Origin of the sequence: Pedobacter frigiditerrae (assembly GCF_004331645.1) — a bacterium.
In the GTDB taxonomy this organism is placed as follows: domain Bacteria; phylum Bacteroidota; class Bacteroidia; order Sphingobacteriales; family Sphingobacteriaceae; genus Pedobacter; species Pedobacter frigiditerrae.
On the sequence record NZ_SJSK01000005.1, the window covers coordinates 230,686 to 288,356 of the forward strand.

At 38.8% G+C, this 57,671-nt stretch carries 36 protein-coding genes (2 of these 36 only partly in view); 15 read left to right on the forward strand and 21 right to left on the reverse strand.

Annotation, left to right across the window (positions count from 1 at the left end; translation table 11 throughout):
* The 4 genes from EZ428_RS18620 to EZ428_RS18635 form a co-directional block, all read left to right on the forward strand.
* Window positions 1-2,316, forward strand: the 3' portion of a protein-coding gene (locus EZ428_RS18620; RefSeq protein ID WP_131554712.1) for a tetratricopeptide repeat protein. It extends 918 nt beyond the left edge of the window; the window shows 2,316 of its 3,234 coding nt (coding positions 919-3,234); its start codon lies beyond the left edge, outside the window; it ends in the stop codon at window positions 2,314-2,316.
* Window positions 2,313-2,720 carry a hypothetical protein gene (locus tag EZ428_RS18625; RefSeq protein WP_131554713.1) on the forward strand — a complete coding sequence of 136 codons (408 nt, stop codon included), beginning with the start codon at window positions 2,313-2,315 and terminating at the stop codon, window positions 2,718-2,720. Before EZ428_RS18620 ends, EZ428_RS18625 begins: the two co-directional genes overlap by 4 nt.
* A 325-nt stretch (window positions 2,721-3,045) precedes the next feature.
* Complete coding sequence (locus EZ428_RS18630; RefSeq protein ID WP_131554714.1) at window positions 3,046-4,821, forward strand: hypothetical protein; 1,776 nt, start codon at window positions 3,046-3,048, stop codon at window positions 4,819-4,821.
* Between the two features lie 102 nt (window positions 4,822-4,923).
* Window positions 4,924-5,565, forward strand: a complete 642-nt coding sequence (locus EZ428_RS18635) for a hypothetical protein (protein WP_131554715.1) — start codon at window positions 4,924-4,926, stop codon at window positions 5,563-5,565.
* Between the two features lie 244 nt (window positions 5,566-5,809).
* On the opposite strand, the gene EZ428_RS18640 is transcribed toward EZ428_RS18635, so the two are convergent.
* Window positions 5,810-7,294: a caspase family protein gene (locus EZ428_RS18640; RefSeq protein ID WP_131554716.1), complete on the reverse strand. Its 1,485-nt coding sequence runs from the start codon at window positions 7,292-7,294 to the stop codon at window positions 5,810-5,812.
* Window positions 7,295-7,651: 357 nt separating this feature from the next.
* Between EZ428_RS18640 and EZ428_RS18645 the strand changes: the two genes are divergently transcribed.
* Complete coding sequence (locus EZ428_RS18645) at window positions 7,652-8,371, forward strand: hypothetical protein (protein WP_131554717.1); 720 nt, start codon at window positions 7,652-7,654, stop codon at window positions 8,369-8,371.
* 208 nt (window positions 8,372-8,579) lie between these two features.
* Here EZ428_RS18645 and EZ428_RS18650 read toward each other — a convergent pair whose 3' ends face one another.
* The 7 genes from EZ428_RS18650 to EZ428_RS18680 form a co-directional block, all read right to left on the reverse strand.
* Window positions 8,580-10,463 (reverse strand): AAA family ATPase, encoded by a 1,884-nt coding sequence (locus EZ428_RS18650; RefSeq protein WP_131554718.1) that lies wholly within the window; start codon window positions 10,461-10,463, stop codon window positions 8,580-8,582.
* Window positions 10,464-10,672: 209 nt separating this feature from the next.
* Window positions 10,673-11,353 carry a hypothetical protein gene (locus EZ428_RS18655; RefSeq protein ID WP_131554719.1) on the reverse strand — a complete coding sequence of 227 codons (681 nt, stop codon included), beginning with the start codon at window positions 11,351-11,353 and terminating at the stop codon, window positions 10,673-10,675.
* Between the two features lie 2 nt (window positions 11,354-11,355).
* Window positions 11,356-11,901, reverse strand: a complete 546-nt coding sequence (locus tag EZ428_RS18660; protein ID WP_131554720.1) for a hypothetical protein — start codon at window positions 11,899-11,901, stop codon at window positions 11,356-11,358.
* 642 nt (window positions 11,902-12,543) lie between these two features.
* Complete coding sequence (locus EZ428_RS18665) at window positions 12,544-12,885, reverse strand: hypothetical protein (RefSeq protein ID WP_131554721.1); 342 nt, start codon at window positions 12,883-12,885, stop codon at window positions 12,544-12,546.
* 174 nt (window positions 12,886-13,059) lie between these two features.
* Window positions 13,060-13,368 (reverse strand): hypothetical protein, encoded by a 309-nt coding sequence (locus EZ428_RS18670; protein ID WP_131554722.1) that lies wholly within the window; start codon window positions 13,366-13,368, stop codon window positions 13,060-13,062.
* 436 nt (window positions 13,369-13,804) lie between these two features.
* Window positions 13,805-14,014 (reverse strand): DUF6965 family protein, encoded by a 210-nt coding sequence (locus EZ428_RS24380; protein WP_131554723.1) that lies wholly within the window; start codon window positions 14,012-14,014, stop codon window positions 13,805-13,807.
* A gap of 197 nt (window positions 14,015-14,211) precedes the next feature.
* Window positions 14,212-14,670 (reverse strand): PA2169 family four-helix-bundle protein, encoded by a 459-nt coding sequence (locus EZ428_RS18680; protein WP_131554724.1) that lies wholly within the window; start codon window positions 14,668-14,670, stop codon window positions 14,212-14,214.
* A gap of 328 nt (window positions 14,671-14,998) precedes the next feature.
* On the opposite strand from EZ428_RS18680, the gene EZ428_RS18685 reads away from it, so the two are divergent.
* From EZ428_RS18685 to EZ428_RS18710, 6 genes are all read left to right on the forward strand, one after another.
* On the forward strand, window positions 14,999-15,400 hold the full coding sequence (locus tag EZ428_RS18685; protein WP_131554725.1) for a hypothetical protein: 402 nt from the start codon (window positions 14,999-15,001) through the stop codon (window positions 15,398-15,400).
* Window positions 15,401-15,508: 108 nt separating this feature from the next.
* A complete protein-coding gene (locus tag EZ428_RS18690; protein ID WP_131554726.1) occupies window positions 15,509-17,791 on the forward strand; it encodes a tetratricopeptide repeat-containing sensor histidine kinase in 2,283 nt (760 codons plus the stop codon).
* Between the two features lie 241 nt (window positions 17,792-18,032).
* Window positions 18,033-19,703: a hypothetical protein gene (locus tag EZ428_RS18695; protein WP_131554727.1), complete on the forward strand. Its 1,671-nt coding sequence runs from the start codon at window positions 18,033-18,035 to the stop codon at window positions 19,701-19,703.
* Between the two features lie 4 nt (window positions 19,704-19,707).
* The gene (locus tag EZ428_RS18700) at window positions 19,708-26,949 is read left to right on the forward strand and encodes a carboxypeptidase-like regulatory domain-containing protein (protein WP_131554728.1); all 7,242 of its coding nucleotides are present in this window, start codon (window positions 19,708-19,710) and stop codon (window positions 26,947-26,949) included.
* An 18-nt stretch (window positions 26,950-26,967) separates the two neighbouring features.
* Window positions 26,968-28,950: a fibronectin type III domain-containing protein gene (locus EZ428_RS18705; RefSeq protein ID WP_131554729.1), complete on the forward strand. Its 1,983-nt coding sequence runs from the start codon at window positions 26,968-26,970 to the stop codon at window positions 28,948-28,950.
* Window positions 28,951-29,019: 69 nt separating this feature from the next.
* Window positions 29,020-29,742, forward strand: a complete 723-nt coding sequence (locus EZ428_RS18710; protein WP_131554730.1) for a LytR/AlgR family response regulator transcription factor — start codon at window positions 29,020-29,022, stop codon at window positions 29,740-29,742.
* Between the two features lie 226 nt (window positions 29,743-29,968).
* Here EZ428_RS18710 and EZ428_RS18715 read toward each other — a convergent pair whose 3' ends face one another.
* Entirely contained in the window at window positions 29,969-30,340 is a 372-nt protein-coding gene (locus EZ428_RS18715) for a VOC family protein (protein ID WP_131554731.1), read from the reverse strand.
* A 145-nt stretch (window positions 30,341-30,485) separates the two neighbouring features.
* Window positions 30,486-30,836, reverse strand: a complete 351-nt coding sequence (locus EZ428_RS18720) for a YciI family protein (protein ID WP_131554732.1) — start codon at window positions 30,834-30,836, stop codon at window positions 30,486-30,488.
* A 92-nt stretch (window positions 30,837-30,928) separates the two neighbouring features.
* On the opposite strand from EZ428_RS18720, the gene EZ428_RS18725 reads away from it, so the two are divergent.
* Window positions 30,929-31,309, forward strand: coding sequence for a winged helix-turn-helix transcriptional regulator (locus tag EZ428_RS18725; protein WP_131554733.1), 381 nt, complete (start codon window positions 30,929-30,931; stop codon window positions 31,307-31,309).
* Window positions 31,310-31,537: 228 nt separating this feature from the next.
* Here the strand turns inward: EZ428_RS18725 and EZ428_RS18730 are convergent, their stop codons facing one another.
* The 8 genes from EZ428_RS18730 to EZ428_RS18765 all read right to left on the reverse strand — a co-directional run bounded on the left by EZ428_RS18730 (window position 31,538) and on the right by EZ428_RS18765 (window position 48,456).
* Entirely contained in the window at window positions 31,538-32,881 is a 1,344-nt protein-coding gene (locus EZ428_RS18730) for a DUF1593 domain-containing protein (protein WP_131554734.1), read from the reverse strand.
* 1,070 nt (window positions 32,882-33,951) lie between these two features.
* Window positions 33,952-35,283, reverse strand: a complete 1,332-nt coding sequence (locus EZ428_RS18735) for an alpha/beta hydrolase family protein (RefSeq protein ID WP_165501820.1) — start codon at window positions 35,281-35,283, stop codon at window positions 33,952-33,954.
* A gap of 595 nt (window positions 35,284-35,878) precedes the next feature.
* Window positions 35,879-36,808 carry a PKD domain-containing protein gene (locus tag EZ428_RS24315; protein ID WP_165501821.1) on the reverse strand — a complete coding sequence of 310 codons (930 nt, stop codon included), beginning with the start codon at window positions 36,806-36,808 and terminating at the stop codon, window positions 35,879-35,881.
* 169 nt (window positions 36,809-36,977) lie between these two features.
* Window positions 36,978-38,822 (reverse strand): RagB/SusD family nutrient uptake outer membrane protein, encoded by a 1,845-nt coding sequence (locus EZ428_RS18745; RefSeq protein WP_131554737.1) that lies wholly within the window; start codon window positions 38,820-38,822, stop codon window positions 36,978-36,980.
* A 107-nt stretch (window positions 38,823-38,929) separates the two neighbouring features.
* Complete coding sequence (locus EZ428_RS18750; protein WP_131554738.1) at window positions 38,930-41,779, reverse strand: SusC/RagA family TonB-linked outer membrane protein; 2,850 nt, start codon at window positions 41,777-41,779, stop codon at window positions 38,930-38,932.
* 53 nt (window positions 41,780-41,832) lie between these two features.
* The gene (locus tag EZ428_RS18755) at window positions 41,833-43,719 is read right to left on the reverse strand and encodes a RagB/SusD family nutrient uptake outer membrane protein (RefSeq protein WP_131554739.1); all 1,887 of its coding nucleotides are present in this window, start codon (window positions 43,717-43,719) and stop codon (window positions 41,833-41,835) included.
* A 12-nt stretch (window positions 43,720-43,731) separates the two neighbouring features.
* A complete protein-coding gene (locus EZ428_RS18760) occupies window positions 43,732-47,220 on the reverse strand; it encodes a SusC/RagA family TonB-linked outer membrane protein (RefSeq protein WP_131554740.1) in 3,489 nt (1,162 codons plus the stop codon).
* Window positions 47,221-47,364: 144 nt separating this feature from the next.
* Window positions 47,365-48,456, reverse strand: coding sequence for a FecR family protein (locus tag EZ428_RS18765; RefSeq protein WP_131554741.1), 1,092 nt, complete (start codon window positions 48,454-48,456; stop codon window positions 47,365-47,367).
* A gap of 556 nt (window positions 48,457-49,012) precedes the next feature.
* Here EZ428_RS18765 and EZ428_RS18770 point away from each other — a divergent pair.
* From EZ428_RS18770 to EZ428_RS18780, 3 genes are read left to right on the forward strand one after another with little or no spacing between them, the layout of a single operon-like run.
* A complete protein-coding gene (locus tag EZ428_RS18770) occupies window positions 49,013-49,552 on the forward strand; it encodes a gluconate 2-dehydrogenase subunit 3 family protein (RefSeq protein WP_131554742.1) in 540 nt (179 codons plus the stop codon).
* Entirely contained in the window at window positions 49,545-51,221 is a 1,677-nt protein-coding gene (locus tag EZ428_RS18775) for a GMC oxidoreductase (RefSeq protein WP_131554743.1), read from the forward strand. Before EZ428_RS18770 ends, EZ428_RS18775 begins: the two co-directional genes overlap by 8 nt.
* A gap of 12 nt (window positions 51,222-51,233) precedes the next feature.
* A complete protein-coding gene (locus tag EZ428_RS18780) occupies window positions 51,234-52,145 on the forward strand; it encodes a sugar phosphate isomerase/epimerase family protein (RefSeq protein WP_131554744.1) in 912 nt (303 codons plus the stop codon).
* A gap of 264 nt (window positions 52,146-52,409) precedes the next feature.
* Here the strand turns inward: EZ428_RS18780 and EZ428_RS18785 are convergent, their stop codons facing one another.
* The 3 genes from EZ428_RS18785 to EZ428_RS18795 all read right to left on the reverse strand — a co-directional run.
* Window positions 52,410-55,064 (reverse strand): glycoside hydrolase family 3 C-terminal domain-containing protein, encoded by a 2,655-nt coding sequence (locus EZ428_RS18785; RefSeq protein WP_165501822.1) that lies wholly within the window; start codon window positions 55,062-55,064, stop codon window positions 52,410-52,412.
* A 302-nt stretch (window positions 55,065-55,366) separates the two neighbouring features.
* Window positions 55,367-56,845: a glycoside hydrolase family protein gene (locus EZ428_RS18790; RefSeq protein ID WP_131554746.1), complete on the reverse strand. Its 1,479-nt coding sequence runs from the start codon at window positions 56,843-56,845 to the stop codon at window positions 55,367-55,369.
* A 365-nt stretch (window positions 56,846-57,210) separates the two neighbouring features.
* On the reverse strand, window positions 57,211-57,671 hold the end of the coding sequence (locus EZ428_RS18795) for a GH92 family glycosyl hydrolase (protein ID WP_165501823.1). It continues 1,705 nt past the right edge of the window; the window shows 461 of its 2,166 coding nt (coding positions 1,706-2,166); its start codon lies beyond the right edge, outside the window; it ends in the stop codon at window positions 57,211-57,213.

Sequence of the window (57,671 nt, forward strand, 5' to 3'; positions counted from 1 at the left end):
CTTCAGAAAACCATAGAGCTTATTGACACACTTAGATTGGTAAATAGATTAACCGAGGGCAAAATCGAAGTTTTTCATCCAGCATTCAGAAAATTTGTAGTTGAGCAAACCAAAACTGATGGACTATTAGATGTTTACAAATCTAGGCTTGGTAATTACTTTAAGGATGCGAGAAATTTCAGACAGGCTATTTATCTTTTGATAGATTTAGAACCCGAGACTCTTGAGGATTTCGGATTTGAAATACTACCGGAAATATATAATAGTGGTGAGTTTGAGTTTTCCAACAAGATTGCCTACGCACTTTTGAAAAAGCCTCGAGACCCGGCTACCGAAGGCTACTTGAAATTTTGTATCTATCAGAATCAAAGATTTTTACAGCTGGATAAGGATGCAGCATTGATGATAGAGGATGCCATCCAACTTTTTGCAAGGGCGGGTAATCGTAGGTTACATTTGGTTGCTCAAATGAATAAGGCAATGGATCTGGTAGAATCCGGTGGAATTGCCCACGGCCGGGAACTTGTTGATTCTATTCTGGAGCAGGATGATGAAGCAGATCCAGAACAAACTGGGCCATTGCTAGTTTCACTATCTAAAATCTATATTGATCTTCATCAGTACAAACAGGCGGCTGATGTCTGTAAAAAAGCCTACGACCTTTTTGCCAAGCAGAAAAACCTCTACGGCATGGTGTCAAGTATGGCCAATCTAGCCTCCAGTTTAAATCATTTTGATGGATATAGAGATCTGTCAAGAAAATATGCCCATAAGCTACTTGATTTGGGACTTACTGACTATTATTTTGGTTTGGAATTGATTGCATTGAATGCACTCACATCTATTTACCGGCAGATGAATAAATACGAAGAGGCCAAAAAATATGGTGCCCTTGCAGTGCGACAGTGCCAGAAATATAAGCTGTTCAAAAAGGCGATATTAAACTTGATTAATTACGGAAACATATTCAGGGACACAGGTGAGACTGATGAAGCATTAAAAATCTACCAGGAGGCACTTTTTCACGCCGTTGAGATGAATATCCACAAGGAACAATGCAGAATCCATTGGATAATGAGTGAGATTTTCGTTGAAAAGAATGATTTGGAAGAAGGCCTGCGCCTTATTGATCTCTCGATTGGATCTGCGAAATTGGTAAATTATAGCTATGGGATCGCCCATGGACTGAAAGAACGAGGCTCGATACTTGAGGCAAGAGGAGAGTTTAAAACTGCTGCCATTAATTATGAGGAGGCTTTTAATATCTTCGTTCAAATTGGCGGAATGATCAAGGAATCAAACAGATGCCTAACATTGGCAATTCTGTTATATATGAAAACAGGCGAAAAAAATCGGCTTGAACGTCTTGTAAAAATATCTGTTGCGTCCTTTGGAGGAGAAAATTTTATTGATTTAATGGGCATCGCGGACTATGAAGAGAATATAGTCGATATTCACGACTATTTTAGCCAGCTCAACGTAAAATATATTGAAAACCCAGCGCCAAATAATCAAGTCCCTGAATATCTCGATTACCTTAGGTATTGTAAGGATAATTTGGAAAGTTCTAAATTACCATTTAAAAAAATTGTCTTGGCACTGTGTGCAAATCATTGTAATAACCCCAATAGGCTTTCGCTTCTCTCGATCCTCATCGAACAGTCGGGAAAGTTGCTCGAAGCAGGTGAACTTCAAGATTTAATTTCAGAAATCCAGAACAGTATAAAAAGCTTAAAGATTCGAAAAACAGTTGGTGAGATTGTATTTCTTTCGATAGACCCCAAAGGTTTTAACCTGGAAATCAATGTCCACCAAGAAGATCCAATGGGAATTAAACTCTGTCTTGCCTTTTTAATCTTCAGAACAGCCATACCAGAAATATTCTCAATCGAAGGGTTGGATATTAAACAGAAATATTTTAAAATCTACTTCCATGAATATGACCTTCTAAACGAGGTAATGTCAGCTAAGGGAGGACTTAGCCTAGATTTTAATGATGATTTGCAATCTCACGTTATCAAATGGCAACAAGCAGAATTTCCGACTGCCGTAGTCATAAATAATGATTATGAGGCAAAAGCTGATCTGCTCAGGTTTCCCGGCAATAAGTGCTTTATATACTTGCTAAGAACGCTTGGATGCGAGGTAAGCGGTTATTTTTATAACAAAGATATTGGTGAAATTTACGAAATTACCCGTAGTATTACTGCCCGAATCGCATTAATTTTTGGATATACAAACGTGGACGACGATGCTGAGAGAAAATTTGATTATAACCTTGATCTTTCAAAGATTGAAGAACTCATAGCTGAATGATAGAAGACCTGCAAAAAATTTTTGATTTGGCAATCCGTGCCTATTTACCGCCTTTGGATGAAACGAACTCGGTACCAGTTCTCGGCATTGCTTTCGCAAATGCAAATTATCCCAAGCAAATTGAAAAAATATTGGCCTCAATTTCCGAAAAATTCAACCTCAGTATCTCCCCAGCTGGTAAACTACTAAATTTAAAGGTGAGTAAAGCTTCAAACGGCGAGAACCTTTTTGATGCCTTGCTGAACTATGAAGAACGCGAATATGAATGGCTTAAAAATCATATTAAAAAAAGTATTTCAGGGGCATTTGTTGTCGGCGCAATACATAATGGAAAATTTATGATTGTGTCGGATAATCCATTGTCATTTAATCCCTACCAGGTAGAATCGTTTAATGTTGGATGAATCGCAGGCGGTTGACCCCATCTGGCCGGAAATTAAATTTGAATTAAATCATTAATTATCTTGCTGTTATGAATTTGATGATACGGGGTCAAATAAATTGGTTTTCCCAGGCAGAGCTCGCAAGCAGGAAAAAACTTTATGAAACGTATAAGATAATGGCTAACCAGTATTATAGTGATCTGGCTGAGCAGGATAAAAAAGCTTATGATTATAACAGAAAAAAAGTCAATTGAATTGAAATACTGGTATGCAAATGGCCACGATCCAAAGAAAAAAAATCATTTAGGCATTAACGATTAAACACCAAACCTGGCTATTTTATTCTATGGCAAATTTCCACAGACAATTACTCGCTAAATATTCTATAGTATATGGTGAAAAGCTAGAGGACAATATTCCACTATTAACATCGATTGCTAAACCCATGTGGGCAAAGATAATTGCCCGACTAAATCATCTTGCCAGAACCAGACATTATTATCCACCAAGAGAGCTCTTCGCAGAATGGTTTAACCGGGATAATGTTGAGTTGGCGAACGAAATATGGGATCGATTCGTATTCGGCTACAAGGAATTGGGAGCCAGCATTCCTCATATCAAGATTATAAATATCTGGAGCAACCTGACCTTGTTAGACCTTGTACTATCCAGTAATTACGAGCAACCCGAAGATTCAAATAAACCAGAATTAGAGGGGAATATTTTAAAGTTATACCTCGCAATTAATGAGGAGGCGGCAGATCGAACAGACAAGATCTTCGCTCAAATACCAGCTAAAGATTTCCCTAACATCATTGACCGGTTTGCAAGGATCGGCGTTACCTTGGTTTATCCATATCATGACCTGAATCATTTCGAGCCTATTGAAATGTTTTTTGTCAATTTTATAAAGTCGATATATTGCTTAAAGTGGCTTGAAGCTACTAACCCTGAACTTTTAAAAAAATTTCTTGCACCTTATGGAGTAGATGATTGGAAAGATTATTTGAAAGCAGTATTGCCTGTTGCTCACCTTGCAGCTGTCCCCAACAATGACACGGGTTTAAATTATCTGGAAATAACCAACAGCGAGAATAAGGAGAAAGCAAAAGTAATTTTAGATCATTTATCCCTGAAGCAGGAGGCTGAATACATCCAAAAAAATGACTTTCTCTTATCAAGAGCTAACCCATTGTATCGGGTCGGAGAAGAAAGTTACCTCATACTTGATTCGCTTCTGACGGTCAATCGAATTTATAATTCTATGTTTTTCGAACTTCTTCGTATAACTGAAAAAGAAAAGGAATTAAAATTAGCTAAAGGTAAATTCTTCTCAATATATACTTTCGAATTCATAGAGCAATATCTATCATATGCAATACTTGATGAGATATATTCAAAAACACGCTATTTAAAGTTCTCAGGACAGAAAATTGCCATAGAATTCGGGATTGATACTGAGCCTGATTATTATGCTCGTAATGGGAACAAGGTTTTTCTTTATGAAATTAAGGGCAGTTTTGTAACAGGCCCAACAAAACAGTCTCTCAATTTTCAGGAGATTGAACATGAGTTAAGAGAAAAATTTCTCTTTGACACATCGGACAATGGAAATAAAGCTGTCAAGCAACTGGCAGAGCGAATGAAAATTTTGTTCGAAAAATCTGCCAAATCTGCTTACGATCCGAATTACAAGCCAAAAAATATCAGGATTTTCCCAATATTAATCGTTTCTGAGCTAATGATGACAACGCCGGGAATGAACCATATTTTAAATGAATGGTTACTGGTGGAGATAGAATGTGATGATACTTTGAAATCATCGAAAAATAGAATCCATCAATTGACAATTATTGATATAGACACCTTAATCAGATTTTCCAAAGAATTTAGGGATGATCCATCACTTTTCGAAGGCATGCTCCTGGAGTATGAAAGGGTATCAAATCCAGCGAGAGTTGATTCTATAAAGAAAAAAACAGGGGTGACCGAGCAAGAGCTTGAGGCCAGGATTTGGTCAACACTAAACTCATTCGGGTCTTATCTTCGAGGGATATTGAAACCTAGAATTCCTGAGATTTTTTATGAGTTTGCAGGCGATCTCTTTAAAAAACCCGAATAGGAAAAAACAAACTTTTAAATCTAAATAGTTACCTCTTTGTATTAAAGCCATTTCTGAAATGGAATTTTCGCTTCCAAAGTCGGTTAGAAATTTATTTACGCTATGATACCATTAGATAATATGACATTAACATCCACCTTTAATAAGTGCTTTGAAGAATGTCTGGATAATGACAGGCAGCAGAAAAGAGCTGACATGGAAAAAAAATTTACTGATAAAATACCAAACGACCATAATTTGAGCGATCTCGAGAAGATTATAAAAATGGCGTATGTCTTTAAAAAAGATAAAGGTTATGCAAGAGAAATGTTTTTTAATATATGTATGAATGAGGATTATCTCTCTAGGGAGCTTCTGACTAAACTATACGTCTCGGTCCATACGATGGCAAATCCTTTTCGATTCTTTACCAGCGATGGAATGGCAGAGGTTTTCTCAAAAATAAACATGCCATTTACTTGTTTTGAAAGTTTGGATAAATTAGACAAGTTACCGGATCGCCTGGAGATATTTCGTGGTTTACGTGAAGACACGATAGATTTAGACAACTGTGGTTTTTGTTGGAGCTTGAATGAGGCTACCGCAACTAGGTTTGCGACTGCTGAACATACCATTGCAGGATACGTGGTTTCTGGGTGGGTAACAAAATCAGACATCTATGGGTATGTAACCTCTAGAGATGAGGATGAAATTATTATCACAGCAAAATTGGTTAAGGACAAAATTGTAAAACCCGTTTTATAAATCATTTAAATAAAGAAACAATAGCATTACTCTGTAATTTACTTAATAATTTTTAAGACAAACACTAATTATAATTTGCATGGTGGGACTATTCCTACCTTTTAACTGCTGGTTCCCTACTTTTAGTTATAAGAATGGATAAACCGCAGGCAGTTGACCCATCTCGTCCTAACTAAAATTTGTACTAAATCATTAACTATCTTGCTACTATGAAGCATAAAATCTTTTGAAATCTACAATAATATTATTTTAATATGCGAATGATATCAGGAACAGTAATGCGGTCGTTGTCCAGTATGTTTACATTAACACTTAGCCTTAATTTTTTCAATGGTATCATCAGCAACTTACTAATAAGCCTTTTTAAATCTGTGAAATAAATTGCTCTTATATTCCATTCAGACTCTTCATCCTCATTTCCATTTTCCATAAGTTCCTTTCCCTTGTATTTTATGGAGACAAGTTTGGGACGCACTATCAGTTTTCTGTGGATGCTCATAAATTCAAAATCCTCAATTCGTACCTCAATCGGAACGGACTTATCTCCGGCCTTATAAAAAACATAGTTTTTAAAGGGCATAACATGTTCAGCGATCATATTAAATGATAAAGGGTATAGCCCATCTTCTTCCAAAGAATAGATTTCGTCAAGGAAATCATTTTTAAATTTTTCCTGCCTAAATCTTCCCTGTTTGTTAAAATACATTTCAAACAAAATGCCATTTAGCACATGGTTTTCTTCGTTAGTCGCCATACCGGGAAGCGAAAAAGACAAACTGTTCATAAATTTCTTTGCATCTCCCTCTCCTCCATGAGCTGATTGCAGAATATTTCTTCCTATTAAAAACAGATCGCTGATATTGTCGTTACCCACTGCATTCATAGATTTAAATGATTTCAAGGCTGGGCGTTGTGAGTAGTAATCATGCGTTCTCATCTGTAAGATTATTTCCTGGAGATTACTTCCGTCAGAAATAAAGTCCTGGTCAGCAATGGCATAATCTTCATATGGCAGATTAACGCTATGGTTTAATGCTCTGCTATTGAAATAGAAGTCGCCAATCAATGAGGTATGCTCCCAACTGGTCTGGCTACCATTCGTGCCAGCATATACTGATGTTCTTACCCTTTTGAAGAAATCTTCTATCGGTATCTCCTCATCATCAATGTGGTTTAGAAATGCCTTGGCATAAATACTATTGCCCCCCTTTTCTCCATCATCTGCTGTCTGACCTGGCGATGTTGAGTAAGCTATTAATGTCCCTTTAGGAGCAAAGACAGGAGCTAAATCGTGATTGTTGACGCTGCGAACGGCAAGATTCCACGGATTATCTCTACACGCATCGAGAATGACGATATTAACTGAATTTTCAGACATTGTTGAAGTATCCATATAGTCTAAAATCATCGATAAATTACAAGAAGAATATTCAGCTGCAGTTTCGTCCTCAAATCGTGTATCGATTGCAGTCAAAAAGTTCTTTCCCTTGATTTGTAGTCCATGACCTGCAAAATAAAAAAGGCCAACTGCAAATTTTTTTCGCTTTGCTGAAAACAACTGTATAGCTCTTTGAAACTCCAGTATATCACAGTCAGTATGTTTATCAACGGTAAAGCCCAAATTAACGAGTTTTTCTGATACATCAATTGCATCCTTCGCCGCATTGGGCAATACATGCTTTTCCAATTTATAATTGGTATTTCCAATTACTAAAGCAATAGCATTCATGAGCGATTTTTTATCATGCCCTAAAAATACTCTATAAATATTTGAAATATTTTGTCTTGGAAGATTTTTATCTTATTTGCTCTGTTTCTTAGAATATTCTGGCATCCTGCCTTTTACCTCATACTATGCAAAAGGCCTACATCCATTCCAAGCATGTGGTTAGCTAAGCAAAGAATCCATAACGGAAAATTATGGTTGTGTCGAAAAATCCATCTTCATTTAGTCCATACCAAGTAGAATCGTTCACTATATTATATCTGTATATATTACCATTTTCAAATTTTGAATGTTTTCGGGAACTTTCATACCTTAAACACAATCATATAAAAGATTAAAAACAAGCAATTAAAAGTCATCATGCCAAATCTTGGAATCGATAAGCGTTCGGAAGTACTCCAGTATGCATTAATAATTGAAAGCTTCACCTCTATATTTCTAGGGGAGCTGCTAGGAATCAAGGATGTAAAAAATAGTCGTGTACTTGGAAATAAGAGCAGCCCTATAAGTTTTAATCAAAAAATAACCCTGTTAATCGAGATAGAGGCCTTGGAATCCGTTGAGAAAACAAAGTTTGTGACATTCATGGAAGTTAGGAACCAGTTTATGCATAACCTGGAAGCAAGTAGCTATGAAACCTGCTTTTCCTATTTGGAGGGCAAAGATAAATATCTTGTAAAGGCTTATCCACAGAAAGAGGGAATATCAAAAGAGGAACAATTGGAATTGGCATTCAAGGCATTATCCGAGGACGTGGTTAAGTCCACTATAGGGCTATTAGATAAGGTGAAAGAGAAAATTGCTGACAATGTAGAGCGCGATGTCCATAAAGAATTCATGGGATATGCCACCGATGCCATCAGAGAAATTGAAAACGCATTTAATTCTATTTATGAGAAAGCGGCAAAAAATCAAAAACAAACAATAAAAATAGCTGAGCTCAAAGAAATTGGAACCACGATCCGCAAAATATTCTATAAGATAGTTACCAGAAAGATGATTAAGATAGATCCCAACGCGGAAGTTGATGTAGCTAGGGGCGAAGCATCAAAAAAACATAGAGATAGTTCTGCTGGATAGTGCAAGCATTACAATCAAAGGCTTTTCCTGTTTAATTTAATTCTTTTTGTCCCTGTAAGTCACCCTCCTCAATCTATCCATTTCGAACTGCAGCAATTCTTTTGTGGGACTAGGTAATTGGCTGTTTAGTGCATCTGGAATTATGGTAATATTGGTTCGGGATCAATATTTCGGTATATCATATTGATATAAAGGTTTTTATAAAAAACTAAACAAACGCGCCTGTGGGGAAATTCTTCATAAGAATGACCTTTGCTCCGTCTTCAAACTGCAACATCCCTATGCTACGGTCAAAAAAGTCTGTGATCCTAAAGTGTTTTTCGACAACTGATTTTAATCCCTTGTTGTTGTATACACTAAGGGCTTTTGCATAATCCCTGTCAGCAACTATTTTTTTCAGTTCAGTTCTTCTTTCTTCCGCCCACTTGTTTATGTCTACCTGTCGGGTAAACTCCTTATAATTAGTATCGACTTCCGAAATGTCATTCCCTTTTGACACATGGGAATTGTTGAAGTAATAATTTATTTTCGCAGAGACGTAATGAGCAACCTGCATTTCCAAATCTTTTTCCAGCTTTTCGATTACCCCGGCCTTTATCCCGGCAATCTCCTCAGCTCCTTTCATTATCCTTGGTGCCATTGATGAAAGAAACGATTCATCCAAAAAAAGGTTTTCTATCTCCGCTACCGGCAGGGGATGAATCTTATATGGGCTAAGTGCGCTGAGCCTTTCAGCACCATAATGGTCAGAATCTATTATCCCAAAGGCTTTTGTAGCAATGTCTGGGATCTTGTTAAAAGCCTTTGTATAATTGATTACATCTCCACAACTATCCACAGGCATTACAGTCATATTTGGAAACAAAAGCTCATAAATCCGGACATCATTACTTCCTTTTTTACCTTCGCAAAAAAGTATGTTCTTTCTGCTTCCAAGTAGTTCCATAAGCAGGGGCTCTGGCATTCCCGTTTCAGGTAGACTCTCGATTTCCCAATGATCGGGATGGGTAAATGAACGGATCCAGACCTTACTGGCCGTCGTGCGGCTTGAGGCGAAATCAAGGTCATGTGTGAGATAAACAAAAATACAGTCCTGTCTGGCTGTTTCCAGAGCATCCCATAATTTGTTGAGAACAGTTTTGTGCAGGAACATTTCGGGCTCATCCACAATGATGAAACCATCCTTCGGTGCCTGGAGTACCTGTGCAATAAGGTAGAGCATGACTTTTTCTCCATCGCTCATCTCAAATACCGGATAAATTCCTTCAGGTGCACGCACTATAAGATTTATGCCATCTTCGCAGTCCATTTGGCGATGTTCAATCAAACTGTTCCATATCTTGAGCGTTTGGTCCAATCTTGTCTGTGGTATCTCACCCACGGTTCCCCCGGCCCGGATTTCATTGAGATACTTATTGCCGATCGCGCTACGTTCTGCGAGGAGATTGTTCAGAAGCCTCATAAATTCAAATCCTACTGCGGGGACAGCATCAGTCGCATTCCCGTCAGCGTTGTAACTGGTCTTAAAATTCTTTGTTACTTTTTGCAGTTGTAGAAGTTTGGCACTGGTTTGCTCGAAATTCGATATGCCCTGAAATACCGGAATAATTAGCAGTTTCTGCGCAGAAATCACAACTCCGCTGGAAGGAAGATATTGTCTTAGTTTTTCAGAAAGGGATGTCTTACCGCTCCCATTGGCCCCTACAGCAACAATATTTCCGTTAAAAAAGCCGAGCATCGAAAACAGGTTCAAATTGAATTCCGACTTCTCAAGGTGGGAAATGATACTATCGCGCTTGGCAATGATTTCCGTTTTAAGCTGCTTGGCAAAGTCTTCCGACATTTCTTGACCTGCCAAGGATAGACTATAGAATGATCCGAAAGCAATTACATTCTTGTGGAACAGATCAAAATGGTTTTGCGACAGTGCATCCGGTAACTGGGCTTCTAACTTGGAAAGATAATGGATTGTTTTTTTATAAAGCTCCAAGTCTTGCTCGCCTAATTTTGCGGTTTCAGCATCTTTAAGGTTTTGTGATACCTGTTTTGAGGTGTGGTTAATCTGATGGAGCAGCTTTTCTTTAAGAGACATAGTCTTGATTTAGATAAAATATTGATGTACGAATTTAAGTAATATATAGAAGATGAATTAGCCTAAGGGAGCTTAACCCTAATGGAACAGCAAAACAACTGGGAAACCTGTATTTCACCACCAACCCATTAAGATAAGCTTGCAAGCTTTACAATAAAATGCCCTGTTGCTGCATCAATCAACAAAGCTCGGCCGAAATTTGATCGAACCTAACCTTTAACCAGGTTAAGCTGCCTTATCGTCTCTAGCCTTAGGTCATCCATCTTGATGAAATTAAATTCCTTCATCCACTTTCGCACCCTATTATCGGGAGCCTGCTCGATCCTGCGCAGGAACCTTGGCACTTCCGCGCGGATCAAGGATACGGTACTCCTCGCAACCTCGACCTCATACGGGTCAATCGCTCCGGGATCGATCAGTCTTTTGTCATGGTCAACATAAAACGCCTTATGCTTTCGCCCTTCCGCATCTTCCCACCATATATGGGCGGTATATCCCAAAAATGCGTTGAGGGCAAACACGCTAAAGCCCGTCCAGAAACCGTCGATCTTCTTTTCTGGGTCCATCAGCCTTATCAGCACAAGGAACAAGGGAAACATATCCTTCAAAATCTCGTGCCGAGCGGTATGGCTGTAAAAAAGCCTCGCAAACCAGGGACGTGCTTTCAGGCTGGCATCCCTTGCCACCAGCAGGCAAAAGAAAGATTTCACCATCTCCTCCGAACCAAGGATATAGTGTGCCGTGGCATTCTGGTGCTCGCCGGCTGTATAAAGAATATCTGCGCACCTGAAATGGCGCAGTCCGTTCAGCTCCATAGCAGGGTACATTTCCAAAAACTGCCCCGAGCTCAACTGGTAATAATAATCCTTTGGCCTTGTATTAACTGCCATAGTTATTTAAGGGATTTAATGATCAATGTCCTTAGCCTGTCAAAAGCAGCTGTATCGCGATCATCTACCTGACAGCTTGCCGAAATAAAAACACCACCTTTTAAGATTGTTCTACGGAAATAGAGCTGAGCGCCCTTCTCGCCAGTTACCTCGCAAAAATTTTCCTTTTGCAGGCTAGTGGTGATTGCCAGCCTTGGCGAATCAAGTGAGTCAAGTTTCAGGGCCTCCCTATAATAGCCTTTGATCCCTTCACCATTTATGTCAGTTATCCCGGAAGCCCGCATCACCTCATTACCCCTGGCATCGGTAAATATCCTGCCATCCCCGTTGTCGCTCTCTGGCTGGGCAACCAGGTTTTTAGGATAATCTATGCAGAAACCAAACCTGGCATTGCAATCGGTATTATTTTGCGTAGAAACAGCCGCAGGGCTGATCAGTGAGTTGGCCACAGGTTTTACTGAACCAGTAGCCATTTTATTATTTCCGGTACAGGCGCCCAACATCAGAAGCCAGGCCCCAGGTAAACCGATCGATAAGATCCTCTTCATGAGCGTTAATTTGGCACAATATACAAAAAACCTATTAAGCATAAATGTTCCAAATACCACAAGATGCGGATAGCCATTCCTACTAGGTAGTTAACTAAGCCTAGTATTTCACCAAGACATACAACCTAAAAAATAATCAACTGACAGACCTTTCATAATGAGTAGCTTTAACAAACTTATACCCCTTTTCATGATGTTGAGTGTTGCATAGATGAACCTTTGAATCCCTTACATGCTAACCTAAAACGTGTATCCTCTACTGACGGGTTGTACCATCTTCTACCCAACCTAGTGGGTTATTGCAAGAATTGGATTTTTATGATTGCCGTCATCTTTGTTTGTACAAAAAATTCTAATTCGATGATATTTTTACACATTCAACAATTTCCTGGGACTTAACGATGGAATCTTACTTTAGCTTCTTCACGTATTAATTCTTTTGATCTAAAATAACCGAAAGAACTAAGCATAAAGCAAATTACTATTGCAATTACGCAAAAAATCTTATTGAATGAGTTAGCCTCATCCCAGTTCTTATAAATAAAGAAGACATAGGCTCCTAGCAATACGACTATACCAAGTGGAATTGACATCGTATAAATAAATTAGAAATAAAGTCTGAAGTTTAGGAGGATTTTAAATCTACTTGATCTGCTTAACCTCATTCACAACAATCTGCGGCCTATCATTATACAAAACCAATTTACCAGTAACACACACCCTTTTGTACAAATAAGTCTTTTCAGGCTCAGTAAACTTTCCAAGGTCCGCCTTATAAATGACCACAGTCAACAATTGCTTTGGAAAAGCAGCACCCAGATTAATTAAGGTTAAACCATTCAATGCCCTAGTCGTATACACAGAATCACAAATGGTTACCGAATCACCAATGTGTTTAGCCACATCCTTGATATCAATTTTAGTTTGGCTTTTTGCAGCCAGGCAAATAAATAACAATAAAGCTAGAGATGATAATTTTTTCATGATTGAAGGTAATGAAATTAATTAAGCTAGAGATTAGATTCAACTAGCAGTTTAAAAGCTAACAATCGATCTAGCAAAGGCTTGTTAATGTTTTTAATTTGGTTCTTTCTAAATTGAAAATGGCTTTCGAGAAAAAGGATAAATCATTAATCTTAGGCCCTTTCCTTTATATAGCTAATAACCAAAGTGAATGATCTCACCACCTTTCTTCTTTAACTCGATCCATTTCCTGCCTTTTAATTTAAATATACTATCCCCCACTTCTATCTGATGTTTAAAATTCTCAGTGACACCTAAGTAAAACTCTTTACCATTGACTTTAATTGTTGGTGCATCTTTAAAATCATAGCCCACTTGTTGGACCTTACCATCAAATGCCATAGACATAAAATCACTCCGATCCGATACCGAACGATAAATTGAAACTGTTAAAACTATTCCAATAGCAATGGCAATAAATACCATTTTTCTTTTATCAATCATTTTTAATCATAAATTTAACACACTCCGGGCGAGCATCCTGAATAAACTTAAACCAAAATACAATAAATTAATCTAATTAGGATATGACTTAAATTCACTATATGTGTGATATAAAAATAAAAGAATTTACTGAATCAGTAACACAAACCTTTTTATTTAAGTAAGTTCTTTCTACTCGGCAAATTTAGCTAGGTCTGTTTCGTAAATTACCACAGTTAACAATTGCTTTGGAAAAGCAGCGCCAAATTAATCAAGGTTAAACCATTCAATGCCCTAGTGGTATACACAGAATCGCAAATGGTTACCGTATCGCCAATGTGTTTAGCCACATCCTTGATATCAATTTTAGTTTAGCTTTTGGCAGCCAGGCAAATCAATAACAATAAAGCCAGAGATGATAATTTTTTCATGATTGAAGGTAATCAAATTACGCTTATTAAAGATTAGATTCTATTAACAGCTTAAAGGCTAACAAGCGATCTAATAATGGCTCATTAATATTTGTAATGGGATTATTTCTTAATGGAGAAAAATGGCTTTCGAGAAATTGGCTTACGTCATTAATCTTAGTGGCTGGGTTTAAGTAGAGCGGTGCCGCCGGGAGCTCCACGCTCTTAAACCATTGTTCTAGTTCGGGGATTGTCATGTTACAAAATTAAATGATTTTCTTAACTGCTTTTGTAAAATCTATCAACAACGATTGAAAATATACCCATAATATTCGATAAATTCACTTACCTAAATTAGCACCAAAACAAAAAAAGAGCGAGCACCAAATTGGTTAACTCGCTCTTAAAGAATTCAGCACCCAATCGTCGTGCCTGTAATAATGTAAATAGAGGCCTATCTATCCTTATATTTCTGTTCCAGCACTTCTATTTCCTTCAATGCCTCTGCAATACCGTTACGTTGCGTGGTTAGCAAATCCAAATGGTCGCTATGCAATTCATTATCCTTAATCGCCATGTCGTATTTTTCTAGCGCAGCCTTTTCTCCCGTTACCACCGCACCTAAAACAGCCGTTTCGCTTTGATCGGTCAAGGCTTCCTTGATATCGATCCAGGTACGGTGTATGGCACCCAGGATACCACCCTCTTCATTTTCAGAGTGCCCGCCATGCTTGGCAAGGTGAGATTTCAATTCATTTTCATATAAGGCCCTTTCGGCAACATACTTTAAAAAAACTGCTTTCAATTCTACATTATCGGTAGATTCTGCTGCTGATTGGTAACCTTCCTTACCATCGTTGATGATGGATACTAAACCTTTTAGGTCTGATATAATTTCTTGATTGTTTTCCATGATAAATTGTTTTTTTTATACAAACCCACAAACAGCGCTAATGTTTCAACAATCGCACAACCATCAAAGACATACCATAAGCAATGCCAGCAACAGCCAAACCATCCTATCTAGATTTTGAAATTGACAGTTATCCTTGGAAAAAGGTCATTGATTAAGCTTTTAAAGGGCTCAACGGATAAGGGAGGTGACCACCCCCCCTACTTACCCTTTCCCGGTCAGGTGAGAAATCTGCACCACCTACCGGTGAGAACAAGCGTTCCCCGGGTTAGAGACCACGCAACAAAGGAGATATTTTCAGGTGGCTGGAATTTTAAAATAAAATCAGATGAGGCAATTGAGTTTTTTTACGGAAGCTGGGCAAAGTGCCAGATTACCCATTGAGGTCTTAGCATACCATCCAACTATTATTGAAGATAGCTTGGGCCATGAATTAATTGATGCCGTACCTGCCGCGGTAAGGTTGCCAGCCTGGAAAACATCACTTCTTGCTGCTGCTGCCATAATAGGCAATCATTTGATCACGAAAATTTATCTCGTAAAAATCCTGAGGCTGGGCAAAAACTCTGATTACAGGGCAATTGCCAGACTGTTTCTCCCCTTAGTTCAATGGCAACCGAGTTTTCCATTAAAAACCCCAAGCAATCCCCTTCCCTGCCATAACAGATCTCAACGGCACCGACCTTCGGGTAGAGGCTGGAAGGTAATTTATAGGTTGAGATCTATTTAAAAGTGCTGGGTCTAAAGTTGTATTGCTCTTGCATTTTTATATATTTGACAGATATCTCTCTCAATTACAATACACTCCGAATATTTAATCTTTATATAGAGCGTAAATATGTTACCAAAAGAAACTAAATTTCCGAATGTTTTTTCAAGCCCATCAAGGTTACGCTTTACCTTCTTTATAGTTCTCTTTTTACTAAGTCCAGATTTTGTTAAAGCACAAAACAAACAAATTGACTCCATTGCCAAGCTCATTAAATTGCATCCAAACGAAGATGATGAAAGAGCTACACTTCTTTTTGCCCAATCTGTTAACTTCATTAGTCTAGACCCTAAAAAAAGTTTAGATTATGCCAATCAGATTTTAGCATTTCAACAAAAAATAAAGAAAAAAATGATAATTTCTGGCGTATATAGGCTAAAGGGAATTTGTCAGTATTATCTATCTTCCTATCCAGATGCTTTGTCTTCAATAAATACCGCACTTCGCATAGATAAAGAGATAAACCATGCCTTTGGAATTGCAAGTAATTTCTCATTTATTGCAATGATTCACCTTGCCAGGTCTGATTTTTATGAAGCGCTCAATCATTACCAGCAGTCTATCAAAATTTTTGAAACCTTAAAAGGACATGAAATAGATGTAGCCAAGCTATATTCGAACATAGGAATTGTTCACATTGAGATGCGTGACTATCCAAAGGCCTTAAGTATCTTTAATAAGAACCTTGATATTTTAAGAAAACTGAAAAGTAAAAGTGGTGAAGCAGCTGCACTAACTAATATAGGGGTAATCTATAGCAAACAGAATGACCAACAAAGTGCTATAAAATACAGTGAAATGGCACGTAACATCAGCGATTCTATAGCTGACAAAAATGGTTATGCCCGAGAAACTGGAAACTTGGCTGGTTATTACAGTAAAATGGGCAAATATGATTTGGCTTTAGCGTATGGCCTAAAGGCAATTGAATTGAACAAAGCCATTAGCAACACCAAAAGCATTGGTTATAACTTGCAAAACGTGTCAGAGGCCTATCATAAAAAAGGCAACTACCAGCAGGCTAAAACTTATGGGTTAAGCTCATTGAAGATAGGAAAAGAATTAAAAATAATTGAGATACAACGAGATGCGAGCGAAGGTTTAAGTAAAGTTTATGAAAGCCTAAAAATTCCAGATAGCGCCTTATTTTATTTTAAGCAATTCACCGTTTTAGCAGACAGCATAACCAACATCAAAAAAATAGAAGAGATCACCAGACTTGGACTTCAATATGACTTTGATAAAAAAGAAACGGTTTACAAGCAAAACCAACAATTAACAGAAGAACAGTTAAAACAGCAAAAACTACAATTAGCGCTTAATACAGCAGAATTGCAAAGAGGATTACAATTAAGAGACCTCCAACAGGCACAATTGGAAAATGAAAAGTTATTGGTGGCAGAAAATCAGAAACAACTGATCATTTCCAAAAACAATGAGAAGCTACAAGCAAATAAGGTAAAATCTCTATCTCAGGAACAAAAATTGAATAAGTTAGAACTAAGCCAGCTTTGGCTATACGGAATTTTAGCAGTTGTTGTGCTAATCTCTATTTTAGTGTTTTTGATGAGTTGGTATCGCATTAGGCAATTACGATTTAAAAACACGCTGGCTAGTCAACAAGCTAAACAAAACGAACTTAACTTAACCTATCAATATCAATTATCTGAGAGTGAGTTAAAGGCGATACGTTCCCAGATGAATCCTCATTTTATTTTCAATGTGCTTAACTCCATAGAATCCTATATCATGGATAATGATAAAAAGACTGCCTCTCGCCTGATACAAAAATTCGCATCTTTAAGCAGGTTAATATTAGAAAATTCCACAAAAAGCTTAGTTACCGCAGACAAGGAATGGAAAACGCTAATGTTGTACACTGAGCTTGAAGCCATGCGTTATAACAATTCCTTTAGCTATCAGTTTATAGTAGAGGAAAGTGTGCAACTTCAAACGCTTTTGGTACCTCCAATGTTAGTTCAGCCCTTAATAGAAAACGCAATTTTACATGGTCTGATAACCAGCAATAGAACAGATGCAAAGCTAACCGTGGAGTTAAAAAAATCTGCCAAGGGCATTTGCATTACTGTTACTGACAATGGAACCGGATTAAAGCAGCCTTCAAAACCATTGCACCTAAATACTGCCAAAGAGAAATCTATGGGACTAGAATCGATAAGGGAAAGAATAGAAATCATTAATCAACAACATCAAGGCGCCGCATCATTCGATTTTAAGAGCGGTTTAAATAACGAAGGTTCCATAGCTCAACTATGCTTACCATTATTTAAACATAGTGGATACGAAAAATCAGCTAATAAAACTTCTACAAAGCCAGAATTAGTCAATTAAACCGTCTCTATAAACCAGCGGTTAACTAGCTAACCACCAACAACTAAACAGCTAAACCTCATCATCTCCGCAACTCAACGCCTAAACCTACTCACTATGCGGTAGGCTTCACTCACTCAAAAGGTCACTTCACTCATTAGCATAAATCTGCTTTATCATTTTCGCTTATTTAGATTTTAATTGAAAAAACAAAATCATGAATATAGCACAGCGATCGCTCTCAAGGATATGTTGCCTGCTCATGGCATTAATGTTTGTTGGATTTGTAAAGGCACAAGATTTTTCAAATATCAAACAGGCTAAACCTTTTTCTTATTCGGGCACAATCGAAGCCAGGGGGATGTTTTACAATGCCAGTGGAATCCAAAACCGTAGGCAGCCTACTTCATATCTTTTAAGTGGTAGTCCAACGTTTGATATTTATGGTTTTCAAATACCGGTAAGCTTTAATGTGAGCGAAGCTGATAGGTCTTTTAGGCAACCGTTCAATCAATTTGGGATGAGCCCAACCTATAAATGGATAACCTTGCATGCCGGCTATAGAAATCTTTCCTTTTCGCCTTATACCCTTGGTGGGCACACCATGCTCGGCGCAGGTTTCGAGCTAAACCCAGGTAAGTTAAGGCTAGGTTTTATGTATGGCCGATTGAATAAAGCAACAACAATAGACACAACTTCTCAATCTCTTGTTCCTTTTAGTTTTTCCAGAAAAGGTTATGCAGCTAAACTTGGTTATGGAACAGATCGCAACTTTTTCGAATTTAGTTACTTGAGCGCACAGGATGGAGCCAATACGAAACCCGAAAACCTGCCAACTGCCTTAAACATTATTTCGCCAGCAAAAAATGATGTTGGTGGTTATGCATTTAAGTTTACATTTTTCAAAAACATCTTTATTGAAAGTACTGGAGCAATAAGCTTATATACTTCAGACATTAATTCTCCCTTAAAGATAGATTCTGTTTCAAATGATTTCCTCAAAAAGGTTGATGGACTTTTCGGCATTAATGCAACCAGCGAATATTATACGGCATTCTCTGGGTCTGTGGGTTACCGAAACAGAAAATTTGGCTTAAAGGTAAGCTATAAACGTATAGACCCAGAATTTAAAACAATGGGGGCTTATTTTTTTAACTCCGATTTAGAAAATTGGACGGTCAATCCAAATTTCACGATCCTAAAAGGAAAAATAAGATTTAGTGGGAGTTTGGGCATTCAGCATGACAACCTTAAAAAACAGAAAAGAGCAGAGAATAAGCGAATCATCGGTTCTGCAAATGCAGGATTTGACCTCACCAAATCGCTTGGCATTGACCTAATTTATACCAATTTCTCAGATAACCAAAGAGCACAAACCGCCTTGTTTGCAGATTCGTTAAGAATTGTTCAAACTACGCAAACTATCGGCTTTATGCCTAGGTATTATTTGGTAAAACCAAATGCCATGCATGTTTTTTCTGGCGCTATAAACATAAGCAACCTGAACGATTACAATAATTTACTAAGTGATGCTGGTCCTTCAAGAAATATCAGCACGCAACAGTATTTCATGAATTATAACATCACCTTCCCTAAAAAGCAGCTGAGCCTGTTTGTAAACCTTAACAATACACAGCTTACCGGACAGGGTTTAGAAAATAGCTTTACTGGACTTACCCTGGGCGGCAACTCCAGCTTCTTGAAGCAAAAGCTACAAACTGGTATTAACTGTACGTTTACCACAACAGACAGTAACACTGGCGATGATAATTTCATCATTAATGCCAATGGCAATTTAGGTTATCTGGTTAGCAAAAAGCAGCGACTTGGCTTTAACCTTTTTGTTACCAATAATAAAACCAGCGCCATCAACTTATTAAGATCAAACTTTACAGAAACCCGAGCAGAACTAAGCTATCAATTTAAATTTTAATGCCATGAAAACAATTAGACTATATATTTTATCAGTAATTAGTTTGCTTTTCCTGTTTCAAATGAATGCTTTTGGACAGGTTAATGTTTCCATTCAGATTTTACCTCCCTACCCCACTAAGTTTACAGATTATGCCTCCAAGCCACAGCAGGTTTTAATTACAGTAACCAATACCTCTACAACTACACAAAGAATACAATTAAGAGGTTCGGTAACGGGAGACAATGGGGTAAGCATTAGGTCAAAAATGAGCTATAAGAGCACTACTGCAATAGAATTGGGCGCTGGACAAGCAAGAAACTTGAACGGAAATGACATTGCTTATTTTTTCGATTATACCAATTTACAATATACAGGAATAACCCAATCACAATTTATCAATATTGGCGGATTACCTGAAGGCTCGTACCAATTCTGCCTACGAGCTTATAATTATGATACCAATGAACCATTAAGCGCAGAAGAACCAGCTGGATGTAGCAATACCTTTAGCATTAGCAGTTTAGAACCACCAACTATCTTAAGTCCGATGAGTGAACAAACGATTCAGTCTGGACCCGGTCAGGTTTTTTCCATTCGCTGGAGCACGCCAGTTGGCACACCTCCGGGTATACAGTACCGGATTAGGATGGTAGAAATCTTAGGGAATAAAAATCCGAATGATGCAATAATGACTGCCACACAGCCTTACTTTTTCGAAAAGGAGGTGATGACAAACATGTACGTGTACAGCCCGGCAGACCCACAACTAACCCCTGGCAGAAATTATGCCTTGATGGTAGAGGCTTTTGACCCTTTTAACACCGTGGCATTTAGAAATAAAGGCAAAAGTGAAGTAATCATGTTTACTTATGGGAAAAACGATTACATCCCACAAGATGTGGTAGTAGTAAAAAAAGACAGCCTGGCCAAAAGAACCACCGTAATTACAGGAAACTTAAAATATCGGTTTAACGATGCCTCAGAAAGTGGTGTGTTTGCATTGAGCAATACAAAGGTGTATCTAGAAAAGGTATATGTAAATATCACTACCGATAGTTTAAATGGCACGACTTACAAACCCATAAACGGTTTTATATCTGCTAAAATTCCATTTCTTACAGACCCAATGGATGGAGTGATTGCCCAAACCGATAAAAACGGCAATTTTGAAATGAAGGTTGGATTAACGGTATTGGACAGTGCTGGCTTGTTGACTAACTATCATAAAGATTTATTGGGCATTAACCAGGTTAAATCATCTAGCCGCAACATGGCTTCCTTCAACACGGCAACCATTGGTGTCATGTATCGCCTTAAAATCTCCAATCCACATTTTAAGGATTACAGCGAGTTATTACGCATCATACCAGGAGACACCATCAATTTACAACAAAAGGTAGTTGATGCAAATAGCTACCAATTGAACTTGAATGTTGCAGCTGCATTTAATGGCTTAAAGGGCAAGTTTGTTTCAAATGCCAAAGTACGTATCTACAGGCTCAAAACGGATAAGACTAATCGTCAGCTATCAATTCCTTTATTTGAAGGAAATCTTTTAGACAGTGCCAAAAATTGGAAAGAGTATGGCGATAAGGTGCTTATTGCCGAAGCATTTACCCCTTCTCCAGATTCGCTTGTTTCAAATAATCAAGCTAACCCAAAACCATTTACGGTTACCTTTAAAAGGTTGTTCAGAAACATTGCCCAAGAAGGTTATCATTATCTAATTTCACTAGAAGATGGCGAAAAGGTGATCATTCAGAAATCTTTTGATGAACTTTCAGGTTATAAAAGTAGCGTAAAATCATTAGCATCAAAATCCGTAACTAATAATCCAGGTAAACAAACATGGACAGACTTCGCCTATAATCAGCCTTTAGACACAGCGTACCTTACCTTACTTAAAGAAGAAACTGCTTCACCAAGGTCAAAAGTTACGGGTACTTTAAAATATGCGTTTAAATATTATGCAGGGATACCTAACCAGCCTTATGCAAATATGCCGGTTTCACTAAGGTCATCTAGCGATTTAAAAAGCGTATTGGCAACAACGGTAACCGATGAAAAAGGCAGATTCGTGTTTGATTTTGCAAATGTAGACAGTATTTATAATGATACCTTTTCTATAGCTGGTCGTGGTACAATTGTCACACCAGACAGAGTGTATCATGTAGTTCCAGAAGTTAAGTATTACGCCATACCAGACAATAAAATTGTGGTGCAGCCATGGGCGAGTTATGATTGTGGCGAATTGCTAAGCCTGGTACAAACCTATAGCCTTAAAGTTAATGCCCAGGGAGAAGGATACAGGGAAGGGTCTTACGGCAAAGTAGGAATAGCCGGTAGTAAAATACCAGACGTACCCACCGTATACGATAACATGAGCCAAGCAGAGGTATTGGTATTGAGATACTCACCAGATGCCTACAAGAGCCAAATCCCCAACCTAGTTGGAATGAACACAACCAAGGAGGTAATTTTTGATGGAGCAAATGCATCTACCAATAATTATAGAGCAGCTGGAGCTTTACCAAACAACATGGGCAATACAGTTTACCAAGCTAACCTGGTAAATGGCGAAACAGAGAGCCGTGGCAATAAATTTACCCTTTTAAGAACACTGTATACAGAAGCAAATGGAAGTACGGTAACCATCAAGGGACTTATCCCAAGCATAGACATCAATAAAGATAATTATCAAATAAGAGTGGGCAGTGCCGATAGGGTGTCAAATAGTGTGGCTTATGAAACTTCGATGTTTGATTATCCTTATCACCTTATTAAAAAAGTAATTGAGTTACCACAAATAAAAAAAGAATTAAATGTGGCCGAAATGATACAAAGGGAAAAGGATATGGTTACCAATCCTGATTATGGCTATAGAGGAATGGACCCAGGAGGTGCAATGATAAACTCAGGCATAACCGCAAAAGATATGACAAATGTAAACCAAGGCTTAATAAAGGCAGCCGGTGGTTTAAAAGTAGCTGTACCAAAAGCAATGGGAGCTGGAAAAGTTGGCTTAAGCTTTAACAATTTCGTGGGAAATGTGAATGACCAAAGCTGGAAAAAACTAGGCGATTATTTAAAGCAACAACCAATATATACGACGACAACTGTACAAAAAAAGAAGAGCGACATCAATACTGTTGGCCCGGTAATTACAAGTACGGATTTAATATTCAACAGCCAATTGCCTGCGCAAGAACCAGCATATGAAGAATTAACAAAGGTTTATAAAAAAGAATGGCGAATAGCTGGTAGAGTTGTAGATGGGGCTAGCAAGCTCGGAGTTTCAAATGTAAGCATTGGCATAAGTTATAAAGAAACAACAGGCTTACATAAAGGCACAACCTATTTCGAAAAATCTATTTTTTCTAATGATAATGGAGATTTTGTAATAACCGCAGCAGACCTTAGTAAACCTGCCGTTTACTACAACGATAAAGACATTCAGGTTTCGATCTATAAGTCTGGTTATGAAGCCATTTACAAGCAAATTGGCATAATGACCAAAGGCAAGCAAGTTTATGAGCCACAAATCATACTAGAACCCTCTGCAAAAGGTATGTATGGATATGTTGTAGAAAAAGGTGATGTGGCAAGGCCCGTAGTTGCAAGGGTAAAAATGCTTGACAATGGTGTTTGGGTCAATACAGAATTAAATGTTTACAATGGTTCTAGTTTAGGTAATAGACCTGATATTAAAGCTGTACAACAGTTTAAAATGGATTTGCCCAATTCAAGGGTAAAGCTCATGATCATGCCTTATGATAGAGCTTACATTACTCGCGAAGTTGAAGTTCAAGTTGATAAAAACAATAAATTTTTAGGAACATTTGAATTGGCTAAAAGAGTTCATAAAATAAACATTACGGTAAGTTTAAGAAATTCTAAAGATTTATTAGTCCCAGCGGTTGTTACTTTGGTAGAAAACGGATTAAAGGACACCATAAACGTAGGTACAAGCGGCCCAACGGCCTATTTTGAATTTGTAAACAACGCAACAAAAAACTATACTTTCCATGTTAAACCGTTAAACACTAACCTTGTCGCGGGAAGAAGAATGTTTGTACCTACCACACTAACTATTCCTGACGAAGATGATGGGACAGCAAAAAATCACGACTTATACGTTTCGCCAGGAAAAGCTATTACGGGCAACGTAACCTTTGATGATGGCAAAGCAGTTGCAAGTGCAAAGGTATTTTTAGAAACCGGTTCTGGGGCAGCAACTGAAAACTTCACAAGAACAGACGACAATGGGAATTACATCCTGGTTTTACCTTTGGCTGGCTCAAATCAATATAATATCAGGGCAAGTTACTTTGAGGAGGAACAGACCTATATTTCAGGTGAAAAATCAATAGATTCATTAGGCACCGTTGCAAATCTTATCATTAAAAAAGTTAATAACATTGATGTAAGTAAACTATTTGGCTTTAAAGCATTGGTTAGTACTTTAATAGATGAAGGCAATGGCATTTACACCGTTAGTGGAGAACTGTATGATTTGCCCACAAATAAAAACTTTGGTCTAGGCGAAAACGTATTGAACCGCAATCTTTCCTTCAATGCTGTAAAAATTAAATTATCCGGTCTTAAAAATAAGAACAATGTTCCGATCGCGGTTCCAGTAGAAAATAATATGCCAACAGACAACCGAGAGCTGGCCATAAAGGTTAATAACTCATTCAATGGAATAATGCATGGAGAGACTGATAAAATAACCTTAACTAAAACAACTTCAGATACCACAGGAACGATTAAGGCAAAAGTTCGAATCCTCGATAATTCATTTGAATTCCCAAGTAGTTACATGCGCATGGAAAGCACCGATTTTTATTTAGGTGTACAAAATGGAGCTGAAGCAATGCCGGTTTTTTCATCAGCACAAAACATTCAGCCTATAGATAAATTCTTGTTAACCAATACCCAGGGACAACCCATAGCATTTAGGTACTTGGGCTTTAAAGGAGTAGCTGATATTGAAGGAGCCCGAGCCAGTAATTTAAAGGGAGAAAAGATAAGTCTATTCTTAAATTTAAGCACGATCCTTCCCGGGAAAATACCTTTAACACTTAAAGCTGGGATGGCTGAGATTTCTAAGGGAGGTATTGGCAAAATCATCAATACAGATACCATTAGCTTTAAGTTAGAAAACTGGACTGTTAAGACAATGACTTCTACTGCTGGTGGCAACAGCAGCACCTGGGAACTTTCTCCATCTTCTGGTGGCTTAGTGCTTAAAAAAGGTGAAATCTTAACTGGGAAATTGAATATCCCATTCACTAACATGAAGATTTTGCCTTCAGAAGAAAGCTTTGCTGGGGATTTAGTGTGTTCTGACATTAAAAGTACGGGAGCGGTATTTACCGTTGGTGGCATTGCCAAGTTAAGAACCAAGAATGGTGCCCAATCCATGTTTATTTACGACCCAGGTGTTGGTCGTGACGGCGCAGGACATTACAAGGTTTCTGTTACCGCTGCCAATTATAACGATTATGCAGCTTCATTCTCGGGTTTGGATGGAATGACAAACCCAAAGGATGAGTTTAAAATCCAGATCATCAGCATGCTGAGTAATAGTGAAGAACTGTTCAGCTTTGTAAACAATCAAAGTATCACCTATTATAATCAAATTAAATTTACTCCCCAAACCCTATCTACTACTTCCCAAAACAGTTTAAGCATTGCGGGAACATTTGACTTAGGTATTCCAAGTTTAAATAGCAGGTTTTTTGAGAATTTGCTCTATGTTAAAAACGGAATAAAGAACAAGGTAACAATGCCAGTATTTAATTTCAGCTTTTTGGGCAAGGGTGGGGTTAAGTTTACATCAAGCACCAAAAAAGAGTCGCAAATTATTAATGCAAAAGGATTTGTGATTGCAGGTAACATGGAATTACCCGGTGGCGTAAGAATTAACGGAGGAAAGTTAATTTCTATGGTTAGCAAAGGTGGTCAATCACTAATTGATGCAAGTGGTGAAATAGCAGGTTTGTTGCCACCGGGTGTTGCTGGCGATATTGAAAGACAGATTGATGTTGTTTTTGGAGGGAGAGAAAACATAGAAAAATACTTTGATGATGTAAAGGATAATTTGGAAGCCAGTATTAAAGCAGCAAAAGACGAGTTGCTTAATCAGGCTGAAGAAGCTGTTAAAAATGAGGTGACAAAATTAATCCCTATGGGAACAGATGTAGCTAAAGGTGCATTGGGAGAATTAGCTGGCGTTTGGAAACTAGGTGATCAAACCCTTAAACAAGGGCAGGCTGTTGCACAAGCCATAAAGGAGGGTAATTACATGAAGCTAGCTGGTATGATGAGAAATATACCAGGTATAAATACAGCAATAGAAGACCTTAAAAATAAAGTGCAGTTAGAAGCAATGAATGCATTAACTGCCGCCCAGGACAAGTTGCCAGATTTACAGGACGTACCTGTAACCGGCGATGGATTTGAACCGGGAAAATTTGAGTTCGATTTAAAGAATGGAAGAGTTTTTGGCAACATTAGTTTTAAGGCGATTACCTTGGGTGCTGTTGGCCTACGTAATGGTGGTATGGAAATGCTATTTAGTAGAGATGGCTGGTATTTTGCTGCTGGAGCTACCATGGATATTCCTGTTCCCATACTAACTCCATTAAAGGTTGGTATTCTTTTGGGAAGCTATGGTCCAATACCACCTGAAGTAGAAACAAGGGTTACACAAATGGCTCAATCTGTCTCTGGAAAATTGCCTGATGCAGTAAGAAATGGACTAAGTGGGTTCTTTATCGTGGGTGGTAAAACCATTGTTGATGTTGACGTAGCCTTTGGTATTCCGGCTATTGCAGAAATTAAGTTGGTAGCCAGTGCAGGAGCCGAAGTGCGCAACTATGCATTATTTGGCAAAGGTAAATTCACCATGGGATTCGGTGCATTGGTTTATGGAAGGGTATTTTCTAGCGCATCTCTTTTAGGTGTTACGGCCTCTGGTGGTGCAGAACTTAATGCAGCCGTTGCAGCAAAATTTGTGTTTGCCAATGGTAATGCCGCTGCTTGCGTACAGGGTTGCCTATCGGTTAACTTTAGTGTTGAAATTTGTGCACCAATAGCAGGTTGTGCCAGTAAAGAAGCGAGCGTGAGAGCCATGATCAAAGCTGGCATAGGTAATCAGAGTTTAATGAGAAGTGATACGAAATGTACAAATCAAGGGTTTGATTTTTCAATTGATACTGGAACAGCAAGCTGTATCAATAGTCCAGATTTTGATTTTTAAGATTTAAATAGAATAACCATGAAGAATTTAATTTTTATTTGCTACCTGCTTTTATTACCTGGTATTGTGAGCTCACAAACTTCTGCAGATAAACTGCAACCAGAACTTACACCTGCTGGCGTATATTTAAACTTAAAAACTTTTCCCACTAATGGCGAAATAGGTGTAGTAGAACGAGATAAAGGCGAAGGATTTGAGGCAATTGGCACATTAAGCGCCCCAAGTACTCCGGAAATGTTATACCAACGGATGCAGCATCTTTCGCTTCGTTTCCCTGATTATTTTATGGTAACCAATCAATTGTCTAATGTGCTTTGGCAAAACACGTTAAGCGATAAAAAAGAGAATGTGATCAAGGAAGGTATACCCGTGGCTTTGTTAGCATTAGGCATTGCATTTTTAGATACAGCCAAAAATTTACCAGCTCAAACAAAATACAGAATTGCAATGGGCGCACAAAAGTGGGAATCTTCAGTGATCGGTAGCGCCCAGAAAATCGCTATCAACAATCAGATTAAATTTTATAAACTACAACCTGCAGCTGAAGCATTAAGGGCAGAGTGGCGTTTAAAAGTTAATGAACAACCAAAAATATTAATAGTTCAACGCAAGCGACTAGGGATTGATAGCAATTTCGCTGTCCTAAAAACAGATTTAGGCTATGAAAAAACAAAAAAGGGCGATTCGCTTAGTGTTCACCTATCTGACACTACTGTTCTTGGAGGAATTAGTTATGCCTATTTTTTGTCGGGTAAAGATTATTTTGGACGAACCATTACTCGCTCAGACACCATACGCAGCATTGCTGGCAATAGAACAAACGTAAATGCAGTGAATAGATTTACAGCAAAAAAAGCAGTAGATAGTAGCGGCATCCAATTAAACTGGGGTTTGCAGGATAAATTTAGCATTCGGTCCATAAGGGTCTTGAGAAGTGCTTATTACGATAGCACATTTGTTCAGGTTGCGTTACTTACCCCAACAGATACAACTTGGATTGATAAGTCAACTGCGGTTGGAGCAAATTATTATTATCAAATCATTGCACAGGGCGATGATGATTTTGCTTATCCCTCTCCAAGGATATTTGGCTCATTCATTAACAAGCAAAGATTACTCCCTCCTACTAACTTGCATGCCCAAAAATTTGATGGAGGAGCAAAACTAAGCTGGAAATATCATTCTTACATGAATTTGCTTGGTTTTAGAATGTACCGTAGCTTAGGCAATAGTGGGAGTTTTACTGCTGTTTCTGATGTGCTCCCTGCCCATAGAGATTCTCTTACATTTTCATATATCGACAAAGATAAAAATTTAATTGCTGGAGAGTTTTACACTTATGCAGTAGCAGCAATTGGCAGAAACAATGTCGAAAGCCCACTTTCCACTATTGCTCAATTGAATTATGCTGAAAAAAGTAAACCAACTACCCCTTATCAAGTGAGAACGTTAATGTTAAACGATAGTACCGTGTCCATCACTTGGCAGGATTTATCGGCTATTGACCATACCATAAGTGGCTATCATGTATTTAGAAAAGTAATTGGTGTAGATAGCATAAAAGGATTTAAAAAATTAACTAGCCAACCCATCACTGTAGGAAATGAATATTTAGATGCACCTGGCTTAGGTACCATTTGGCAATATGTGGTGCAAGCTGTAAATCAAAGCGACAGCAGTGGCTATAGCCAACCTGTTGTTGTTAAATTTTTAGGTGATAAACCATTACCTCCTGGAAATGTACAGGTTTTTGCACAAAAAAATAGTGTAATTATCAATTGGGATGGTTCACTTATCCCTAACATCGTTACCTATAACATTTACAGGGCATCAGCTTCAACAGCCCCGGTTAAGATCGGTAATGTAACAGCTAATTCTATCCATACTTTCGAGGATAAAAACATGAGCAAAGGCAATTTGTATTTTTACTATGTAACCGCAGAAACCAATGCAAAGGTAGAAAGTGAAAAATCTAGTGAAGTAAGTATTAGGATAAAGTAGTATTAAAAAGGTGATACTAGATTTGCAATGCCGCAATTAATAAACGAAATTTAAACCAAATCCATAAAAATGTTAAAGGCAATCATTCTTGATGATGAAACCAGGGGTAGCAATCTATTGAACCACAAATTGGCAAATTTCGCTGATGTACTGGAAGTTTCCGCAATATTTAACGACCCAATCAAGGCACTTGCAGCAGTAGAAGAAATCAAGCCAAACGTAATTTTCCTGGACGTTGAAATGCCTGGCTTAAACGGATTTCAGTTTTTGGAGAAACTAGGTTCATTTAACTTTGAGGTAATTTTCACCACAGCCTACGACCATTATACACTTGATGCGTTACGCTTAAGTGCATTGGATTATTTATTAAAACCAGTAGATGAAGATGAACTGGAACGAGCTATTCATCGTTTAAGTAAGCGAATTACAGAAAAATCAAACTTCAATCAAGAAAAGACAAAAAAAACTCCACCTAACCGAATGGCACTAACTACTGCAGAAGGTATTTATCTAGTGGATAGAAACAATATTGCAAGGGTAGAAGCCATGAGCAATTATAGTGTCTTCATTTTATCTGACTCTAAAAAAATAGTTGTTTCCAAAACACTAAAGGAATACGAAAATGTACTTGATGATGAGCATTTCATGCGAATTAACAGGTCGGTAATCGTTAACTTAGATTATGTGGTTAAATACAGAAAAGGTGATGGAGGCACACTAGAATTTGCTGATGGTACAGAGATTGAAGTTTCATCACTTAAAAAGGATGAATTGCTGAAGAGATTATTTTAACAGTTGAAAAAAAATCCTTGCATTATATTTTCGTAGCCTTAATCCACCAAACCGCAAATCTAATTACCTTTTCTTAATAAACTTGATACGGATTTCTGGGCAGGCATTTACTAATTCCTACACACTCCCAAATAATGGCTGAGTTTTGGTTGATTTAAAACGTATATTGTTCACCTGCTCCAATCTTTGCGGTAAACCAAGAATAAAGATACGGGAGAACTCCGTATTAACCCATTGAATGGAATCCAACTTTGTTTCCTTCTGTGTCGATAAAAAGTGCAATAAAGCCGTTGCCACCAATAGCAGTTTTCGGTAGCATAACTGTTCCACCGGCACTTTCTACTCTGCCTAATGGAACTGAAAGGTCATTTCCGCCATCTAAGTAAACAGTTGTGCCAGTCATTGCAGGAACAAAGTTTTCACCGCAAGCAATTGCCCCTCCAAATGCACCTTTTTGTGGATCAGACGGTAAATATGCATATTGCATATGAGGATTAGGGTCGTCATGAATTTGAGCATCTAACACTGTAGCATAAAATGCCTTTGCTCTTGCGAAATCTGTTGCCGGGATTTCGAACCAATTTAGCGTATTTACCATGTCTATTAAATTTTAAATTTATTTTGTTTTTACTTTTTTAGTTGTTAGTATTTAATTGAATAAGTCCAAAATTTTGCAGAATAATTTTTGGCCACTGTCTTAGGATAGTCAACCCAATTATCCATGTAAATTTGAGAGTCGGACATTAATTTCCCGATTGCTGAACTGGGCGAACTTCTACTCTTCCGTTCTCTTCAAAAATGGGACACCCCTTTGCAATCTCTACAGCCTCGTTAATGTCTTTTGCGTTAACGATGAGATAACCACCAACCATTTCTTTGGCTTCGATAAAAGGACCATCTGTCACGACTTTATTTTTTCCGTTTACCTGTTTGCCGGTGGTTTGAAGAGGTTCTCCCCCTGCAAGGATTCCTTTCTGACCAAGACCCTGCTGCCAGGTCACCCATGATTGAATGTATGCCTTAACGTCCTTTGAATCTTTGGCAGTTTGGAGGTGAGTGTCACCGCCTCTGAATAAAAACATAAATTTTTCCATTTCCTTTTTTTAAACTCTTTTATTTACTTTTGTACTGCAAATAACCAATGTTAAAATTAAATAAACAAGTAGGACACTAAAAACTAGTATGTATGAAAAATAATACTAATGCTGATAATCAATCAATTGAAACTAAAAAAACTTTTATTTTTGATGAAAATACTTGCCCCGTAACTGCTACAATGAAAGTTTTGGGAGGCAAATGGAAGCCTATTCTTATCAATGCAATCTATTTTACGGCTCCAGCAAGGTTTGGCGAATTGAAACGTAGTGTAATAGGCATCACGCAATCTATGCTTACACAACAGCTAAGAGAATTGGAAGACGATGGTATTATTAACAGAAAAATTTATGCTGAGATTCCACCAAAGGTAGAATACACTTTAACTGAGTTTGGACTCACATTGTCACCTGTGATACAAACAATGGCTAAATGGGGAGAAGAATACAAAATGAAAAAGCAAAAGGTGTAATGGGCTAAAATTTCTTACTCTTTAAGTTAGACACATAATTTTATAATCATGCTTTCATATTCACAAAATTTTGTCTCAATGCTGTTTAGAAAAAACAAAAATGTCCACTCGGCTTATTTTAAGAGGTTTTAAGCATCAAAAAGAGTCTAGAATACTAGCCCTCGGAGAACAAAACCGAAATTGTTTAAGATTTAGGAATTTTCATAAACTTATCAGCGCAGCTGGCTTCTATGGTTTGACCTTAATAATGATCCGTTGATAGGAAACAAGTTTTGGCAAGCCATTATCCGTTACTTCAAGGATGATATGAATAGTTCCTTCCTTTTTTTCCTTTGGAACCATGAAATACATCTTATCGTGGGATTCCCCAATGATACGTACAAGGCCATCATGAGTACCTGCTTCTTTATATTGCCACCATTTAAAAGTTATTTTGTTCCCATCGGGGTCAATTGTGCCTTTGGCACTCAGGTTGATGATTTTGCCAGGCTTGGCGGTTATCTCTGTTTTTCCACCAAATTTTACAACAGGGGGATGGTTGGCATCGCCATATTTATCAGCTACGCACCAGTCTAGCCGAGCTTCAAAATCATTGTTTACCTGATTTACCCATCGCTTTAACGGGATAAGCACATCGCCATCATCTTTTGCATCGGCATAAACATTTGCAAAATTAGGGAGCTTCTCAAAACGCCCTCCCCACCCGCCATAGGAAGGATTTTCGTAATTTCTCAAACCTGTATTCATCGTGTACATGAACGATGGTGAATCGCCTTCGCTAATGTAATTTTGGGGATAAAGTGCCCCTAATTGCCCATGGTTGGTCTTTACCTCCTTTGCAATGAAAGTATTTGTGGTGGTTTGTATTTTATAGGCCCATGTTTTGTTAAATGCATCCGAATAAAGCATGGTAACTTTAGGATGATAGGTTTCTATGTAATTGCCAGCATCATCCTGATACCAAATATTGTACATCACTACTTTAGAAACAGCTCTTTCGTATTCTTTAGGATATTCAGTTTTTAACTTATAGAACGCTTTAGAAGCGGTATTGCCCCCACCCCAGACCTCAATGTAAACGGGGCTAGGGTCGTTGCTTAACAACACTTCAACTATCCTGTCAGAACCCGGAGTATTTAACCACTTATCTGGCATATACTGTACCCTCGCACCCGGCTTTTGTGCAGCTCGTTCCTCACGTGAAACCACATCGCTCAGGTGACTAAAATCCTCATCTCCAACAAAACTTTTGCGCCTTATTTCATCTGCAGTTGGATATCCTGGATTATGTTTTATTAAGTTTTGATATACTTTTCCATAAGCATCAAGCTGCTTTTCATACCAATCTTCCTTGCTGTGCCCATTTTTCTGGTAGCAGGAATTTGTTTCTATAACAGCCTGTAAGTCAATATCGCAAGTGTAAAGTAGAAAACGTACCATTGAGCTATGATCATCAACTTCACCATCGGTCATGACTATAACACGGGGCTTTTTTCCGCTGGTTTGCGCAAGGATGCTGCAGGGAAGTAATATCGCTACTAAACAGAGTAGTGTTTTTTTGAATTGGTTCATTTATTTATGGCGTAATTGAATAAAAAAAATGTATAATGACCATGTACATGTTTATCTTTTATTTGTCTTAACTATTAACAATATAGGTAATTCCTTTTTTTGTTTGGAAACTGATCGTATATCCAAATGATTTTTTAATTGATTCTACTTTAACCCCTTGAACTTTTATAGGTGTTGAAGTTCTTAATCTCAGTATTCCTCCACTAGACGATATGATTTTGGATTGATTGGAACCCTAGTCATTGGCAGCCAGAGATAATGATTTTTTCATAGTTTAAAGTTATGGATAATTGCTATTTATCATACAAAGGTCCTCCCCTAAAAAAGTAGATAGAAAAATAGCTTTAAATTCTAGGTAATGTTAACCAACGATCAAACCTTCGTTAATTCAGATTAATGACGTCAAATAACCCGTGATCACCCTTACCCTGCATAGACTAGGGCAAAATTGGCTTTTACCCAACCCAGTTCTCTCTTATTTTACCTTCAGTCACACGAAAGAAACAATTGAAGTCTGCGATTAGTCTTTCACCTGAGGGGGCAAAATTTATCAGATCGCCTCATTGCATGCCTGAAAATTTTATTCTCGCAGCAACCAGCTACCCTTCTTCAATTAAAAAAGATTATTGTTTCTTGTAGGTCAGGAAATGAAGCTAATTCTGCCTGATGAAATTTAATCAAACCAATATTCGTTTCTATTTTGTTGGTTCAGATGGGCTATGTCTTACAAAGTCTTCGTGAACCATGGACAACACCCTATTCCAATCTTTTTGGTTTGTAGCTGCAAGTAAATTCAGGCCCAACTCAAACCTGCCAAACGTTACCTTAAACCTAAAGACGATACAATAAGCCTTAAAAAGCTTTTCTATCTTGATAAACACTGTTAGCGGGTCTTCGATCTCACCTATATATTTTTCGCAATTCAAAACCCAAGATCGTCAATTTTGAATTTGCAACAAAGGCTGGGCTGAAATCACCATTTAAACATTACCGTCATCAATAGACAAACCAATGATTGGTTTGTCTATCTACTAAGCTTATGACTTTAATTAAATGTTATCCGCAGTTGGTCAAGGCCTTGAATTGCCCAAATTGATTGGCTTTCGGACAATGCCAGGATAACGTTCAGCAATTGAGTCCATATCAGTGAAATTATTGGATTGCGCACCAGAAAAAAAAGCATTTAAAATATCAACGGTCATAGTTTGAGTCTTAAATGGAATTTGGCCAAATTCTTGAAAGTGGCTCGCCAAAAAACGAGCGGGAAAGGAAAGCAAAAGCGGTGCATCAGTAAAACTGTAATGGTCAGCTTCGGCAATCTCATATCGATAACCCCCTTCAAACTGCTGAAATAGCTTTTTATTTCCATTTTGATATCTCAGGAAACGATCCCCATCCTCCTTTTTACTTTCTATCAATAAGAAAGGGTGTGCACCATTTGGTTTTGGCAATTCACCATATAATGTCCCGTCAATGTTGGCAGCAGCTTTAATTCGGGAATCACATGCCATTGCCACTGCACCAGAAGCGCCACCTAAGGAATGGCCCGTAATGAAGATGCGATTTTGGTCAAGAGATAACAAGAAATTGTCAGGACTTGCCTTTAAATTACCTAATTGATTTAACACAAACCGCACATCAGCGATTCGCGTATGAAGTCGATCTTCCATAAACTTCATCAGGTTAGGACGTGCATCTGAATGGTTTTCAATAGTAGTAACGATCTTTCCATTAGCCAGTTTCACAATCATGGCCTCATAAGGATGATCTATCGCCAACACTACGTATCCATGGCTAGCAAGGTCCGCAATAAGACTCGTATAAAAGGCTCGAGAAGCACCGTTCCCTGTCAAAAAAATGATTACAGGCCATTGTTCCTGTTCCTTGGATATTGGTGCATCCAATATGCCATAGGTATTGATTTGGTCATACTGATCAAATATCCATTTAGGAAGGGGTCCTATTTTTTCTGGTAAACTACCCAATCCGTCCAGGTAACCAGAATGAGAACCCTTTATGTTTTCTTCTGAGGGGTACCATACTTGAAGCACAACATTCCTCTTGTCATTTAAGTCTGAAGTTATCTTTTCTGCCCTACCATGATCCACCCACCTAAAAATCCTGGTACCTACTTTATAGTCACCTCGTGGCTTTGTCAATTCCGGAACAGGTAGTAAAATTGACCAGGGAAGTATGGAGGTGAACAGCATGAGTACCATAAGAAACCGCAATAGCCTCCTTTTAATTTTACTAAGATGATTTTTTGAAAATATCGTCATCATCACCATCAACAATATCAAAAAATAGCTTGGGAGATAATGCCAGTAAAAACCATAACTCAGCAATTGTATAAGTGCCAGCAATATGGTCAAAGCGATACATGGTTTTAAAACACTGTTCATCCGTTTGGATATTAGGATCGAACAGGATACCAATGTTAGGATTGTTATTAAAAAAACTATGTCTATAATATGCATTTGAACTGCTAAACCTTGTTAGAGATTTACTTATTTGACGAAACCTGCATATCTATTGTTACTGTATTTAAGGAAAATATTTCCGCACCTGTCAATCAGAAAAATCTTTGAGTGCGGAAGTTTGAGTACCACAACAAGAGATAATTCCAATTGAGGAATATAATTGAAAACAGCCTTAATATCTGTCGTTCAGCCGGTCATAATCGTAATTTCCTTGTTTTTTAACGCTTAGGATTAACTGTTATTTTTTACGAAGGCAGTTGGCACATGGTCACAGTTTTAAATATCTCAAAAAATTACTTACGCTTAAAACTGACTTTTTGATGGATATAAGTTAACAGGCCCATACAATCCCCAGAGGAAGACAAAGTATTGGCTGGTGCAAACTTACCAGCCAATATTAAAATCCATCAAACTTTGAAATTACTGACCGAGTTTATACGATCGACCTATTAGGTTTAGTATTTTAGATACCTTATGCTAATGCAATTTTAAGCAGTAAAACAATATGTTATATAAATTAGGGAATAGTTACTGAAACCATTTTAGCAGATTTATATTTACCTGTTGGGTCTGTAACGGTAAGTTTAACCTCATAGTTGCCAGCAGCCACATAATTTCGCGTAGCAGCGGCAGTGGCAGCCGTCCCTCCATCACCAAATGTCCAGGCAAAAGCCGCACCATTGGTGGACGTACTGGTTACATTCAGTTGCTTACCAATGACCACATAAGTAAAATCTGCCGTCGGTAATGTGAAAGGCGTTGTTAAGGTTGATTTATTTACTTCCTGTGTTACGCCCAACACCGTTAAGCTTACATTATAGGGGCCTGCACCAGGGTAAACATGTTTGGGAGCGAGCTCATTACTGCTTGTACCGTCACCAAAATTCCAAATATACCTTAAACCGTTTTTAGAAGTGTTGGTAAAATTAACCTGCCTTTCGATCAAAGGATCACTAACGGAGGTAAACGACGCTTCAGGAAATAAAAATTTGGTATCAATCAATATTACCGTCGTGCTGAGATTCCGGTTAACTTTAACATCCGAACTTTCTATTTTTAAAGCTACAGCATATTTTTTACCTGGGTTCGCTGACAAAAAAGCCAAATCGACAACCAAGTTAAACATTCCTACCGTAGCCCCATCTGCTATCACAGCAGAGGATGGAAATGAATACTTTCCTTCCGGAAGTAATACGGCATCAAGGATGATGTTCTTTTTTGCCTGTAACCTAGGTATCGTATCATTATCCACCTTAATGTTCACGTTCACATTTCCCTTTATCGAAACACCGCCCCGACCTATACCTAAGGGAATGTTTAAATGGTTACCCGTCAAATCCGCCTGGTACCTATAAGTTTGGCCCGGGACCGCTACCAACGATACCCTGTAGACACCATCCAGAACACCATCATAGTTTATTCTCTCTGCAAATGAGGTAGCAGTCATGTACAATGACTGATCCGGAAAAGCAGCATCTTCTTTTTTTATAGGGCTACAGCCCGAAACAATTGCAAGACTACCTAATACCAGGGCCAGGAATTGTATACGTATTGATTTTAATATTAACATTTTCAGTATAGTTAAGTATTGAACTTGAATAATTGGATATCACTCCTTACCATAAAGGATTTTGTACCAATCCCTTGGCAACCGTGAGCTCTGAATAGGCAATGGGATAGAAATACATCTTCGAACTGAAGACGCGTTCCTCAACCTTAACCTTATTGTGCACAAAAGTGTTCCTGGTATTTCCAGTTATGCTTACCCCTAAAACATCAGCCTTTAAATTAGTCTCATCCATCCAGCGGCGCAAATCCCAATAACGGTGATCTTCAAAGGCAAGTTCAACCCTTCTTTCATTTCGGATTCTTGCCTGCATAGCTGATTGACTTAATCCAACTGGCAGAGGTGGCATACTCACCGGACTTGTAGCAGTAACACCACTACCTCTACTGCGCACCAAATTAACATATTTGGCTATGTCAGCATTACCGGGATTATATTCATTTAGTGCCTCGGCATAATTGAGATAAACTTCCGACAGACGGAACAACACCCAATTATGTACAGCAGTATTGTTGTTGGAAAGGTTTAAGCCTTCCTGGACATATTTTCTAATATAATAACCCGTGCGGGAAGCGTTCGCCTTTGGCGCTGCATCCAACCCGTTGATATAGGTCTGCACAAACCTAGCAGTGGTACCAAATGTTACACCATAACTATTCGTGGGGGTGTTTGCTATACCATTGGTCACTATGTTATAATTTAACCTCGGGTCTCGTGTTACAGACGTAGCAACCGTACTGGCAGGAGCAATAAAATTATAGATATTAGTCACATGAGTAGCATTTGCCCAATCAAATTCAGTGCTTGTTGCAGTGGTTACCCCAGTACCCGTTTTAACTTCGTAGGCATCTACCAAGTTTTGAGTAGGTGTTGTTAAACCTCCCCCAGAAGGATACCCAACTGGGTAGTTGTTACGTTCAAATTGATTGCTTGCCGTAGAAGTATTAACCGTTAAGAAAACCTCACCTATATTGAAATTGTTTAACAAGAATAAATCCCTGTAATTAGGGTTCAAGCCAACCCCATTGGCCGTGGCCACGTCAATTAAGCTTTTGGCAGCATTGGCCGCATCTTCCCAACGTTTGGCACGCGGCACGCCACTTAAGGATATGAATTCAGGCTTTGAATAACCTCCAGCCCAAGATGGATTATTGAAAAGGTCACTAGCCGCATACAACAGCATCCTGCTTTTCAGCGCCATGGCCGTGTATTTATTTACTCTTCTACCTATCAACGAAGCATCATAGGCAGTCAAATCAGCATAAGGAGGCAATTGTGGAGCAGAGACATCACATTCATTGACAATGAACTTGATGCACTCATCCAAAGACGCACGAGGAATTTGTGAAAAATCCGTATCCACCAGCGATAAAGATTCCTTGACCAAAGGCACACCGCCATATCTTTTTACTAACTCAAAATAATAATAGGCACGCAACACCCTGGCTTCGAATTCCCATCTTTTAATTTCGGCAGACTTAGTCGCAAACTCGGTTTGAGCTGCAGCATTAGGATTGTTTTTCAGGTAATTCAAGTCAATCTTATCAAGTGAAACCAGTGCCTGATTGGCAGCACGAATCATTCGATAGTACTTGAACCACACATCATCCGGATTATTTACCGTATTTACGCCTCCAGTATTAAATGACTGAACAGATGCATTTCGATCTGTATGTTCGGCTTCGTCAGTGGCAGAAGCCATCATCGCATTACCCATGTAAAACATGCCATCAGGCAAGCCCGTGTACAGATTTGCAATTTCTCGGCTTTTGTTGATATAAACTTTATCCACCAAGTCCCTTCCTATAGAGGTACTGATTTCCCTGTCAAGCTTTTGGCAGCTAAAGGTCATGAATACAGCACATAAGGCTATTAAATATTTAATATTTTTCATCTTCTATTTTTTTGTAACCATGATAGATAATCTTGCTTATAGTTCTCCATACTCATTGAATTATCAATCATCGTTTGTTCATTTTTAATACAGATCTCTATTCGACATTACCTAAGCTGAATTTTTGTTCCGATAACGAATGTTCTCATCACCGGGTAACCACCTAGGGATTCCGGATCTCCGTATTCAATCCTATCTAATGAAAATAAGTTAGTGCCTGTTACGAAAAACCTAGCGGAAGCTAATTTCACCTTATTAGAGATTTTATCCGGTAAGGTATACCCAAATTCCGCACTTCGCATCTTTATAAAACTAGCGTCACGATCCCAAAAAGACGAACCTTCAAAATTATTCAGGTTGTTAACCGATGAAAGTCTTGGATAAGTGGCTGAAGCAGCTGTCTCGGGAGTCCATCTTCCCAACGCAATAGGCGTTATGGAACCATTGTTTTGAAAGGCCTGAAAAAGGCTTCCAGTCAAATACACAGAATTACCTGTTACCGCTTGAAAAACCATATTTAAATCAAATCCCTTAAACTGAAAGCCCGTATTTAAGCCCAGGGTAACATTAGGCGTACCTGGTTTACCAACTGGAACACGATCATTTTCATCTATGATGCCGTCTTTAAAGCCCAAACTACCGCCAATATCTTCATATTTGAGATCGCCAGCCTGTACTGCCACCCCTGGACGGGTTGGATATTTTCCTGGATTGATTTTACTATCCGCTATTTCTTCAGCAGTGAAGAAACCGATAGCCCTTAACCTTAAGGGCTGACCGATAAGCTGACCATCATTAGTCAAACCGCTGTTTAGCTGTGCTATTTGCCCCGAATAGATGTTTTTATTTTTAAAGTATGAGAAGTTAGTTTCTGCGTAATATTTAAACTTTTTATTCGGTTTGCTATTTAAGCGTAATGAAACTTCCAATCCTTGGCTTGAAGTCTTACCCAAATTAAGCAAGGATGCCGTTGCTCCTACATAATTGGGAACAATTGCCGCCGAAGATACCAGCTGATCAAACCTATCCCTTTTAAAAATATCAAAATTGATGTCGAGCATTTTAAAAACAGTGGCATCAAAACCCAAGTTCAGGTTTTTTTCCTTTTCCCATGTAGCTATGGGATTGGCGATCGTACCTTCAATACCGTTAAAGCTATACTCTTGCACATAAGGATAGCGATTACCTCCAATATTATCATTACCGGTTAATCCGTAGGAAGCCCTGATTTTTAAAAAGCCTATGGATGCGTTGTTTTTCAAAAAGTTTTCATTGGAAAGAATCCATCCCACAGATCCCGCCGGAAAAAAACCGTAACGCAAACCAGGGGCAAAATTATCTGTGCCCATGTATCCCGCAGAAAATTCTGCGATATACTTGTTATTGTAAACATAGGTTAAGCGGGTAGCCGAACCGTTATGACGATAAGGGTCACTCAAGGCACCGTTGTTGGGTGTATTTGAAATATCCCTTACCTCGTTATCCGTGTTGATCATGACCATGGCAGCAACGCTATGGTTACCAAAAACCCTTGCATAATTTAATGATCCCTGCACTTCAAAATTTCGGTATTGGTTACGGGTTATTTCGGCAGCACTTAGAGAGGTTCGTGTACCAAGGGCCAAACCCAAATTTGGATTCCCTTTAGAATCGAGCGATCCTAGAGAAGGAAAACGCTCATATGTTTTATTTTTCTCAGAACCAGCAACTACGTAATTATTAATAGAAACAACACCCGATGCACTTAATCCCTTAACGATCATATCCAATTGCTGAATGGCACGTAACGATGTCTGCAAGGTACGGCCATTGGACTGGTCATAGCCGGTAGCCAGTAAATTAGCTACTGGATTTCCGCTATACAAACTACTACCTCCAAAACTGCCATTGCTGTTACGCACCGGGAATGCATTGGCTGGTAGAGATTGAATTAAATTGAACGTATTTGCCGTTGTGTATTCCCAAGGGTTGACTTTATTTTCTACAGAACCACCAATATTAAACACAATCGCAAGTCGTTTTGAAAGGTTAATGTCAATATTAGTCCTAAAATTATACCTATTGTATTTAGAATTAGAGCTTTCGGGGTCTAAATCACCAAAATTTTTAAAGAGACCTGCATTGCTTACCGCGTTAAGGAGTACAAAATACTTCACATTGTTATCTCCACCGGTAAGGTTTAAATTATAGCTGGAAACCGGAGCTGATTTACGCAACACCTCGTCATACCAATTCACATTCGGATACAGGTATTTATTTTCTCCTGATCTGTAACCATTAATTGCAGCTTCGCTATATAGTTCTGCAAGTCCGTCATTTCTTCTGGCCTCGTTATTTAAAAAAGCGTAATCGCCTGCATCCAGGAATTCAGGTAGCTGCGCTGCCTGGCTAAAACCCTGTTTGGTACTAAAATCAATTTTTAAGCCGCCGGCATTACCTCTTTTCGTGGTAACCACCAAAACACCGTTTGCTCCTCTACCACCGTATACAGCTGTTGTTACCGCATCTTTAAGTAGTGTAATCGATTCTATCTCCTCGGGAACAAGACTAGAAAAAATACTTCCGATACCACTGCCGCCCCCTACAAATCCATCAACTATGATCAATGGAGAAGATGCTCCAGTGTTAAAATTATTCCTTCCGCGGGACAACAAGCCCGGAGAGGCAACGCCCGGCTCCGAATTTCCCTGACTAACCGTTAAACCAGCTAACCTGCCATATAGGGTATTGCCCAGATTGGTATTGAAATTTTGTTCTATTGTGGCTCCCTTAACGACAGACACAGATCCTGTTATAAATTTTGATGCCTGGGTTCCATACCCTATATTTTTAAGTTCTTCCGTTTTATCCCTCGTTTTAATCGAATCTACCGTAGTGACTTGAGCACTGGAAAATTCGAAAAACACAGATAAAAAAACTGAGATCAAAAATAAACGCCTTTGATATTTCAATTTCATATAAATGATTTTACTTGAGTTATTTTGACAAATAGTTATAAGTTCCACTCGCATTACCAGCCTGGATTTTGTATCAGACCGCCTTTTTGTACTTCTGTTAATACAAAAGGATGTAGGTACATATTTTTGGTAAACGTGCGGATTTCGAATGTATAAGGTTCCCAGCTATAGGTAACAGGAGTTCCTGCATTCTTTTTGATTTTGATACCCAGCATGTTACCACGCATCACTCCTTCATCTTCAGCAACCAACCAACGTCTAATATCCCACATGCGATGGTCATCAAACGCCATTTCAACAGCACGTTCATTGCGAACGCGATCTCTGAAAGCTGCTTGCGAAAGACCAGCTATAGCCGGCATACCAGAACGTGCACGGACATAATTAACAGCGTCATATATATTATTGGGGATAACTGGCGCTGAGGCAGACCCTGTTGTTGCTGCACTGGCTGTCGAAAACTCATTTAGCGCTTCAGCATAGTTAAGGTAAAACTCGTTTAACCGCAAAATAATGTCAAGTGGCACATTGTTTCCGGTACGGTAGCGATTTGGCAGCAATTTACGCATCCAATGCCCAGCAATATTATTTTTGTTTAAAGGCACATTGTCAAATAGTTCAAAAACAGTAGCACCTACCGCCAAATACCCGTTGTTATACACCAAACTCTGCTTAAATCTAGGATCAAGATTACGATATATGGCATCGAGGTCGCTTCCACCACTTGACCAATCCTGTTTTGTTCCGTCACGTTTTTCGTACTTTTTAACGTGGTTGAGCGTTACGTTCAGTCCCGACCAAGTAGCGGTTCCAGGAGAGGTTGGAGCGAAAAGATTCCAGGGAGCGTTACCTAAATTGGCAGCGGGATAACCCTGAAAAGTAAGGATGATCTCTGAATTATTATACTCTGCCCATGAAAACTCGTAGTTACCGATAACCGGTACTGTTCCTGGAGTTATAAATGGAGATGTAGGCAATGGCCCGCTCCTATCGATTACTGGATATTTGCCTAACTCGTTACCTGCTACATTTACCAAAGAAATTCCGCAAGACGGTGCGATTTGAATTACTTCCAAAGCGGCATCAGCGGCAAGCTTCCATCTGTTCACATCATAATTTCCAAGACAAATCAATTTTTCATCCGCCTTATTTGGCATCGCAAGGTATGGAGTTGCGGTATTGAACATTGGACTGGCAGCATATAACAAGGCTCTTGCTTTGATCGCGTAGGGAACAAGCTTCGTTATTCTACCTTTCAAAGAATTAGATTGCGTAACCGGCAGAGCACCAGATAGGATCGCATCATCACATTCTTTAACAATAAAATTAAAACACTCCATTACGGAATTGCGAGGAATGACGGCAAAGTCACCAGGGGTATATAATCCTGTTATTATAGGTACACCACCATATCTTTTAACCATTTCCAGGTACAAAAACGCCCGTATCGACTGCACTTCCGCGATTACCTGCTTTTTGTAAGCATCAGTAATATCGGGCACATTATCGACATTTTTTAAAAACAGCGCAATTTGTCTCAACGCGGTAAAACGCTGGTAAAAGCGATAGTCCTCATTCTTGATAATATTTGTGGCATTTATTGTTCCGGTATTCCAGGCGATGGCTGCACCAAAAGATTGTTCGGACAGGTCGGATTCATCGGTCATGTCTGACGTTGGGTGATAAACATCTGTATTACCGATTGCTGGGCCTGTTATCGAGAGTGTGGCATCCCTATAAGGAATCTGAGACGGCAATCCGAATTTGTAAATTGTATTCAAGTAAATATCAAGATTTGTTACCGAACTAAAAGCTACACTCTCATTTACATCCACTCCAGGAGCCTTATCAAGAAAATTTTCTATTTTTTTACAGGAGTTTGTCGTTAAACAGATCAGTCCGCAGATAATTGGAGTGATCAGAGTTCTAAATTTTTTCATCCTATTTCGTAATTAAAAGTTAACGTTTAACCCTAAATTCAATGTTCTCGTCAAAGGATAGGGTTCCGTATTGACATCTCCGGTAGAAACATTTTCTGGGTCTATTCCTGGAAGCATTTTACTCCAGGTAAACAGATTATTTCCCGTGCAATAAAGCCTCAAAGACGATATGCCGGCTTTTTTAAGAAGGCTAGCATTGAAGACATAGCCTAGCTCCACGTTTTTCACCCGCAAATATGACGCATCGGCTAACCACTGGGAGCCATTTGCGTTTTGGCTAGGCGCACCTCTACTAAGACGAGGGAATTTAATGGGCAACCCCTGGGCGTACCTTTCTGGCGTCCAGCTTTCTATCAAGTAGCTAGGCGTACCTTCTGGCACAGTTGCCTGCCAACCCTGTCCCTTTTGGAAACGAGTGTAATAATAGGATACATTGGAAACGCCTTGAAATAATACGGAAATATCGAAAGATTTATATCGGCCATACAATGAAATGCCGTAAGTTTTTTCAGGAAGATTGCTATAACCGAGTGGAATCTGATCATCTGAGTTGATAAAGCCATCGCTGTTGATATCTCTGAATTTCACGTCGCCAGGCTGTATTCTAGGCGCACCATCATAAACCGGACGACTTGGATCATTAACTTCATCCCAGGTGTTGAACAGTCCGTCCGATAATAAATAATAGCCCTGACCTAAACGTTGCCCCGTTCTAAGGAGGTAGGGATATGCTGGAACAATCTCATCTCTAAAAAGCACCTTGTTCCGTGCAAAGCTAAAGTTTCCTCCAATACGGTAATCCAAACCCCTGAATTTGTTGCTATAAGTTAGTTCACCTTCGTATCCCCTATTGTTCATGCGACCGATATTTAAGGCCGGTTGAAGAAATCCTACCATTGCACTGATATTATTTGGCGACAATAGAATGCTGTTTCTGCGCTCGTCAAAAACCTCGGCTACCAACCTCAATTTGTCCGCAAAAAAATTCGCTTCAATGGCTACATTTGCAGTTTTTTTACGCTCCCAAGTTACTTCTGTATTTCCAGCCCTGCCTTCTCTAATGCCAGGAAAACCAGCTATTGAGCCAGGTGGAATACCGAAGTAATAGGTATTACCTGTGGGGGTGTATGAAGATTCGCGATACAGGAAACGACTGTTGGCATCGTTGATGTCACCAATGCGGTCATTACCGGTAACCCCATAAGAAGCCCTTAATTTCACAAAAGAAACAATATCATTTTTTGGGAAAAAAGACTCAAGCGTTGGTACCCAACCAACAGACCCAGCTGGGAAAAACCCGAATTGTTTTCCCGGAGCAAAATTTTCGGTCCCATTATAGGCTCCATTAAAATCAGCCAGGTACTTTCCTTTATAATTGTAGGTAACCCTAGCCACGACACTCTGATAAGCATTAGATACGCCAAAAGCATATGCTGGATCAAAATTCTTTTGTTGATCGTAAAGAAGTAAGCCCGAAACATTATGTGAACCAAATACACGCTGATAGTCAATAGAAAATTGAGCAAAAAGCCTTCTACGGTTTAAATTGGTTTGGGCGAAGTTAAATGATGTTGGGGTATTTGACGCTGGCTCTAAAACATAGCCTCCAGTAGTTACCGGGCGAGCTATATAAGTTTGTAAAGATTTAGAGTTGGTGATATCCTGACCATTATAGGTCTGTGTAGAGATCATACCATGTACACCTAAACCAGCGGTTATGAAATCTAGCATGTGATCTAATTTCAGACTACCGTTCAAGTTATTGCGGTAACTACGTTTGATGCCGCCGGCACCGCTAGCGGTAAGAAATGAAAACAATGGATTGTTTCCGCCGCCAACCAAGTCCACAATCTTGCCATCGATAATACCGGGGGCGCCCATCGGTGCAGCTCTACCGACATCCGCAACAAGCCTGTCTGTACCGACATTGCTGTTGTTTAACTTTCTGTTCTCGCTTTGAGATGACAGATCCAAGGCGATTTTAAACCTCTTTGTGATATCGAAATTAAAGTTAGAGCGAAAGTTATAGCGCTTGTAAGTAGAATTTACATTATAATCCAATTCATTTATTTCACTGAAATCATTAAATAAACCATCCTGACTAAATATACCTGCGGAGATAAAATACCTAAGCCTTTTCTGTCCGCCGCTAACATTTATATTGTGGGAAGACTGACCAGAGGTTTTTTTCAGCATCAAATCATACCAGTTTATATTTGGATACAATACTGGGTCGGATCCCGTCCTGAATTTTTCAAGCTCTTCATCCGACCACCTTAAAGGCGTATTTGCCTGTAAATTATAACGGTCAAGCTCAATGCCTTTGTTCCACGATTTAGCATAATCATAAGAATTCATTGTCTCTCTAAGTCCAGTAAACGAATTACTGGCTGCGTTGAAGGTATAGCTGATTGTCGCTTTACCTTCTTTACCACGTTTAGTAGTAATTAACAATACACCATTGGCCCCTCTGATACCATAAACGGCAGTAGCCGATGCATCTTTAAGTATTGAAAGTGTCTCAATCTCATTGGGATCGATATTATTATAGTTTTCTACCTGAATACCATCTACCAAAACCAGCGGATCTTGTGCGCCACTAAAGTTACTGAAGGTACCAACACCACGGATCCGAATGGTTGAACCATCCCTGCCTGGCTCGCCACCACCCTGGGTAGCAAACAGGCCTGGCATCCGTCCCACTAAGGAGTTACTGATGTTCGCCACTGGAGATTGCACCAGTTCTTTCGTCGTAATAGATGACACCGAACCTGTTACCGTAGGTTTTTTCTGTGTACCATAACCCACTATTACCACATCATTCAAATTGCTCCTTGATGCTGCAAGTTCAATCTTAAATGTTGTGTTAGATCCCACACGTACTTCCTGGGTGGTAAAACCAACACTTGTAAATACAAGTATGGCATTTTCATCGCTCACGCGTAATTTAAAAAATCCTTTTGCATCCGTGATTGCAATGACCTTGGTCCCCTTAACCACAACAGACACACCAGGCAGGGGTAAATTTGGTGCTTCGAGAACATAACCCGAAACTTCGATATCAGCCACTGCAGTATTATTTCTCTGTAAATCAGTTAAACCCAAAAGGTTTGGTTCCATACTAGTGGAAGCCGTTATCTTTTTGTTAATGAACAATACTATTTGTTGATCAACAACCCTGTACCCAATATCATACTGAGCGAGGTCACTTAAAAAATCAATTAACTTTTTGTTTTTAAAGGAATAGGTTATTTTCCTGTCGGCTTTAATTGTGCTAGGAATAAAGCTAAACTCTATTTCAGTTTGCTTTCTAATGGAATTGAGAACCCGCAAAAGCGTTTCATCCTTCACATCCATATTTATCCGTTTTTCCAGGAGATCCTGGGCGTTCACTGCTTTCGCATGCATAGCACATACAAAACATACAGCAAACAAAATCTGCACAAATGTTATTCGTAGGACATGAGCTGCAGAAGCAAATAATTGTTGTTTAAATTTCATACATATATTTGGTTTTGGTCAATTATTAATTTCGTTCAAAACTTATGGATAAGTCGTAGAACATACCTCAAGCACGTATACTCAAGGCTGCTGTGTACAGCAATTCAGGTTGGAGGGTAGAAGTTTTTAATCATATCTTGGGGTTTATATATTGTTATTATTGGATTTCAACAGTATTTTGGTTCCGTTAACTTCATATTGGGAGTTGGTTGCCAAACAAATAATCTTAAGCTTCTCGAATAATTCACTCATAGAGACATCGCCAACAAATGCACTCTCATACAGCTCTTCATTGTCTACTATAATTTCAACGCCGTAATCTGCCTCAATGGATTTTAAAATTTGGGATAAGCGAGTAGGAACAGTGAAATTGTAACGTTGTTTGATCAATTTACTCCTTATCCTGTTTCGTGAATCATATTGAAGGGGTATTGGGTTTGCTACCAAAGTTGCTTTAAAATACCTTTTTTTGGTATCATAAATAGCTTTTTGATTTGGGGTAATGATCAATTTTACATCCCTTTGCTCGGTTTTAACAAGCTGATTATTCTCATATACCTGCACCTGCCCCGTTAAAACATCAACCTCTACGTTTCCAGATTTTCTGTTGGTATGTACTTTAAAAGAAGTACCCAATACTTTCGTTACCACCTTATCATAAAACACATAAAAAGGCCTATTGGGGTTTTTGGTTACCTGGAAATTAGCCTGTCCTTCTAAGTAAACTTCCCGCTTTTCGGAAAACCTTGCTTTAGAATAATACAAGCAAGAGCCCGGATTCAATGCAATCTCACTTCCATCTGGCAATAGAACAGTTTGTAGTTTTTGGGATGTATTTTTTATCTTCTCAGAACTTAGCGCCTTAAAATCATTGATAAAGGAGTTTCTATTTAAAATGCGATCATAAAATATCCATCCAGCCCCAGCAATAATTAAAACGGATGCCGCAATAAACCATTTATTAAAAAAGCGCATTGTTCCCTGCCTAGCCACCGCAACTTTTTCCTGCTCCTTAGCGATGGACAGAATGTTTCTCATAATATTTTGAGAATCGCACTCCGCAATGGTGATTAAGCTTTCATCTGCCCCATCGCTACAAATATCCATTTGAGCACAAATTAAATGTTCGTATTTACCAGATGAAATCATTTCAAAAAGCTCGTCGTGATCCTCTAGGGAAATATTTCCCTCGACATATCGGTTCAACAAAACGCTAAATCTTTTTTCTGTATTCATGTTATTTGTATGGCTAGTCTAGCCACTTATACCTACTAGACATCCAGAAAACCCTGAAGGAGTACAGGCGTATTGATTTATATGAAATAAAGTCATGACAACCATTATGTTATTATCAACCGTGATTTAATTCGCCCCCATTTTTTCATTCTAGTTATTGCCCACGATAAATCCGACGTTTTAAAAACCCAGTCCAAAACACAAAGGCATTAAATTGAGATAAGGATTCCTGCTGAAGAACCATTAAAAGCCCCTACATTTTTAAAATGCTAAATAAGGCATTTCAGCCTTGCTTTTAACAATTTGGGTAAAATAAATATAGGTCAGCTCATTTTTGAATAGGTAAAAAAATAACTTTGCTGGAATTAGCAGAAACCTTGTGGAAATAAACAGACACTCTCCCCTTTTGAATTATTGATTGTTATTTCCAACGGAAATAGCAGCTGACAAATAATATTTCACATTGTACGCTACAAGCTCCTTGAGATTGTCTTGTTCATAAACCACATGGTTTTATTGCACCTTTAGTGAGCTAAACACTAATAAAAATGGTTACATGGATAGACGGATTTGGATAAAACAGATTACCATCTGCGGAGCAGCTATACTCTTGATGCCTGCCTGCATCAACAAGACTGGTCCGATATCGGCAACGCTGAAAAATATTTCGCTTACATGGACCGAAGAAGATTTACTTGCCCAATTAGCAGAAATCATAATACCAGAAACAAACACTCCGGGAGCCAAAACCTTAAAAATCCCTCAATTTTTACTCACTATGATAGATGACTGTTACGACCAAACCGAACAGCAAATGTACCTCAACGGACTTAGGCAGCTAGACCAGTATTCAAAAAGACATAACGACATACCCTTTTTAGATTTAGGATGGGATAAAAAGTTGAACCTTTTAAGGGCCATAAATAAAAGCAACCCGAAGGAGGAAGATTTAACCTTTTTTTTGAAAGAAACAAGGCACCTGGTTATAAGAGGGTATAACACATCAGCGTATTTCATGACCAAGGTAATTCCTTATGAAATGATACCGGGAAGATTTAATGGATGTGTAAAGGTAAAGAAGGCAAAAAATGTTTGATGCAATCGTAATTGGCTCTGGAATGTCTGGGGGATGGGCGGCAAAGGAACTTACAGAAAAAGGCTTAAAGACGTTATTAATTGAAAGTGGCCGCAATGTAGAGCACATTAAAGATTACCCAACCACCAATATGCAACCCTGGGAATTTGCACACAGAGGCACCGTACCTTACCAAACAAAACAACTCTATAAAACCGTAAATAAACATTACATCTTTGATGAAAGTACACTGCATTTCTTGAAAAAAGACGCTAGGCAGGAATATATCCAGGAAAAGCCATTCGACTGGATAAGAGGCGACCAAGTTGGCGGGCGCTCCTTACTATGGGCAAGACATACCCAACGATGGAGCGATTATGATTTTGAAGGTCCTTTACGGGATGGATTTGCTGTCGACTGGCCTATACGCTATAAAGATCTTGCACCATGGTACAGTCATGTTGAAAAATTTATAGGCATTTCTGGTAACCGCGATGGTTTGGATGTATTGCCCGATGGTGAATTTCTGCCTCCTTTTGACATGACTTGCGCAGAAAAACATTTACAAAGCATTATTAACAAAACTTACACGGATAGGAATTTAATCATTGCACGGGTAGCCCACCTTACCAGCCCTACCAACATCCATCTTCAACAAGGACGTGGTAAGTGCCAAAACCGTGACCTGTGTGCTAGAGGATGCCCTTTCGGCGGCTATTTTTCCAGCAATTCCTCCACCATTCCATGGGCGCAAAAAACGGGAAATCTCACCTTAATTACAGACGCTATGGTTCATTCTATCGTATATGATGAGCACAACAAAAAAGCCACCGGCGTAAAAGTAATTGATACTATTACCCAAAAAACAGAAGTGTACAGTGCTAAAATAATCTTCGTAAATGCATCTGCCTTGGGCACAAATTCGGTCTTGCTCAATTCAACATCCTCTCGTTTTCCAAACGGGATTGGTAATGATAACGGTTTACTGGGCAAATTTGTAGGTTTTCATAATTACCGTGGTAAGGTCTCTGCCGAATTTGACGGACTTAAAGAATTTACTACCGACGGACGGAGACCTGGAGCGAGCTTCATGCCGCGATTTAGAAACGTACATAAACAGGAAACAGACTTCTTACGAGGTTATAACACGGTAATAGGCTCAAATCGCCCACATATTGCTTACCGAGAGGATTATGGTGAGGCCTTAAAAAACAATATAGACAGCAAGGCTGAGGGAAAATGGCAAATTTATGCACAGATGATGGGTGAAACCATACCCAAGATAACGAATATGGTATCACTGGATCCGGTTAAAAAAGATAGTTATGGTATTCCGCAGCTCCGCGTTAACGTGACTTACGATGACAATGACGAAAAAATGCTTCAAGATTTTTTTGCCCAGTTCACCGAAATGTTTAACAAAGCAGGTTTCAGCAATATTGAAACTAAAGATACCAAACGCAATCCAGGCAATGAAAACCATGAAATGGGTGGCGTTAGAATGGGCCATGACCCTAAAACCTCACTTATAAATAAGTGGAACCAGCTACATGCCTGTCCAAATGTTTTTGTTACCGATGGTGCATGCATGACTTCCATGTCATCGCAAAACCCATCGCTTACCTATATGGCATTAACGGCCCGAGCAGCCAATTACGCCGCCGATGAAGTAAAAAAAGGAAATTTATAAAATCGATCGAGCATGAAAAACATCAATAGAAAAGAATTTATAAAATACTCATCCATTGCATTGGCATCCTTATCCTTCACCGATAAAACATCTTTATTTACAGGTAACATTCCAAAATTATCTTTTTCCACGCTAGGTTGCCCCAAATGGGATCTCCCCCAAATCATAAATTTTGCTTCAGTTCATGGCTATCAAGGTATTGAAATACGGGTAATTGCCGGAGAGTTAGACCTCCCCAAATCTCCTTGGTTCAACGCCAGCAGAATGGCAGACACCAAACGGATGATAAGCGATAAAAAACTGATCATAACAGATTTAGGCTCATCCGCTCAGCTGCATCATACCAATAAAACCGAACTTGATAAAAACATAAACGAAGCCAAACGATTTATAGACCTGGCATCTCAATTAGAATGTACCTATGTACGGGTGTTTCCAGAAAAATTATTAAATGGCGATTTACGCAAGAAATCTTTAGATACGATAATTCAAAACCTTAAACTATTAGGCGATTTTGCTAAAAAAAGTAACGTAAAGGTATTATTGGAATCTCACGGTGACCTGGTGGAAATGGATGAACTGCAATATGTGATGCAACAAACCGAAAACAATAATGTGGGTATGATATGGGATATTCACAACATGTGGGCCATTACTAAACAACCTCCTACAGCAGTATTTAAAAAGCTTTCCCCCTACATCAAACACGTACACGTAAAAGATGCAAAAATGATAGATGGCAAGGAACAGTATGTGCTGACAGGAAAAGGGGATGTACCTTTAAAAGAAGCCCTAAACCTTTTGTATCAATCAAACTATGAAGGATTTTACAGCTTAGAGTGGGAAAAAATGTGGCATCCGGAAATAGAAGAGCCTGAAATCGCCTTAGCTCAATATCCTTCTGCAGTTAAAAAATATTTCTAACAGTTTAATCTCCGCATTAAATAATTTACCACAAAAAAAAATTGCCAATACATCAACTCGGTAGGTCTCCATATATTGGGGTACACCATGCCATTAAGTAACCATGCTGGTTTACACCTAAGTTTTTGACAACAGGTGTCATCACTAGGATATCCCAAATGATTACCTAATAGCAGGGGTACACCACAGCTATTTGAGCCACGTTTCATTTAGTAAAAATGGATGATGCCACCCCTGCAAAAAAGCCAAGGGTATGCATCTAGGTTATAACGTCTTACTTTTTCCTTCCAGTTTTATGGTACCTTGAACACCGGTTGCCGATGTCTGCTTAGTAGCCACTACTTTCTGAGGTTGCCCCCCTCCTATTGATATCATAACATTTCCAGGATGAATAACGGCATCGCCATTATTTTCAATTACCGATAAATCTGCTGGTTTAATAGTAAATGAAACGGTTTTCTTTTGTCCTTTTTTCAAAGATACTTTTTGAAAGCCCTTTAAGGTACGAAAAGGAACAGGTACGCTGGCATTTATATGTTTCAAGTACAACTGAACTACTTCATCACCATCTCGCTCTCCCGTATTTTGTACATCCGCAGTAACCGTGATTGGCTGATTTACCAGAGAGGATTTTTTCATTTTAATGTTTGAATAAGAAAAAGTGGTATAACTCAAACCGTAACCAAACTGGTACAAGGGTTTTCCCTCAAAAAACCGATAAGTCCTGCCTTTCATGTTGTAATCCTCAAATGCCGGAAGGTCATTTTCTGAGGTATAATAAGTCAAGGGTAATTTTCCAGAAGGATTATAATCCCCAAACAATACATCAGCGATAGCGGTACCCCCTTTTTGACCGCCATACCAAGCTTCTACTATAGCTGGTAAATTTTGATTTTCCCAGTTTATGGCTAATGCACTACCGTTAAGCAGCACCAAAACCACTGGCTTGCCCAAGGCATGAATCTCCTTTATTAAGTCCTGCTGAACCTGCGGCAACTGAAGTTTAACCCGATCTCCCCCGTTAAAACCATCCAATTTAACTTCCATTTCCTCTCCCTCTAATCTTGGGGATAGGCCCATGCACATCACCACCACATCGGCTTGTTTTGCGATAGCTATCGCTTCTTGCCTTAAATCCACCCCAGGTAATTGCCATGATAACTTAAGCTGTGCATTGGGACCCCTGCTTGCGTATTTCACGGTAATCTTATGCATTTCTCCCTTTTTCAGTGCTAAAGTGGCCGAGCCATAACCCGGACTGTAGATGCTAGAAAAGAAAATTTGCTTTTTACCGTCTATGATCAATTCATATTGCTCACTGCCAAACATATTGAACACAAAATCGCCTGTGGCAGGTGCTTTTAAAAAGCCGTTCCATATCACACTAAAATTTTCATCATCCATGCCCGGTCTTGGGGCCTTGCCCATCCAGTTAAAATCAATTCCAGTATCCACACGGGTAAACAAAGGATTATTGCGAGCGGTGCTATCGTTATAATACTTGGCATTTAACCCTGGCTTTTCTCCCTTTTCATCTTGAAAAAGGTACTGAGCCCCAATAATATCTAAGGCTGGTGCACCTTCGGCATGTGCCGAACCTCGTGCATAAAGAACTTTTGCACCCGGTAGTTTTTCTTTTATACCCTCTAAAGGAGTAACAACGTGTCCCGGAAAACCATTGTAATTAGCCAACATAACTTCCTGATCATTCGCATTTGGCCCAATTACAGCCACCGTTTTAAGGCTTTTACGCAGGGGAAGCAATTTGTTGTTATTTTTCAATAATACGATTGATTTGCGAGCTGCCTCAAGAGAAAGATTTTGATGTGCTGCGCTTTCAACCACACTATACGGAATGTTTGCAAAAGGATTACTGGAAGCTTTATCGAACATCCCTAGTTTAAACCGGGCCGTGAATAAGCGTTTGATTGCAACATCTAAATCGCCTTCTGTAACCAGTCTTTGCTCAACAGCCTTATCCAAGGCATTAAAAATATCGCCGCACTCTAAATCTACCCCCGCTTTAATGGCCATGGCACAAGCTTCCTCTGGGCTTTTTACCACCTGATGTGTATTGGCCTTAAAAAAATCGTCAACTGCACCACAATCTGTCACGATAAAGCCGTTAAACTTCCATCGATTGCGCAAAATATCGGTAAGCAAATAACTGCTACCGCAGCAAGGTTCGTCTCTAAACCGGTTATAAGCGCACATGACTGAATAAACCCCGGCATCCTGGACAGCCATTTTGAAAGCTGGAGCGTAGGTTTCAAAAAAATCACGATCACTAACGTTGGCATTAAAACGGTGGCGAGAGCTTTCGGGTCCACTATGCACTGCAAAATGTTTAACCGTAGCAATGGTTTTAAAGTAGTTAGGATTATTACCTTGCAAACCTTTTATGAAGGAAGAAGCAATGGTGCCGGTTAAAAAAGGGTCTTCGCCGTATGTTTCCATACCCCTGCCCCATCTCGGGTCACGGAATATGTTGATGTTCGGTGTCCAGAAATTTAATCCCTGGTACATTCCTCTTTTATCCCGGCTAGAAAAATAGGTGTATTTAGCACGTGCCTCATCAGATATGGCTACAGCTACCTTTGATATTAAGGTAGTATCCCAACTGGCAGCCAAACCAATTGCCTGTGGAAACACGGTCGCCCGGCCTGCCCTGGCCACCCCGTGCAAACATTCATTCCACCAGTTATAGGCCGGAATAGCTAAATCTTGATTTTTAATGGCTGTACTTCTGTATTGTAAAAGCGCTATTTTATCTTTTAAACTCAATTTAGACACCAGGCTGTTTACACGCTGTTCGGTAGATAGTTTAGGATCGAGATAGGGTTGAGTTTGCGCTAACGTTGGCTCAATTGTTAATAGTTGAAAAACCAGGAAAGTAAGTAAAATATATTTATTGGTCATAATGTTATAGATCCATTTCAATTGGAAGATTCGGCGATACATGTATTAATTGCTTTGTTTGTTTTGCTGACGTTATTGGTTATCCTAAAAATAACTTTATCATAATTGAATAATTTTGGGTTGATACGTTAAGATGATAGTTTTCCCACTTATCCTTAAAGACACTGGAATTGCAACCATAGTGTACAGCCACTGTTTTTTTTAAACACACTTCGAAGACATCATCTATTTTCTTCTCAAGGCATGCTCATGATTTTCGAAAAACAGCAGCATTTATGTTAAGCACTTGTGAACTGATCATATTATTGGAAGGTGATATCATTAGCAAAGTTGTTTTTATCCATTTTAGCATCAGACAAGGACATCACCTTACTACCACCTAACATGAAATTTTTAAACTTTACCCCATTGATAGGACTATTGGCCGTGCCATAAAAATCACCTTCGTCTGGGTTTTTATCATCAATGGTTACATTCTCAAAAAGCCAGTTATTTATGCTTTTATAGCCCGATATAAAGCGTATAAACTTATTGGTATTATAACTGCTTGAATAAGGATGGGACTCGACCCTTAAATTACGGAAGGTGATGTCATTTACATTTAGGTTGGTGCCTGCATCTCCGTCTACCAATATTAATTCAGGGCCACCGTCTTTACCAATGAGATTGATGTTTTCAAAGGTAATATTAGAGGTGGATGCCTGATTACTCACCATGTATAGCCTGCCCCAGGGACCTCCCCATGCAACTATGTTAGAAATTTTACAATTGGTAGCGCCATGAGACATGAATACATCATCATTATTGAAGATAAAGCAATCATCAATGACGTGACCAGTTCCGTTTACCCAAATACCGTCTGAATTACCAGTCCAGGCCACAATTTTTAAATTACGCAACTGGTTATTGTTGGTCAAATTATCACTGTTGTAAAGTGGGATGGTCCAGCCGCAAGGATTAGCGATAATCAATCCCTCCATAACTAAATTACTTGTACCATTAGATTTAATAGCATTACGAGTACCCAAGAAACTAAGCTCTGTAGAAGTATGGGGCCACTCGCCCATGGCAAGAATGCCACGACCTTTAATACTTATATTTTTACTATTATACGGTAGCACAAATGAGCCTTCCACAACCGCACCTGCAGCGATGTAAACGCTTTCGTTGGAATTGACGATTTTCGACAGCCCGATATTGTGCACTCCAGGACCATAGTAATAAGTTGCCTTGGTATTAGGCACATCAGGAGCTTCTGCAAACAGAAAAAGTGGATTAAGCCTATTGTTTACCTCGATAGATAGTTTCCTTGGATCCGTAATCGTGAAAGTGACCACATTGCCGTTTTTTACAGGGTTTATACCGAAATTTAAGGGACGTATGGTAACACTATTAACGGTTGACTTGTACGTTATTTTTACATCGACTGCCGTATCCTTGAAAGAGAAACTGGTAAATGAAGCAGATAGCTGTGATTTTTTTGGCCCATTTGTGGCACCGAAATAATTATTTACCCAGTAGTTATCTGTTTTATAAACAAATAAAGGCTTGTATTCTGTTTCACCAGCTTTTTTTACTTCAACTGTATAATCATCCGATGAGGTAAGGTGCTCAACTGTTGAAAGATTTCCCGGAGAAGGGTAAATAATTAGCGATGAACCCGAAACGACTGGTTCAGGCGATATGCTTGCAGGAGATTTCCCTGCTTTTTTACAGGATGATAGGGATATAAAACTGCAAATTAAAATACTTGTAACCACAAAAATTTTTTTCTTATTCATATCAATTGTTAAAACGTGTGTAAATAATACTGCACATGAAACCCTTTTAGCTTCAAGTCGCCAATATCAATTGGTTAATAATCCCCTTTAATGAGATTACCTATTTAAGACAAAGACAATGAAGTGATGGAGTACACCGCCGTAATAAATACTTAATTGATAACAATTGCCCTTAAAAACACAGGTCTGCCGATGGGATCTGCAGACCTGATATTTTAACCAATTTATAAAGACACGCTAACTATTAGTATATTTTCAAGCTGATAGACAGTTTAACGGAAGGAGTAAATTAAAGCTTTATGACTTATGCTTAATAATAGTGCTTCCAACCCTTGAATACTCACGGGCTGGGATCTTTCAGGTTTCTATTTAGCGTTTAATGGCTCAGCACCCATGTCAAATACCATGGTACCCCCATTTTTTATATCATCATAACCAATAATTGTTCCGGTAGCCTTTTTTCCGTTTATACTTACTCCGTTTACATAAATATTTTTTTCGGAAGCATTGGGTGCGCTAATGGTCAAAGTTTTACCATTGCCCATGTGCAACTTGGTTTTAGTAAACTGTGGCCCGGTTAAATAGTAAATATTTTGCCCCGCGTTAGGAAAAAAACCCATCGCAGAAAAAATGTACCATGAACTCATCGCTCCGCTATCGTCATTTCCCGGCACGCCTTTTTCAGTAAATCGCTCACGCATTAATTTTCGTACCCAATAACTGCTTAAATCACCTCTATCTGCATAATGAAAACCTTGTACAGCCAAGAAAGCTGGTTCGTTGTAATATTCGATCAAGTTCTTTTTAAAGCCGTACTCCAGTTTAC

Coding starts and splice junctions, on each gene's coding strand:
- EZ428_RS18625 (WP_131554713.1), top strand. CDS start 2,313: ATGATAGAAGACCTGCAAAAAATTTTTGATTTGGCAATCCGTGCCTAT.
- EZ428_RS18630 (WP_131554714.1), top strand. CDS start 3,046: ATGGCAAATTTCCACAGACAATTACTCGCTAAATATTCTATAGTATAT.
- EZ428_RS18635 (WP_131554715.1), top strand. CDS start 4,924: ATGATACCATTAGATAATATGACATTAACATCCACCTTTAATAAGTGC.
- EZ428_RS18640 (WP_131554716.1), bottom strand. CDS start 7,294: ATGAATGCTATTGCTTTAGTAATTGGAAATACCAATTATAAATTGGAA.
- EZ428_RS18645 (WP_131554717.1), top strand. CDS start 7,652: ATGCCAAATCTTGGAATCGATAAGCGTTCGGAAGTACTCCAGTATGCA.
- EZ428_RS18650 (WP_131554718.1), bottom strand. CDS start 10,463: ATGTCTCTTAAAGAAAAGCTGCTCCATCAGATTAACCACACCTCAAAA.
- EZ428_RS18655 (WP_131554719.1), bottom strand. CDS start 11,353: ATGGCAGTTAATACAAGGCCAAAGGATTATTATTACCAGTTGAGCTCG.
- EZ428_RS18660 (WP_131554720.1), bottom strand. CDS start 11,901: ATGAAGAGGATCTTATCGATCGGTTTACCTGGGGCCTGGCTTCTGATG.
- EZ428_RS18665 (WP_131554721.1), bottom strand. CDS start 12,885: ATGAAAAAATTATCATCTCTAGCTTTATTGTTATTTATTTGCCTGGCT.
- EZ428_RS18670 (WP_131554722.1), bottom strand. CDS start 13,368: ATGATTGATAAAAGAAAAATGGTATTTATTGCCATTGCTATTGGAATA.
- EZ428_RS24380 (WP_131554723.1), bottom strand. CDS start 14,014: ATGACAATCCCCGAACTAGAACAATGGTTTAAGAGCGTGGAGCTCCCG.
- EZ428_RS18680 (WP_131554724.1), bottom strand. CDS start 14,670: ATGGAAAACAATCAAGAAATTATATCAGACCTAAAAGGTTTAGTATCC.
- EZ428_RS18685 (WP_131554725.1), top strand. CDS start 14,999: ATGAGGCAATTGAGTTTTTTTACGGAAGCTGGGCAAAGTGCCAGATTA.
- EZ428_RS18690 (WP_131554726.1), top strand. CDS start 15,509: ATGTTACCAAAAGAAACTAAATTTCCGAATGTTTTTTCAAGCCCATCA.
- EZ428_RS18695 (WP_131554727.1), top strand. CDS start 18,033: ATGGCATTAATGTTTGTTGGATTTGTAAAGGCACAAGATTTTTCAAAT.
- EZ428_RS18700 (WP_131554728.1), top strand. CDS start 19,708: ATGAAAACAATTAGACTATATATTTTATCAGTAATTAGTTTGCTTTTC.
- EZ428_RS18705 (WP_131554729.1), top strand. CDS start 26,968: ATGAAGAATTTAATTTTTATTTGCTACCTGCTTTTATTACCTGGTATT.
- EZ428_RS18710 (WP_131554730.1), top strand. CDS start 29,020: ATGTTAAAGGCAATCATTCTTGATGATGAAACCAGGGGTAGCAATCTA.
- EZ428_RS18715 (WP_131554731.1), bottom strand. CDS start 30,340: ATGGTAAATACGCTAAATTGGTTCGAAATCCCGGCAACAGATTTCGCA.
- EZ428_RS18720 (WP_131554732.1), bottom strand. CDS start 30,836: ATGGAAAAATTTATGTTTTTATTCAGAGGCGGTGACACTCACCTCCAA.
- EZ428_RS18725 (WP_131554733.1), top strand. CDS start 30,929: ATGAAAAATAATACTAATGCTGATAATCAATCAATTGAAACTAAAAAA.
- EZ428_RS18730 (WP_131554734.1), bottom strand. CDS start 32,881: ATGAACCAATTCAAAAAAACACTACTCTGTTTAGTAGCGATATTACTT.
- EZ428_RS18735 (WP_165501820.1), bottom strand. CDS start 35,283: ATGAACAGTGTTTTAAAACCATGTATCGCTTTGACCATATTGCTGGCA.
- EZ428_RS24315 (WP_165501821.1), bottom strand. CDS start 36,808: ATGACTGCTACCTCATTTGCAGAGAGAATAAACTATGATGGTGTTCTG.
- EZ428_RS18745 (WP_131554737.1), bottom strand. CDS start 38,822: ATGAAAAATATTAAATATTTAATAGCCTTATGTGCTGTATTCATGACC.
- EZ428_RS18750 (WP_131554738.1), bottom strand. CDS start 41,779: ATGAAATTGAAATATCAAAGGCGTTTATTTTTGATCTCAGTTTTTTTA.
- EZ428_RS18755 (WP_131554739.1), bottom strand. CDS start 43,719: ATGAAAAAATTTAGAACTCTGATCACTCCAATTATCTGCGGACTGATC.
- EZ428_RS18760 (WP_131554740.1), bottom strand. CDS start 47,220: ATGAAATTTAAACAACAATTATTTGCTTCTGCAGCTCATGTCCTACGA.
- EZ428_RS18765 (WP_131554741.1), bottom strand. CDS start 48,456: ATGAATACAGAAAAAAGATTTAGCGTTTTGTTGAACCGATATGTCGAG.
- EZ428_RS18770 (WP_131554742.1), top strand. CDS start 49,013: ATGGATAGACGGATTTGGATAAAACAGATTACCATCTGCGGAGCAGCT.
- EZ428_RS18775 (WP_131554743.1), top strand. CDS start 49,545: ATGTTTGATGCAATCGTAATTGGCTCTGGAATGTCTGGGGGATGGGCG.
- EZ428_RS18780 (WP_131554744.1), top strand. CDS start 51,234: ATGAAAAACATCAATAGAAAAGAATTTATAAAATACTCATCCATTGCA.
- EZ428_RS18785 (WP_165501822.1), bottom strand. CDS start 55,064: ATGACCAATAAATATATTTTACTTACTTTCCTGGTTTTTCAACTATTA.
- EZ428_RS18790 (WP_131554746.1), bottom strand. CDS start 56,845: ATGAATAAGAAAAAAATTTTTGTGGTTACAAGTATTTTAATTTGCAGT.